Origin of the sequence: Paenibacillus chartarius (assembly GCF_042432825.1) — a bacterium.
Classification (GTDB): Bacteria; Bacillota; Bacilli; order Paenibacillales; family NBRC-103111; genus Gordoniibacillus; species Gordoniibacillus chartarius.
The window spans coordinates 288357-346027 of the sequence record NZ_JBHLWN010000031.1; the positions used below are offsets into that span (position 1 = coordinate 288357).

At 55.6% G+C, this 57671-nt stretch carries 41 protein-coding genes (2 of these 41 cut by a window edge); 11 read left to right on the forward strand and 30 right to left on the reverse strand.

Going from position 1 to position 57671, the window contains the following annotated elements:
- Window positions 1–318, reverse strand: the 5' portion of a protein-coding gene (locus ACFFK0_RS09345; protein WP_377469872.1) for a response regulator transcription factor. 1224 nt of this gene lie to the left of the window's left edge; only the first 318 of its 1542 coding nucleotides appear in the window; its start codon is at window positions 316–318; its stop codon lies beyond the left edge, outside the window.
- 330 nt (window positions 319–648) lie between these two features.
- Here ACFFK0_RS09345 and ACFFK0_RS09350 point away from each other — a divergent pair, with 330 nt between their 5' ends.
- Window positions 649–1089: an Hsp20/alpha crystallin family protein gene (locus tag ACFFK0_RS09350; protein WP_377469873.1), complete on the forward strand. Its 441-nt coding sequence runs from the start codon at window positions 649–651 to the stop codon at window positions 1087–1089.
- A gap of 213 nt (window positions 1090–1302) precedes the next feature.
- Here the strand turns inward: ACFFK0_RS09350 and ACFFK0_RS09355 are convergent, their stop codons facing one another.
- The 3 genes from ACFFK0_RS09355 to ACFFK0_RS09365 form a co-directional block, all read right to left on the reverse strand.
- Entirely contained in the window at window positions 1303–1527 is a 225-nt protein-coding gene (locus tag ACFFK0_RS09355) for a helix-turn-helix domain-containing protein (RefSeq protein WP_041048220.1), read from the reverse strand.
- A 329-nt stretch (window positions 1528–1856) separates the two neighbouring features.
- Window positions 1857–2156, reverse strand: a complete 300-nt coding sequence (locus tag ACFFK0_RS09360) for a DUF6509 family protein (RefSeq protein WP_377469874.1) — start codon at window positions 2154–2156, stop codon at window positions 1857–1859.
- Between the two features lie 47 nt (window positions 2157–2203).
- Window positions 2204–3076, reverse strand: coding sequence for a helix-turn-helix domain-containing protein (locus ACFFK0_RS09365; protein ID WP_377469875.1), 873 nt, complete (start codon window positions 3074–3076; stop codon window positions 2204–2206).
- Window positions 3077–3242: 166 nt separating this feature from the next.
- On the opposite strand from ACFFK0_RS09365, the gene ACFFK0_RS09370 reads away from it, so the two are divergent.
- A complete protein-coding gene (locus tag ACFFK0_RS09370; protein ID WP_377469876.1) occupies window positions 3243–5276 on the forward strand; it encodes a beta-galactosidase trimerization domain-containing protein in 2034 nt (677 codons plus the stop codon).
- Between the two features lie 149 nt (window positions 5277–5425).
- On the opposite strand, the gene ACFFK0_RS09375 is transcribed toward ACFFK0_RS09370, so the two are convergent.
- From ACFFK0_RS09375 to ACFFK0_RS09385, 3 genes are all read right to left on the reverse strand, one after another.
- Window positions 5426–5887: a hypothetical protein gene (locus tag ACFFK0_RS09375; protein ID WP_377469877.1), complete on the reverse strand. Its 462-nt coding sequence runs from the start codon at window positions 5885–5887 to the stop codon at window positions 5426–5428.
- A gap of 156 nt (window positions 5888–6043) precedes the next feature.
- On the reverse strand, window positions 6044–6547 hold the full coding sequence (locus tag ACFFK0_RS09380; RefSeq protein ID WP_377469878.1) for a CBO0543 family protein: 504 nt from the start codon (window positions 6545–6547) through the stop codon (window positions 6044–6046).
- A gap of 23 nt (window positions 6548–6570) precedes the next feature.
- Complete coding sequence (locus ACFFK0_RS09385) at window positions 6571–7026, reverse strand: CBO0543 family protein (RefSeq protein WP_377469879.1); 456 nt, start codon at window positions 7024–7026, stop codon at window positions 6571–6573.
- 188 nt (window positions 7027–7214) lie between these two features.
- Here ACFFK0_RS09385 and ACFFK0_RS09390 point away from each other — a divergent pair, with 188 nt between their 5' ends.
- Together ACFFK0_RS09390 and ACFFK0_RS09395 are read left to right on the forward strand one after the other, a co-directional pair.
- Window positions 7215–11897 (forward strand): DEAD/DEAH box helicase, encoded by a 4683-nt coding sequence (locus tag ACFFK0_RS09390; RefSeq protein WP_377469880.1) that lies wholly within the window; start codon window positions 7215–7217, stop codon window positions 11895–11897.
- 128 nt (window positions 11898–12025) lie between these two features.
- Window positions 12026–14050: a methyl-accepting chemotaxis protein gene (locus ACFFK0_RS09395; RefSeq protein ID WP_377469881.1), complete on the forward strand. Its 2025-nt coding sequence runs from the start codon at window positions 12026–12028 to the stop codon at window positions 14048–14050.
- A 65-nt stretch (window positions 14051–14115) separates the two neighbouring features.
- Here the strand turns inward: ACFFK0_RS09395 and ACFFK0_RS09400 are convergent, their stop codons facing one another.
- The 6 genes from ACFFK0_RS09400 to ACFFK0_RS09425 all read right to left on the reverse strand — a co-directional run bounded on the left by ACFFK0_RS09400 (window position 14116) and on the right by ACFFK0_RS09425 (window position 21313).
- Window positions 14116–14868: a peptidoglycan-binding protein gene (locus ACFFK0_RS09400; RefSeq protein WP_377469882.1), complete on the reverse strand. Its 753-nt coding sequence runs from the start codon at window positions 14866–14868 to the stop codon at window positions 14116–14118.
- 93 nt (window positions 14869–14961) lie between these two features.
- Entirely contained in the window at window positions 14962–15090 is a 129-nt protein-coding gene (locus tag ACFFK0_RS09405; RefSeq protein ID WP_377469883.1) for a hypothetical protein, read from the reverse strand.
- 36 nt (window positions 15091–15126) lie between these two features.
- Entirely contained in the window at window positions 15127–17214 is a 2088-nt protein-coding gene (locus ACFFK0_RS09410) for a molybdopterin oxidoreductase family protein (protein WP_377469884.1), read from the reverse strand.
- Between the two features lie 13 nt (window positions 17215–17227).
- On the reverse strand, window positions 17228–17572 hold the full coding sequence (gene nirD / locus ACFFK0_RS09415) for a nitrite reductase small subunit NirD (protein ID WP_377469956.1): 345 nt from the start codon (window positions 17570–17572) through the stop codon (window positions 17228–17230).
- 23 nt (window positions 17573–17595) lie between these two features.
- Window positions 17596–20010 (reverse strand): nitrite reductase large subunit NirB, encoded by a 2415-nt coding sequence (nirB, locus tag ACFFK0_RS09420; RefSeq protein ID WP_377469885.1) that lies wholly within the window; start codon window positions 20008–20010, stop codon window positions 17596–17598.
- Window positions 20011–20086: 76 nt separating this feature from the next.
- Window positions 20087–21313: a nitrate/nitrite transporter gene (locus tag ACFFK0_RS09425; protein WP_377469886.1), complete on the reverse strand. Its 1227-nt coding sequence runs from the start codon at window positions 21311–21313 to the stop codon at window positions 20087–20089.
- A 380-nt stretch (window positions 21314–21693) separates the two neighbouring features.
- Between ACFFK0_RS09425 and ACFFK0_RS09430 the strand changes: the two genes are divergently transcribed.
- Both ACFFK0_RS09430 and ACFFK0_RS09435 read left to right on the forward strand, forming a co-directional pair.
- The gene (locus ACFFK0_RS09430) at window positions 21694–22299 is read left to right on the forward strand and encodes an ANTAR domain-containing response regulator (RefSeq protein ID WP_377469887.1); all 606 of its coding nucleotides are present in this window, start codon (window positions 21694–21696) and stop codon (window positions 22297–22299) included.
- Window positions 22296–23330 carry an anthranilate phosphoribosyltransferase gene (locus ACFFK0_RS09435; protein ID WP_377469888.1) on the forward strand — a complete coding sequence of 345 codons (1035 nt, stop codon included), beginning with the start codon at window positions 22296–22298 and terminating at the stop codon, window positions 23328–23330. Before ACFFK0_RS09430 ends, ACFFK0_RS09435 begins: the two co-directional genes overlap by 4 nt.
- Window positions 23331–24164: 834 nt before the next feature.
- Here ACFFK0_RS09435 and ACFFK0_RS09440 read toward each other — a convergent pair.
- Complete coding sequence (locus tag ACFFK0_RS09440) at window positions 24165–25046, reverse strand: AraC family transcriptional regulator (RefSeq protein WP_377469889.1); 882 nt, start codon at window positions 25044–25046, stop codon at window positions 24165–24167.
- Window positions 25047–25173: 127 nt separating this feature from the next.
- Here ACFFK0_RS09440 and ACFFK0_RS09445 point away from each other — a divergent pair, with 127 nt between their 5' ends.
- Window positions 25174–26310, forward strand: coding sequence for a glycoside hydrolase family 88 protein (locus tag ACFFK0_RS09445; protein ID WP_377469890.1), 1137 nt, complete (start codon window positions 25174–25176; stop codon window positions 26308–26310).
- A 46-nt stretch (window positions 26311–26356) separates the two neighbouring features.
- On the opposite strand, the gene ACFFK0_RS09450 is transcribed toward ACFFK0_RS09445, so the two are convergent.
- The 5 genes from ACFFK0_RS09450 to ACFFK0_RS09470 form a co-directional block, all read right to left on the reverse strand.
- Window positions 26357–27952 (reverse strand): response regulator transcription factor, encoded by a 1596-nt coding sequence (locus ACFFK0_RS09450; protein ID WP_377469891.1) that lies wholly within the window; start codon window positions 27950–27952, stop codon window positions 26357–26359.
- Window positions 27953–27962: 10 nt separating this feature from the next.
- The gene (locus ACFFK0_RS09455) at window positions 27963–29711 is read right to left on the reverse strand and encodes a sensor histidine kinase (protein ID WP_377469892.1); all 1749 of its coding nucleotides are present in this window, start codon (window positions 29709–29711) and stop codon (window positions 27963–27965) included.
- A 128-nt stretch (window positions 29712–29839) separates the two neighbouring features.
- On the reverse strand, window positions 29840–31393 hold the full coding sequence (locus tag ACFFK0_RS09460) for an ABC transporter substrate-binding protein (RefSeq protein WP_377469893.1): 1554 nt from the start codon (window positions 31391–31393) through the stop codon (window positions 29840–29842).
- A gap of 50 nt (window positions 31394–31443) precedes the next feature.
- Window positions 31444–32328 (reverse strand): carbohydrate ABC transporter permease, encoded by an 885-nt coding sequence (locus tag ACFFK0_RS09465; RefSeq protein WP_377469894.1) that lies wholly within the window; start codon window positions 32326–32328, stop codon window positions 31444–31446.
- 13 nt (window positions 32329–32341) lie between these two features.
- Window positions 32342–33238: an ABC transporter permease gene (locus ACFFK0_RS09470; protein ID WP_377469957.1), complete on the reverse strand. Its 897-nt coding sequence runs from the start codon at window positions 33236–33238 to the stop codon at window positions 32342–32344.
- 327 nt (window positions 33239–33565) lie between these two features.
- Between ACFFK0_RS09470 and ACFFK0_RS09475 the strand changes: the two genes are divergently transcribed.
- Both ACFFK0_RS09475 and ACFFK0_RS09480 read left to right on the forward strand, forming a co-directional pair.
- Window positions 33566–35119, forward strand: coding sequence for an ABC transporter substrate-binding protein (locus tag ACFFK0_RS09475; protein WP_377469895.1), 1554 nt, complete (start codon window positions 33566–33568; stop codon window positions 35117–35119).
- A 291-nt stretch (window positions 35120–35410) separates the two neighbouring features.
- Entirely contained in the window at window positions 35411–36400 is a 990-nt protein-coding gene (locus ACFFK0_RS09480; protein ID WP_377469896.1) for a ketoacyl-ACP synthase III, read from the forward strand.
- 20 nt (window positions 36401–36420) lie between these two features.
- Here ACFFK0_RS09480 and ACFFK0_RS09485 read toward each other — a convergent pair whose 3' ends face one another.
- The 8 genes from ACFFK0_RS09485 to ACFFK0_RS09520 all read right to left on the reverse strand — a co-directional run bounded on the left by ACFFK0_RS09485 (window position 36421) and on the right by ACFFK0_RS09520 (window position 45470).
- Window positions 36421–36735: a hypothetical protein gene (locus ACFFK0_RS09485; protein WP_377469897.1), complete on the reverse strand. Its 315-nt coding sequence runs from the start codon at window positions 36733–36735 to the stop codon at window positions 36421–36423.
- 1 nt (window position 36736) lies between these two features.
- Window positions 36737–37090: an alpha-helical endospore appendage domain-containing protein gene (locus ACFFK0_RS09490; RefSeq protein WP_377469898.1), complete on the reverse strand. Its 354-nt coding sequence runs from the start codon at window positions 37088–37090 to the stop codon at window positions 36737–36739.
- A 14-nt stretch (window positions 37091–37104) separates the two neighbouring features.
- Window positions 37105–37404, reverse strand: a complete 300-nt coding sequence (locus tag ACFFK0_RS09495) for a nucleoside-diphosphate sugar epimerase (RefSeq protein ID WP_377469899.1) — start codon at window positions 37402–37404, stop codon at window positions 37105–37107.
- A 111-nt stretch (window positions 37405–37515) separates the two neighbouring features.
- Window positions 37516–39651 (reverse strand): glycosyltransferase family 4 protein, encoded by a 2136-nt coding sequence (locus tag ACFFK0_RS09500; protein ID WP_377469900.1) that lies wholly within the window; start codon window positions 39649–39651, stop codon window positions 37516–37518.
- Between the two features lie 30 nt (window positions 39652–39681).
- Window positions 39682–40503: a glycosyltransferase family protein gene (locus ACFFK0_RS09505; protein WP_377469901.1), complete on the reverse strand. Its 822-nt coding sequence runs from the start codon at window positions 40501–40503 to the stop codon at window positions 39682–39684.
- Window positions 40503–41501, reverse strand: coding sequence for a hypothetical protein (locus ACFFK0_RS09510; RefSeq protein WP_377469902.1), 999 nt, complete (start codon window positions 41499–41501; stop codon window positions 40503–40505). Before ACFFK0_RS09510 ends, ACFFK0_RS09505 begins: the two co-directional genes overlap by 1 nt.
- Before the next feature lie 15 nt (window positions 41502–41516).
- A complete protein-coding gene (gene galU / locus ACFFK0_RS09515; RefSeq protein WP_377469903.1) occupies window positions 41517–42377 on the reverse strand; it encodes a UTP--glucose-1-phosphate uridylyltransferase GalU in 861 nt (286 codons plus the stop codon).
- A gap of 168 nt (window positions 42378–42545) precedes the next feature.
- Window positions 42546–45470 carry a WIAG-tail domain gene (locus ACFFK0_RS09520; protein WP_377469904.1) on the reverse strand — a complete coding sequence of 975 codons (2925 nt, stop codon included), beginning with the start codon at window positions 45468–45470 and terminating at the stop codon, window positions 42546–42548.
- A 524-nt stretch (window positions 45471–45994) separates the two neighbouring features.
- Here ACFFK0_RS09520 and ACFFK0_RS09525 point away from each other — a divergent pair.
- A complete protein-coding gene (locus ACFFK0_RS09525) occupies window positions 45995–46879 on the forward strand; it encodes a transposase (protein WP_377469905.1) in 885 nt (294 codons plus the stop codon).
- Window positions 46880–47311: 432 nt separating this feature from the next.
- On the opposite strand, the gene ACFFK0_RS09530 is transcribed toward ACFFK0_RS09525, so the two are convergent.
- Entirely contained in the window at window positions 47312–48112 is an 801-nt protein-coding gene (locus ACFFK0_RS09530; protein WP_377469906.1) for a WIAG-tail domain, read from the reverse strand.
- A 178-nt stretch (window positions 48113–48290) separates the two neighbouring features.
- Between ACFFK0_RS09530 and ACFFK0_RS09535 the strand changes: the two genes are divergently transcribed.
- Window positions 48291–49457, forward strand: a complete 1167-nt coding sequence (locus ACFFK0_RS09535) for an iron-containing alcohol dehydrogenase (protein ID WP_377469907.1) — start codon at window positions 48291–48293, stop codon at window positions 49455–49457.
- Between the two features lie 82 nt (window positions 49458–49539).
- Here ACFFK0_RS09535 and ACFFK0_RS09540 read toward each other — a convergent pair whose 3' ends face one another.
- Together ACFFK0_RS09540 and ACFFK0_RS09545 are read right to left on the reverse strand one after the other, a co-directional pair.
- Window positions 49540–51108 carry a DNA-binding protein gene (locus tag ACFFK0_RS09540; protein WP_377469908.1) on the reverse strand — a complete coding sequence of 523 codons (1569 nt, stop codon included), beginning with the start codon at window positions 51106–51108 and terminating at the stop codon, window positions 49540–49542.
- 19 nt (window positions 51109–51127) lie between these two features.
- Window positions 51128–57671, reverse strand: the 3' portion of a protein-coding gene (locus tag ACFFK0_RS09545; RefSeq protein WP_377469909.1) for an immunoglobulin-like domain-containing protein. The gene runs 884 nt beyond the window's last position; only the last 6544 of its 7428 coding nucleotides appear in the window; its start codon lies off the right edge, out of view; its stop codon occupies window positions 51128–51130.

Genomic DNA, 57671 nt, shown 5'->3' on the forward strand with positions numbered 1-57671 from the left:
GATCGGCTTCAGCAAATACGAAAAAATATGGTATTGGATCGCTTGGCGGGCGTATTCAAACTCGCCGAAGGCGCTGAAGATGATAATCTTCAGCTCGGGAAACCGCTGCCTTGCTCTGCGGCAAAGCTCCAGCCCGTCCATGAAGGGCATCTTGATGTCCGTCAGCATAATGTCGACCTCATGCTTGTCGAGCGTCTCCAATGCTTCCTCGCCGTTCTCCGCCTCCAGGACGGACAGCTCCAGACCGTATTTCGCGATCAGCAGCTTCATGCCCTTCCGTTCAATATGTTCGTCGTCTACGATGAGTATCCGAAACATGGGTATCCCCCCTGCTGTGATAAACAAAACTCCACCTGCTTCGGGTGGAGTGGAGTTGATGCCCCTTCTAGTTTACCAAAACGGGAAAGCTCCGAGAACTTTATTTTCCTTTGATTCGTATTACTTTTTTGCGTTTGCCGGGGCGGGGCTGCCCTTATCCGGTAAAGCAAGAGCCCCATGTAGCGAAGCAGGAAATGGAATTAACCTCGTGCTGCGGATTGCGAAAGAGCGGCTAGGGACGTTACGGTTGACGGAATCGCCGAATAAAATCCTGCTGTTGAGTCAACATAAATTTGGTGTTGATTTTGCCAACAGGAGGATATCGAAACCATGAGCTTAGTACCTTATGAACCGTTTCGCCATCTGGAAAATATGAGACGCGAGCTTGACCGGTTCTTCACGGCGGACTTCCCGGCGTTCAAGACAGGTTTAGGCCAACCCTTCGGGAATCTCAGCATCGATGTTCATGAAACCGAAACGGAAGTCGTCGCGACATGCGACATTCCGGGCCTCGAGAAGAAAGAAGACGTGGATATCGATATCCACAGCAATGTGCTTCAGATCAGCGGAAGCATCAACAGAGCGAGTGAAGTGAAGGAAGAGAACCTGCATCGGCGGGAGCGCTTTGTCGGCCGGTTCCACCGTTCGATCGATTTGCCGGCAACGGTCAGCCCGGAAGGCGTCAAGGCAACGTACCGAAACGGTGTCCTGGAGATCCGCATGCCGAAGACAAAACCGGACAGAAGGAAAATTAACGTCGAGTTCCACTAACAATTATCGATGAGTGGACCAGCAGTTTCTGTTGGTCCTTATTTGCATCGCTTCGTAATATGGTTTGAACTACTCTCCCGCAGGATTTTGATAAGATGCCGGTAAGCTATTCTCCTGCTTAAATCCCAATCTAAGCTGAAAAGTCAAAAGCCCCCGCTTCCTGCGAACGCAGGCGCGAAGGCTCGGGCGAATATGGCCGAAAAGCTACGCTCACTATATTTTCAGCTCCCCAAGCTTGATCAGCTCGACAACTGCTTGTGAACGACCTTTGACATTCAGCTTCTGCATAACATTGCTGATGTGATTGCGAACGGTCTTTTCGCTGATGAATAGCTGTTGAGCGATGTCTTTGGTCGTTTTGTCCTGGACCAGCAACTCGAAGACCTCGCGCTCTCGATTTGTGAGCAAAAATTTGCTGTTATGATCGCTGCCCTTCAATTTTGTCACCCCTCCTTGCCCGGGTTTTTGTGTTACAAGGTATAGGGATACAGTCAAATTCATTGTATGAAGGGGCATTATCAAGGGTGCGATGACCCAGGAAAAATGGGCAGATTCCGGAGCAGCGGTCACAAAGCGGGGGAAATCGCGATAAAGCTACACGGATCCGGGGAAAATCTCGCCGGTATAACGGGATGTAAGATGTCCATAGCGTAATTAATCATATGTATGCGCTATCAAAAATGTGCGGAACGCCTGCCCGCGCAGGCAGTCCCCGGTACCCGGTTACCACAAGACGCCTTCCCCAGGCACCGGCCCCGCACATCCGGCTAAGCGCCGCTCCCCGGAAGATGGCTCTCGCAATATGCCGCCGTCTCAGCCAGCTCCTCGTCCTCAAGCTCGAAGTCCAAATATTTGTCCGGCTGGCCCTTCTCATACAGCTCGTATTTCACAATGCCGCCCTTGCCGTCCTGGACGCCGTAAATGACCCGAATGTACACACCCTGCTCGGAAAACAATTCGTCGTCCTCTTCCACCTCAAGATCGAGATGAAACTCATAGCGTTCACCCGGCACGATGCCGTATGGATCGCGAATATACTCGGCCCGGTGGCCGGTAATTGTGAACATCGTTCTTCATCCTTTCCGTTATACAGACAGGGTTCATTATAGCATAATCAAATGAAGCCGCGCTGACGTTTACGGTACGCCCCGGGGGTCAGTCCCAGCTTGGCACGGAACAGCCGCACGAAGTAGTTGTCGTCCGGTATGCCGACGCGCCCGGCGATGACCGCTACAGGCTCGTCCGTCTGGCTGAGCAGCCGCTTCGCCTCCTCCAGCTTCACATGCAGGTCGTATTGAAGCGGCGTTAATCCGGTATGCTTCTTCAGGCAGCGCGTTATATAGTCGATGTCAAAATGCAGCGCCTCCTCGAGCTCCTTGGCCCGGTAAGGCTCGAACTGCCGGCTGCGCAAATAGGCGGCGGCCCGCTCGCTGAGCAAACGCGAGCCCGACAGCTTGGCGGTGCCCGCCGCCGCCGTCTGGAGCTGCGCCAGGAAGCGGGCCGACAGAGCGTGCAGCATCGCCTCATCCTGCAGCCGAAGCGAACGGTGAAGCTCCACCATCTCCCTGAGTACCGGCAGCAGCGGCGAAGGATCGAGCACCGTATATTTGGGGATGATCAAGGACCTTTCGGCCGGTGTCGTATCGAAATCGGTCCCGGACCGCTGCAAAGCTCCCCACGACACCTGCTCGCTTCGTACAAGACGGACTCCGCTCGAATGCGTAAAGTGGAGCCAATAGATGTCGGTTTCCTCTTCGCACGGCTTATGTCCGTAGTGAGGACGATTCGGCTCCAGCGTGAGAAAATGGCCCGGACCGAGCTCAAACGCATGCCCGTCTTCCGTCATATATAGCATTCCCCGTACGACGAGCAGCATATCGAATACCGGAAAAATGCGGTGTACGTGCTGGTCGCCCGGTCTCCACACCGAATGTCCGACCGTCAGCAGCTGAGGCATCGGCGGGATCGTAAAATGCAGGCCGTCCATCTGTGTTCCTCCTTCCGCACAAGAGTACGGCTGAAATGGTAACGGTTACAGTATAATGCAAGAAGTCGATTTTGTGCTATAAGCGGTCGATTCTCTCTCTACAGCGGCAGGCGCCGTTCATCGTAAAGTGAAAGCATGCGGATAACGGCGGGGAGGAAAGTTTGCTATGCGGTTTCGACAAGTTCACCTCGATTTTCATACGTCGGAAGCGATTCCGGCGATCGGCTCCAAATTCGACAAGGAGCCGTTTCAAGCGGCGCTGCGGGCCGGTGCAGTCGATTCGATCACCGTATTTGCGAAGTGCCATCACGGCTGGGCATATCACCCGAGCGACGCGAACGACATGCATCCCGGACTTTCTTTCGATTTGCTTGGAGCGATGATCGACGCGGCGCATGAGATCGGCGTCAGGACGCCGGTTTATATGTCGGCAGGCCTTGACGAGAAGCTGGCGCGCCGGCATCCTGAATGGCTCATCCGGCGTAAGGACGAAAGCACGACGTGGGCACGCACCTTTCTGGAGCCAGGGTACCACGAATTTTGCTTCCGCTCGCCTTACCTTGACGTTCTACTGAAGCAGATCGAAGAGGTTGTGGCCCGGTACGATGCGGACGGCATTTTCCTCGACATTGTCGGGGTGCGCGCCTGCTACTGCCAGAACTGTACTCGGGAGCTGCGCCGCCGGGGCCAAGATCCGCGTGACGAGACCGGCGTGCTGGCGCTCGGCGAGGAGACTTATGCAAACTACACGAAGCGGGTGCGCGAGCTCGTGCACGGCATGAAGCCGGGGCTGCCGATTTTCCATAACGGCGGGCATATTCGGCGCGGCAGGCGCGACCTGGCGGCGGCGAACACGCATCTGGAGCTGGAATCGCTGCCGACGGGGGGCTGGGGGTATGATCATTTTCCGCTATCAGCCCGCTATGCCCAGACGCTCGGTATGCCGTTCCTCGGGATGACCGGCAAGTTTCATACGTCGTGGGGCGAGTTCGGCGGCTACAAGCACCCGAATGCGCTGCGCTACGAGACGGCGCTGAGCATCGCAAACGGCGCCCGCTGCTCGATCGGCGACCAGCTGCACCCGGAAGGCGCGATGGACACGGCGACCTATGAGCTGATTGGAGCGGCGTACCGGGAGGTGGCTGCGAAGGAAGCATGGTGCGCCGGCGTGCGGAATGTCGCTGACGTGGCGCTGCTGTCGGTGGAGTCGCTGAAATCTCATACCGCGGAAAATGGTGCCGACAGGACCGGAGCGTCCGACGCCGGAGCGGTGCGCATGCTGCTCGAAGGCCATATGCTGTTCGATGTCATCGACACGGAAGCGGATTTCGGGCGGTACAAGGTGCTGGTGCTGCCGGATGAAGTGACGCTTGGCGGCGAGCTGCTGGATAAGCTGAAATCGTTCTGGGCGCAGGGCGGCAAGGTGCTGGCGACGGGACGGTCGGGCCTTGCCGAAGCCGGCGACGCGTTTGCGGCGGATTTCGGGGCGGAATGGCTCGGGGAGAACGAATTCCGGCCGGACTATTTCCGTCCGGGGTTTGGTTTGGAGAGCTTGGGGGATTCGGCGTTCGTCTTCTACGGACAAGGGCAGCGCATCGCTTTGAAAGGCGGAACGGAACTAGGAGCCCGGGAGGATCCGTATTTTAACCGGGACGTGTTTACGTTCTGCTCGCACCAGCATACGCCGAACTCCGGCCGATACGGCGGACCGGGCATGGTCGAAAGCGCGCTTGGGATCTATATCGCTTGGAGCATTTTTGCCGATTATGCGGAGAAGGGCAGCTTGGCGCAGAAGCTGACGGTGCTGCATGCTTTGGACCGTCTGCTCGGAGAGAGGCGGACGCTGCGCACCTCGCTGCCGGCACAGGGCGTAACGACGGTGCAGGAGCAGCTCCGGTCGGCGGCTGCTTCGGAAGGCGTCATGGCGGAGTCGGGTTGGCTGGACGGCGGCAAGCGGCGGTATGTGCATCACCTGCTGTACGCCTCGCCGGTCAAACGCGGCTCCGTCGAGGTGATCGAAGACATCGTTCCGCTGCTCGACATCGAAGTGACGTTGAAACTGCCTGAAGGGGCCGACGTTCGCAGGGTGTATCTCGCGCCGCAGATGGCGGAGCTGCCTTATGTGCGCGGTGACGAGGGTCGGATTTCGTACCGTGTGCCGAAGCTGGAATGCCATCAGATGGTAGTGATCGACGTTTGAGCTTGTGCCCTTTCATGAAAGGGAATCGGCGGCTGAGCGGTAATGGCGGGAGGCTGTGGTTTACCGGGATTCGGGGGGATTGCGGGATTCGGTAAGATTGCGGGATCGGGGGAATGGCCCGATTCAGAGAGGTTGGGAGCTTTGGCGAACTAATCATGACAATTGATCCTGTTCCACGCTTTCGTAAACCCGGTATCGGGTGAGAAAATACAAGCTTGATTGACGCCGCCCGCGGAAAGCGTAAGGATCGTATTGTACGTTTCTTCCTTGTCGTTTACGCGAAACGTAATGTTGGCCCTCCCGTCCATATGCTCCCGATCGTACGGCACGACCAGCCTCTCGACGCGGACCGGATAAAAGCCCTGCTCCCTCAACTCCTCCATACTCCCAATCCAATCGGACTTCTTCGATTCCTGCCATGCAAGCGACGCGGACGCCTGCTTGAAATCGTGCCGAACGACAGCTTGCAGAAATTGCTCCGCATGCATGTTGTGCAGAGGAATCAAGCCCCATCCGATGACCCGAAGCGGGTCCAGGACAAGCAGGAGCAGGATGAATCCGACAACCGCCGTCATGATCACGGCTATAGCCCCGAAACGTTTTCTGCGCATCGGCGACACCTCGTTTCTAGGATATACGTCACTTCATTTTCCTGCCAAATAGTAAGATGTAGGATGCCAGTGAAAAGTTGCGCATTTCAGGAAATCTTTTACTTCCAATGTCTCATAGTTGGCGTTGGCCGCCGGAACATCAGCCGCATAAAACGTTTACCCACCCATTGGCACGCGAAACCACAGAACGAGAAAAGTTAAAATACACAATGAAATAAACAGCGCCAGCCTCCAGCTCCTCGCGTGAATCCACATCAAACCGAACAAGCACAAATCAACAAACATGGACCATCCAAAATTCCATCCATGCTTATAGATGATTTCTCCCCGCATTACCATAAACGCTTCCATTGCTGAATACAGGCCGACAAATCCGAGGAAATAAACAACTCGACTCCAGACTTTGCGCGGAAGAAAGCGAAGAAAAAAGACGGTGGTGGAAGGAAATAGGACGATAGCTTGGAACAGAAAATTGGCTTTGTCCGTGAAATAACCGATATCGGGAAAATGCCACACCATGTGTCCCCGGCAAATTAACGGGTAAATTATGGATACCAAAGAGACGTATAGGACGGTCTGGTAGTATTGGTCAACGTATTTGTACGACTTGGTAATGACGAATACCATTAAAAAGCTGAGCGTGAAAATGATGATAACCATGCATCTGTCTCCCAATGGTATGTTTAAATTGATTTACGAATTATCCTTCGAACCCAATTCAATACAGCAATCAAGATCATGTATAAGAAGGGATAGACGATCGCCGAGTGCCAAAGCCTCCATTGATGGTGATAAAAATATCCGGCTTTAACTGCTAACCACTCATACCCCACTGCGAATATCCAGCAGGCGACGATGTACCAAAACTTCCGTGCTTTACTTGCCATGTACTGATAGTAATTTAGAAATATCGCGTTTACTGCAGGATAGATGCCCAGGATGGGAATGAAGTACGACCACTGTACGCCCGGGAAGAAATAACCATACCAGTCGAGCTTTAAGTCCAAAGCCAGATCGACAAGCTGCTGCAAAACCATTGCAAACATACAAGTTGAAAATATTTCAATCGGCGTCAGTTTCTTCGGCATGAATAAGAATACGACATTAAAAACGATAACGGAAAGCAGCAGCATCCACATACCGATCACCTGCACCAGTTTAGTATATATTTTCCTCTTAACCCAAAATGTTATACTCCCTTTCTTGCCAAAGAAACGAGACCGGAATGCTTATTGTTGGGGTCCGCCGCCGGCTGTAGTAAAATGGAAAGTATCTACAGGGAGGTGCGGCGCTCGCTGCGGAAGGCTCCCGTAAGGACGGTGCGACGATGGACAAGTACGGATTTCATCCGGTTATTGAGGCGTGGTTCCGCGCCAAGTTCGGGAATCCGACAGGCGTTCAAGATCAGGCATGGGAACATATTCGCGCAGGCAAGCACACGCTCATCGCTTCGCCGACAGGCAGCGGCAAGACGCTGGCGGCGCTGCTCCCTTGCTTGGATGCGATCGTGAAGAACAAACAAAGGGAAGCTGAGCCCGGAACTGAAGGAGCCGCACCCCGGGGTGCTGGCGTAAGAGTCGTCTACGTGACGCCGCTGAAGGCGCTGAATAACGATATTGGCCTGCATGTTGTTCATTTTGCGAAGGAGCTCGAGGAGAAAGCGGCCGTGCAGACGGAAGCAGCAGCGGCAGCCTCCGGGCAGCGGCCGGAGCATGAAGCGGCGGCTTGGCCGGGCGTCACCGTCGGGGTGCGCACCGGCGATACGCCGCAAAATACGCGCGCCTCCATGCTGCGGAAGCCTCCGGACGTGCTTGTCACGACGCCGGAATCGCTGTACCTGCTGCTGACGTCGCCGCGGGCGCGGGACATGCTGCGCACGGTTCGTCATGTGATCGTGGATGAAATCCACGATCTTGCCGGCGACAAACGCGGCATGCATTTGTCGCTGACGCTCGAGCGGCTTGGCGAATGGTGCGGCTGCGAGCCGCAGCGCATCGGCGTATCGGCGACGCAGAAGCCGATCGAGCGGGTGGCGCGCTTCCTCGGCGGCTGGAGCGAAGCCGGCGAGCCGCGTGCCGTGCGCATCGTGGAGCATCGCGGCGACAAGCGGTACGAGCTGCGCGTCGGCCTGCCGGCGCCGCTCGCCGGACCGGCGGCCTCCGCCGACGATGCGGTATGGACGCCGCTGGTAAAGCGCGTGCTCGCGCTCATGGAGTCGGAAGCGGCGCGGACGACGCTCGTGTTCGTAAAGAGCCGCACGCTGAGTGAGCGGCTGACGCTGCGCCTGAACGAGCAGGCCGGGTACGAGCTGGCGCGCGCCCACCACGGCAGCGTGGCCCGCGAGCAGCGGCTCGAGGTCGAGACGCTGCTTAAGGAGGGCCGCCTCCGCTGCCTCGTCGCGACGTCGTCGCTGGAGCTCGGCATCGACGTCGGCCATGTCGATCTGGTGATCCAGATCGACGCCCCGCCGAGCGCTGCGGCTGCGCTGCAGCGCATCGGCCGCGCCGGCCACGCCGCCGGCGCGGTCAGCCGCGCTGCGCTGCTCGCGCGCAGCCGCGGCAAGCTCGCCGAGCTGGCTGCGCTCGCCCGGCGCGTCGCTGCGCGAGACATCGAAGCCCTCCGCGTGCCGCGGGAGGGACTCGATGTGCTCGCGCAGCAGGTCGTCGCCATGCTGGCCGCAGGCGACGACTGGACGCTCGAGCGGCTCGAGCGGCTGCTGTCGCGCAGCGACAGCTACCGCGGCCTGCCGCGCGAACGGCTCACGGCGATGCTCGATACGCTCGCCGGATACTACCCATTCGTGCGTCCGCTCATCGAATGGGACCGTGCCACCGGCCGCCTCGGGCGGCTGGCGGCCACGTCGATGGCCGCCATTCTCGGCGCCGGCACGATACCGCAGAGCACCGCCTATCCGGTGCACCATCACGAGAGCGGCCTGCATCTCGGCGAGCTCGACGAAGAATATATTCACGAGTCGCAGGTCGGCGACGTATTCCAGCTCGGCGCATCGTCATGGCGCATTCAGCGCATCCAGGCCGATCGGGTGTACGTGACGGAAACGGCGAACCGTTTCAGCGAAATTCCGTTCTGGCGGGGAGAGGGCGCCTCCAGATCGCTCGAGCTGAGCCGCGACGTCGGCCGGCTGTGGCGCGAGCTGGACGAAAGGCTGCACGATGCCCCGGAAACGGCGGGGACGGCGAATGCGGCGGATGCAGCGAATGCGGCGAATGCAGCGGATATGGCGGATGCACCCGATACACCCGATACAATTGATGCACCCGGCGCGTCCTATGCATCCGATGCGCCGCCGGTCCGGCCGATATCCGAAGCGGACACCGCTGCTCCCGCTCGGCCGCTCCAGCCCGGTGCACCCCTGCCCGAAGCCGCCGCACGTACCGCAGCCGACTTAGCTGCAGCCCGCTGGCTGAGCGAGACCTGCTTCCTGGAACCGGAAGCGGCCGAGCAGCTCGTCCAGCTTGCCCGTTCGCAGCGCGCGCATACGCCGCTGCCGACCGACCGCACCGTCGTGCTCGAGCAGTACACCGACGAGCAAAACCGCGTCCACATGGTGCTTCACAGCTTGTTCGGCCGAACCGTAAACCGGACGTGGCTGCTCGCCATCGGACGCACGCTGCAGGACATCGGCATAAAGCCGATTCATGCGACAGCCAAAGACAACGGCATCGAGCTCGTCTTCGCCTATGGAGAGCGAACCCGGACCGCCCGCGATGCGATTGCCGCCCTCACGCCTGAAGCCGCATACGGGCATGTTCTGGACGCAGCCGCCGGCTCACCGTACTTCGCGGCCTCGTTCCGCGAGCTGGCACAGACGTCTTTGCTGCTCAGCCGCAGCTTTACGCGCGTGCCCGCCTTCGTGCTGCGGCTGAGAACCGAGGAGCTGCTGAAAGAAGCGCTTCCGTTCAAGGACCGGTTCCCGCTGTTCGCCGAAGCGCTGCGCGTCACCATCGAGCAGAAGCTTGATCTGCCCGGACTGCAGGAGGTGCTCGGCGGACTGGCGGACGGTTCGATCCGCTGGGCGGTGTGCGAAGCCGCATTTCCGTCCCCGATGACCGCGCAGTATGAATTCGATTACGTCAGCGCGAACATGTACGAGTCGGATGCCGTTCCGGCCGACGTGCAGCTTGAACTGATGGGTATTTCGCGCAAGCTGGCGGAGGATATGTTCGGCCCGGCCGCCGGCCCGCGCATCGATAACGAAGCGATGGAAGCGGAACGGGCTCGCCTGAACGAACCGGAGCTTGCGCTGCAGGAGCCGCAGGATCTGCTTCGCGTGCTCAAGGAGCGGGGCGAGCATACCCGCGAGGAGCTGCTGGCGCTCGGCATCGGGCAGCTCGATGCTTGGCTGGACCGGCTCGAGGCGAGCCGGTCCGTGGCGTCGATCCGCCTAACGGAGGCGACGGGCACCGCTTACTGCAGCGGTGAGGAAACGGTGCTCTACGCCTCGCTGCAGACGGACCCCGCCGCCGCCATGTTCATTCTGAAGCGTTACGCCGACAGCCGGTTTTCGTTTACCTTGAACGACATTCTGCAGCGCTACCCGATAACGGCGGATGGTGCGGAGGCCTGGCTGGAAGCGGCAAGTACGCACGACATCATTCAAGCCGCACCGTTCGCCCACGGCGAAGAGGAGCGCATCTGGATGTCCAGCAAAGCGGCTTCCCGGCTCATCCGTCTGTCCATCCGTACGTTCCGCGCCTCGCGGGAAGGCTTGTCGGCAGAGCGTTACGCGTCCAAGCTTCTGGAGCTGCAGCGAATTGCCGCGCCGGAGCAGACGACAACAGCAGAAGATCCCGCAGCCGCTTTGAAGGAAGCGCTCCGGCCGCTGCAGGGCTGGTTTGCGCCTGTCGGTCAATGGGAATCGCTGCTGCTTCCCGCACGGCTTCCGAATTACCGGAAGGAGCATCTGGATTTGCTGTGCGCAGCCGGTGAAGTGGTATGGATCGGACGCAAAATGGACGGCGACAAAGAAGGCCAGGCCGCATTTTTCCTCACCGAAGACAAAGATCTCTTCGCGCCCATCGTCGGCATGAACCGGCCGGATACCGCCTATCCGGAGCTGCTGCAATTGCTGAGGGAGCGGGGTGCGAGCTTCTTGTCCAAGCTCAGTCTGGAAAGCGGCCTGCAGCCGTCCACCCTGCACTCGCAGCTCATGCAGCTCGTGTGGGAAGGGCATGCCGCCAACGACCAATTCGCGCCGCTGCGCGAATATGCAGCCGGCGGGTCCCGCAAAGCGGACAAGTTCCGCTCCGGACTCGGGCGCTGGTATGCCGTGGCCGACAGCTTCCCGGCAGCGGCCTTGGGCGATGTGCAGCGCGAAGCGAGCGCGCTCCGCTGGACGCGCCACCTGCTGGACAGCTACGGGATCGTCTCCAAGCCGCTTGTCGCCGCGATCTGCCCGTTTTCCTGGGATACGGTCGCCGCCGTTCTCAAGCAGCTCGAGCTGCTCGGCCACGTTTCGCGGGGATTGTTTCTGAAGGAAATCGAGTCGATCCAATTTGCCTCTCCGAGCCTGTTGACCGAGCTGGCGGAGCCCTCCGTCTCTTCCGCTCAGCCGGCGAATGCTCATCCGGGCGCCGGCGACGCCATCCTGCTGTCCGCCGTCGACCCGGCTAACGCGCTAGGCTGGCTGCTGCCTTGGCCGGCCGCCGGCAAGACGGCGGGCTACGCCCGCAAGCCCGGCAATTGGCTGCTTCGGAGCCGGACGCACTGGCTGCTCTGGCTCGAGAACGGTGCCAAGCGAATTGCAACGCCTCCCGAGGCGGGCCAAACCGAAGCCGCCACAAGCCTAAACGGCCCTAGCCATCTGAGCGATCAAAGCTTGAAGTCGCTGCTGCAGCAAATTGCCGTACGGCAAGGCTTGCGCAAAATCGTCATCGACGCATGGAACGGCCTGCCGATTATGGATGCTCCCGAGGGCAAGCGCATTAAAGAGCTCGGGGCTGAACGCGATCGATCGTCCTACGTTCTATGGTCCAGTCAGCTCCGTTGATCGCTTCAAAGCATCAAGAAATTCCAAAAATTTTGTCGAATCATGCCCGAGTATGCAGGTTTATGGAGCGGATATGGAGAATACAAATCATTATCCCTACCATCACCTGCATCGGAGGCAGATCACCAATGACGGACTCACAGAACCCGCCGCTTTGGAAACGGTTTCTATTCTCCATCAAATCAAAAGCCGCATTCCCCATCCTGATCATCGTCAGCATCATTATGGGTGCGGTATCGTACTGGACTTACCAGCTCGTCGATCAGACGATTACGATGAAAGGCCGAACGACCGTAGAGGTTATCCGCATTGCCATAGAAGATGCTCTCACCGCGCGGCAGACAGCTGAAGCCGTCATGGAACGGGAGATGATCGGGCAATCGTATTTAGCCTCGTACATCATAAAAGATCGGAAATTGAAATACGCCGATGTGAAGCAACTCGCCGAACGGTCCGGCATCGATGAATTCTGGTTTGCCGACAAGAACGGGAAGCTGACGCTAACCAATGCCGGCGAAAACATCGATTTTCACTTCGGAGCGGACCCGAAGGCGCAAGCTTACGAATTTATGCAGCTGCTCACCGGCGAGAAGAAAAGCGTAGCCCAGCCCGCACAAACGCGTACCGTCGACACGAAGGTGTATAAGTTTGTCGGCGTATCGGGATGGAATGAACCCGCCATCGTGCAAGTCGGCCGTGACGGAGCCGCGCTCATCGAGCTGGAAAATAAAATCGGCGCCGCCCAGCTGATCGGTCAAATCCAAAGCAAGCTGAGCGAGGACATCCTGTTCGGGGCGATCCTGGATCAGCAGTCCCGCATCGTTTCGTCCACCGGCAAGGAGCTGGAGCAGCATGCCGCCGTGCAGGCCGTCGCCTCCCAACCGGCCGGCTCGACGGCAACCGCCGAGCTGTCGGGCAGCAAAGCGACGTTGTACAAGGTCGGCCTGTCGAACGGACAGTCGTTCGTCATTGCGGTCTCGAACCAAATTTTGACGTCGATCCTTAGCTCCACGCTGCTGATCGCCTTGATCGGCCTGGCCGTGATCGCTGCTGTCGTTTTCGTGATCATCCATCTTCTTGCGAGGCGCTTGAAAACGCTGCAAACCGCACTCGAAGCGATTAACCGCGGGGAAGGCGATCTGACACAGCGGCTGCCGAGCCAATCGTCGGACGAAATCGGCAGCTTGGCGAAAGCGTTCAATGCGTTTACCGCTTCTCTTCAGCGCTTAATCGGCGATACGCAAGCGGCAGCCAAATCCAGCTACGGCAAGAGCATTTCCGTCAAGGAACTGGCCGGCCGGACGACCGTCGTATCGGGGGAAATCAATTACGCCGTCAAGGAAATGGCGGCCGGGACTTCCCGTTTGACCGAGGAAGTGGAAGACGGGATGAATGCGATTCAAGACGTTTCCGCATTAATCCTCGAAGCCGAACGTAACGCCATTGAACTTGATCAGGCCAATCAAGCGATCCAACGCTCCCAGCAAGCGGGGCAGCAAGCGGTTGCCGCTTTACAAACCGGCATGAACGAATATGTAGCCGTTACGGACTCCGTTGCGGAAAGCTTCAGATCTTTGTCCGAAGGAATCGGCCATATCCTGCTTGCAGCGGATACGATTCAAACGATTTCCAGGCAGACCGGTCTGCTCGCGCTGAACGCCTCGATCGAAGCGGCCCGCGCCGGCGAGCACGGCAAAGGCTTCGCCGTCGTCGCCTCCGAAGTTCGCAAGCTTTCCGAGCAGTCCGCCGAGGCCTCCGACCGGATTCAAGATATCGTAGCCGATCTGCTGTCTTCGACGGAACAGACGAAGACGATGTTCAGTGAAGCGAATGAGTCGTTGAGCAAACAGTCGGACAATGTCAAGCAAACGGCTCTAGTATTCCGCGATATCGATCAGGCGTCGGCGCCGATGACCGCGAAGGTTACGGCGATCCAGCAGACGGCGGAATCGTTAAGCGGGCACAAGGATCATATCGTTGCCTTCATCGAAACGGCATCAGCGCAAACGGAAGAAACGTCGGCAGGGACGGAAGAAGTGCTGGCCAGCGTCGAGTCTCAGCTGCAGCTGTTCATGCAGGTGAACGAGCTGGTGACGGAGCTTCAGGAGCAGATGAACAGGCTCAGCTCCTCCGTAGACCGCTTTAAAGTGTAACGACGTCTAACGGGCGGCAGGGGTTTCCCCTTGCCGCCCGTTCGATTTTGCCTGACTTCCGGTTGTTATTTGCCGATAAACTGCTGTGTAAACATTTTGCCGCAGGGACCGCCGTTTACAATCCCGATGCCGATATGCGTATAGGAGGTGCTCAAAATGTTTTCACGGTGTCCCTGGGAATTCATGAGCGCTTGATGGGCGGCGGCTACCGTCTGATTGCAGGCTATATTCTCGCCGGCGGACCGGTAGGTGATGCCGAATTGCTTCATCATATCAAACGGAGAGCCGTACGTCGGCGACTGGTGGGAGAAGTAGTTTTTGTCCACCATATCCTGGCTCTTCGCCCGCGCCGACCGCGCCAGCGTCGGATCGACGGCCAGCGCCGCGAGGCCTCTCGAAGTCCGCTCCTTGTTGACGAGCTCCAGCATTTGCTGCTCCTCTGCCGACAAACCGGTCGACGGTGTCGGCGTCGGTGTCGGTGTCGGTGTTGGCGTCGGTGTCGGCGTCCCCGGCCCCGAGCGGCCCAGCTTCAAATTGCCGTAGGCCCACAAAATATTTTCCAGCGTCTTATTGTCCACCGCTCCCGTTACCGGCAAGCCGTACTTCTGCTGGAACGCGCGTACGCCGCTTTCCGTCGCGGACCCGTAATACCCGTCGATGGCGCCTGCGTAATAACCGAGCGATTTCAGCATCCCCTGTACGGCGTAAACGTCAGGCCCATTCGCCCCTTTGCCGAAGCCGAGCGCGGTGCCCGCAAACGCAAACAAGCATACGGCCGCTACTGCCAGCACGACGATTCTTTTTTTCCATTGTTGCATGTACGTCCACTCCCTGCCTCAAAAGGCTATCCAAGTCATCACCTTTCCGGTGATCCATGGATAGCCTTTCCAGTGGGAAGTCCCGCTATGCGTTTAACCGAAAAGCGCCTCGTCTTCCTCCAAAGCATCGCCTACAGTAAAGCATTCTTCTCCGGCCTCGAAGCTATTCCATGCTCCGGCTTCTTCAGCCTCCAAATCAATTCCCAGATCGCGTTCGAACATAGGTTCACGGCTCCTCCCGAAAATGTTCTTTCTCAGCTACTCCGCCCGTTCCACACGCACCGCGCAAAGCTTGAATTCCGGCATCCGGCTCGTCGGATCGAGCGCGTCGTTCGTCAGCTTGTTCACGCTGAGCTCTTCGCCCCAGTGAAACGGAACGAACACAGTTCGCGGCTGAATGCCCTCGGTCACCTTCACTTGAAACACCAGCGATCCCCTCCGGCTCGTGATCCGCACCTTGCCGCCGACGACGAGCCCGATCCGACCGGCCAGCCAAGGATGAATTTCCGCCACCGGCTCCGGCGCTTTCTTCATTAGACCCGGCGTCCGCCTTGTCTGCGCGCCGCTCAAGTAATGATTGGACAGCCGGCCTGTCGTAAGGATATACGGATAGTCCGCATCGATCGGCTCCGCCGGCAGCTTCGGCGTGATGCCGAACAGCTTCGCTTTCCCGTCCGGATAGGCGAACCGCTCCTCGAACATGCGCGGCTGGCCCGGATGATCCGGGGATGGACACGGCCAGAACACGCCATGCTCGCGCTTCAGCCGCTCGTAGGTGATGCCGCTGTAATCGGCCTTCCCTCCGGCCGATGCCCTCGTCAGCTCGACAAATACGTCTTCAATGCTCGTATAGCGAAAATATTCCCCGCGCCCCAGCGCCTCCGCCAGCTCGCAAATCAGTACATAATCGAGCTTCGCTTCGCCTGGAGTCGGCAGCGCCGCAGGACGGTGGAATACCCGCCCCTCCAGATTGGTCAGCGTTCCTTCTCCCTCCAGGAAGGAAGAGCCGGGCAGCAGCCAATGCGCATATTTCGCCGTTTCCGTCTCGAACATGTCGACGACGACGAGCAGCTCCAGCTTGCCGAGCGCCCGCTCCACCAGGTCCGCGTTCGGGCTCGAGACGATCGGGTTGGAGCCGAGCACGATCATCGCTTTAATCTCGCCTTCGTCGACCTTCTTCAGCATCTCATAAGCCGAGACGCCTTTGCCCGGGAGCTCCTTCGGATCGATGCCCCATACCGAGGCAACATACTCCCGGTCGGCTTCATTCTCGATCAGCCGGTAGCCCGGAAGCTGATCCGCCTTCTGGCCGTGCTCGCGGCCGCCCTGCCCGTTCGCTTGCCCGGTTACCGCGCCGTAGCCGGCTCCCGGCTTGCCTACATTTCCCGTCAGCAAGGCCAGATTGATATAATTCAGCGTGTTCTCCACGCCGTTCGATTGCTGCTCGAGACCCCGGGCCGTCATCACGATGCCCCGTTCCGCCTTGGCGAAGCCGCGCGCCACCGTCCTTGTGACGGCTTCGAGAATGCCGGTGAGCTCTTCGACGCGGGCCGGCGTGTACGCTTTGACAGCTTCGGCCAGCTCTTCGAAGCCCTGCGTCCGTTCCTCTACATAACGCTTGTCGTACAGCTTCTCCGCAATAATGACATGAAGCAGTCCGTTAATGAATACGGAATCGAAGCCCGGCTGCAGCCGCACATGAATGTCGGCGCTCTTTGACGTCATCGTATTGCGCGGATCGATCGTAACGATTTTCGCTCCGTTCTTCTTCGCTTCCAGCAAATACGGCATCATCGTCGGCTGGCACTCGGCAATATTCGTTCCCGCGAGAATAATATAGGAGGCCTTCGGAATGTCCGATAACGGGAACGTCATGCCGCGGTCGAGCCCGAAGGCCCGAATTCCGGCCGCCGCCGCCGACGACATGCAGTACCTGCCGTTGTAATCGATGTATTTGGAACGCAGTGCGACACGGGTAAATTTGCCGAGCAAATAGCTCACTTCATTCGTCAGCGAGCCGCCGCCGTAGACGGACACCGCATCGTTGCCGTATTTCGCTTGAATGCGCTGAATCTCGGCGGCGATCCCTCCGATCGCTTCCGGCCATTCCGCTTTCCGCCACGCGCCCTTCCGCTCATTGCCAATCCGGACGAGCGGCGTCAGGACGCGCTCCTCATGGAGCACATGATCCAGCGCGTTCAGTCCCTTCTGGCACAGCCGTCCGGTCGCGACCGGAAAATCCGGGCTCGGCTTGATCGCCAGTCCCGGCGCCTTGTCGCTCGGGACCAGCTCCATGCCGCACTGCATGCTGCAGAAGCAGCAATGCGTTGACGTCGTCGTACCCATGGGACTCACCTTCCTACGTTAGGGCGATCCACACCCGCCCGTTCTCTACTTTGGTCGTATAGGTATGAACGCAGCCGTCATCCGGCTTCTGCACTTCCCCGCTCGGCACGTGAATTTTACGGTCATGCATCGGGCAGAAGACGAATTCGCCGGAGACGATGCCTTCCGCGAGTACGCCGTCCTTATGCGGGCAGCGGTTCTGAATCGCGTGCACCTTGCCGCTGGAGAAGCGGAACAGGGCGAGCTCCAGGCCGCCGATGCGCACCGTCTTGCCGGTGCCGACCGGCAGAACGTCATAGGCGATGACGTCGTACCATTCCTGTGCCTGTGCTGCCAAGTTCGCCGCTGCATTGCTCATCGTCATATCGGTCACCCTCCTGATTACTTCACTTCAACGACATCATACAGATCGCGGCGAATCGTATCCGACTCGATCGCTTCCTTCCACGGGTCCTTCGTCACTGACAGGGCGACGTCCATTCGCCCGCGCAGCCCGCTCCGGCGCGCTTCGTCCTGCAGAACCTCGCGGATATGGTCGATGCCGAGCCTCGCTACCCACTCCGACGTTCGTTCGCCGTAGTTGCCCGTCTCGCGGTAATATTGCAAGTAAGCTTCGGTATATTCGATCACTTCGGCTTCGGTCTTGACCGTCATGAGCAGGTCGCCGACACGCACCTTCACGCCGCCGTTGCCTCCCGCATACAGCTCCCAGCCGCCGTCAACCGATACGACGCCGAGGTCCTTGATGCCGGATTCGGCGCAGTTGCGCGGGCAGCCGGATACGGCCATCTTTACCTTCGCCGGTGTATTGAGCCGCTCGAAGCGCTTCTCCAGCGCAATGCCCATCCCCATCGAATCGCCGGTGCCGAAACGGCAGTAATCTTCGCCGACGCAAGTTTTGACCGTACGAAGCGCTTTGCCGTACGCATAGCCGGAAGGCATATCGAGATCGGCCCACATCGCCGTCAAGTCTTCTTTGCGTACGCCGAGCAGGTCGATGCGCTGTCCGCCGGTCAGCTTGACGGTCGGAACGTTGTATTTTTCCGCAACCTCGGCAATCTTCTTCAAATCCGCTGGCGTCGTTACGCCGCCGTACATCCGCGGAACGACGGAATACGTGCCGTCCTTCTGGATGTTCGCGTGCATCCGCTCGTTGACGAAGCGGGACGTGCGGTCGTCCTTATACGTCGTCGGATTGACCATGCCGAGGTAATAGTTGAGCGCCGGCCGGCACTTGGAGCAGCCTTCCTCCGTCTTCCAGCCGAGCACGTTCATCACTTCGCGCACATGCGACAGCCCTTTGCCGCGAATCGCTTCTACGACTTCATCGCGGGACAGATCCGTACAGCCGCAGATCGTTTCTTTCGCCGGAGCGCCGCTGAACGCATCGCCGAGCGTCAGCGCCAGCAAATCCTTCACAAGCGGCTTACAGCCGCCGCAGGAGCGGGACGCGTTCGTGCAGTTTTTCACTTCCTCTACGCTCGTAAGCCCTTGCTCCTTGATCGCACTGCAGATCGCACCTTTGCTGACGCCGTTACAGCCGCACACGATCGCATCGTCGCTCATATCCGCTACGCCGCCGCTGCCTTGATCCGCCGACGAATCGCGCAGAATCGCCGTTTTTTCCAGCCCCGATACGTCGGTGCCGTTTCGGATCATTTGCATGAGGCGGGTTCCGTCCGCCGTGTCGCCGAACAGCACCGCACCGATGATTTTGTTATCCTTAATGACAACTTTCTTGTAAATTCCGGAAAATTCATCGTGAACACGGATAGCCTTCGTGCCTTCCTGATCGTTAAACTGGCCGCCCGAGAATACGTCTACCCCGGACACCTTCAACTTCGTATACACGACAGAGCCCTCATACGGCGCCGTCTCCACGCCTGCCAGCCGCTTCGCCAGCACGGCGCCCTGCTCATAGAGCGGAGCGACGAGGCCGTAGGCGATTCCGCGGTGCATCGCGCACTCGCCGACGGCATAAATGTCCGGGATGCTCGTTTCCAGGTAGTCGCTTACGACGATTCCCGGATTGACTTCAAGCCCGATCTCCTTCGCCAGCGCCACATTCGGCCGAATCCCGACCGCCATGACGATCAGATCCGCATCGGTGTGCGTGCCGTCCTTAAACTTGAGTCCGGTCACACGCTTGCCGCCCGTAATTTCCGCCGATTGCTTTTCCAGCAGGAAGTTCATGCCCTGCGCTTCCAGCGCTTCCTGAAGCATTTTCGATGCCGTTCGGTCCAGCTGGCGCTCCATAATGGTGTCCATAATATGGACGACGTCGACCTTCATGCCGAGATTGAGGAAGCCGCGCGCCGCTTCGAGGCCGAGCAAGCCGCCGCCGATGACGACCGCTTTCTTGTACGTCTTGGACGCATCGATCATGCGCTCGCAGTCGCCGATCGTCCGGTACGCCATAACGCCTTCCTTATCCGCCCCCGGCAGCGGCAGCATGAACGGATTCGAGCCGGTGGCGAATATCAGTTTGTCGTACGGGACCGTGACGCCCTTATCGCTCGTCACCGTCTTCGCTGCCGTATCGACGGCCGTCACCGTATGGCCGGCATGGAGCGTAATTTGATTTTCCTCGTACCACTCGTACGTGTTGATAAAAATGTCTTCGACCTTCGAATCTCCCGCCAGCACGTAAGACAGCAAAATCCGGTTGTAGTTCGGGTACGGCTCGGAGCCGAATACCGTAATGTCGTACTTGTTCGGCGCGAGCTTCAGCAAATGCTCGATCGTATTGATCCCCGCCATCCCGTTGCCGATCAGCACTAATCGTTCCTTAGACATATGGATCCCTCCGTCATAGTAAAGTGAAAGCCGCTGCGCCTTGGCCGCCTCCGTTCCCGCGCGTTATCGCGGAGACTTACGCATTCGAAGCAAGGTTGCCGACTTTGCCGCCTTCGCCGATCCATTTGCGCTTCCACTCGCGCTGGGCGATCGTCATAATGACTACGCAGCTGAGCGCGATGCCGCTGAGAATCAGGAAGCCCGGCGTGAACGAGCCTGTCGACAGCTTCAGGTTGCCGAGAATTTTCGGCAGGAAGTAACCGCCGAGACCGCCGGCCGCACCGACGATGCCGGTAATAATGCCGACCTCTTGCTGGAACCGCTGCGGTACGAGCTGGAACACCGCCCCGTTGCCCATCCCCATGCACATCATGCCGACGAACAGGAGCGCTGTCGTCAGCCATAGCGTCGGCAGTGTCGAGATTCCGGCGAGCATGAGCGCCATGACCGCATACAGGACCACCAGCATCCGGATCCCGCCGAGCTTATCGGAGAGCCAGCCGCCGAGCGGGCGGAAGAAGCTGCCGACAATAATACAGATCGTTGCAAAATCGGATGCCATAACGGCGCTCAGCCCGTACTGCGTATTGAAGAAAATGGTCAAATAGTTTGCGAGTCCCGAGAAGCCCCCGAAGGTGACCGCATAGAAAATGCAGAACAGCCACGTATCTTTCTGCTTCAGCACCCGTCCGTAATCGGCCAGCGTCTTCGGAGCCGGCTGGTTCGGACTGTCCTTCGCGGTAAACAGGAAGATCAGGAATACGATAGCCAAAGGAATCAGAGCAAGCCCGAACACCGCATGCCAGGTGCCGTAATGCAGCGCGAGCCGGTTGGCAAACAACGTAGCGAAAATCGTGCCGCTGTTGCCTGCCCCTGCAATGCCGAGCGCAAGTCCTTGATACTCCGGAGGATACCAGCGGCTTGCCAGCGGCAGCGCTGCGGCGAAGCTGGCGCCGGCAATGCCGAGCATAAGGCCGACGAAATACATATCGCTGATCGAATTCGCGAATTGCCAGCCGACAATAAGCGGAATAAATGTCAGGATCATGCCGAGAATGCCTGTTTTCTTAGGTCCGATGCGATCGGTCAAATAACCTAACACTAGACGAAGGATCGATCCCCCGAGCAGCGGCAGCGCCACGAGATTTGCTTTCTGCGCCGCGTCAAGCTGGAAGTCGTTCGCGATCAGTACGGCCAGCGGCCCCATCATGACCCAAATCATAAAGCTCATATCAAAATACAAAAATGCACTGAACAACGACCCTTTGTGTCCGCTTTGCCAAAACGATTTCCGATCCGCCATGTCTCCCCAGCTCCCTTTTTTTCTATTGTTTTAGTGGAAAACAGAAAAAGCCCAGCCCGGTTTACGCACGAATGACGCGAATCGGGATAGGCTTCATTGCCATGTTGACACGACACTGTGTCAGCATTTCTTACCTGAGAGAGGAGCTCACGACCTTGTGAGATCCGTTACTGTGATTATATGCTCGATCGGGTTATGTGTCAATAAACATAACACATATTTTCTGAAATTAATGTGGAATTGCGTTTATTTAAGGAATCATCGACAAAAACGCCAGGTCCATGCTATATTTGTTGGTAGATAACATAACATGAACTAACCGGTGCAACAAGCTGATCCTATGCCATGTGCTCCGTTCGAATCATGTGGGGGGGTATGACATGCTTCAGACTTTTCTATTAGTGGAAGAGGTTGCTGGCTTTCGGTCTGAGGACGGGAAGGTGCCGGAGAATAAGCTGCGGGATATGGGGCTGCGGGTGCTGAGAGCCGCTTCGGATTCGCGCGAGCTGAAGCGCCAGCTGGACGGCGCAGACGCCGCACTCTTGTGCGTCCCGGTGGATGCCCTCTCCTCCTGGAGAAAGAAACTTTTGGCGCAGCGCTATTTACCGATCTTCTTTTGGTGTGACAGCGCGACGTTTCCGAGTCACGAGTGCAAGCTCGATCTCGAACTGGACGGCTTGTTATCCGCCGGAATGTCGGAGATGGATGTGCATGCCGCGCTGCTGCTCGGCTTTCAACATTTTATTCAGAGGCGCGATTGGGTTCAGGAGCGAGAGCAGCTTCTCTCTCGGCTCGAGGAACGCAAGTGGATCGATCAGGCCAAAGGCATTCTGAGTGAGATTAAAGGAATCTCTGAGGCCGAGGCATACGATTTCCTGCGCAAGCAAGCGATGAACGAACGAAAGCGCATGGTCGATGTCGCCACCTCCATCGTCAAGGTGTATCAGCTGCTGCAGGATCAGAACAAGGGAGGACGACGCACATGATTACATTATTAAAGGAAGTGGGCCGGGGCAAGCGCGGCGCACGGGACCTCACCTATGAAGAAGCGCGGCAGGCGGCGGAGCTGATCGTGAACGGGGAAGCGACCCCTGCGCAGATCGGCGCTTTCCTTGTCGCCGAGCGCATCAAGATGGAATCGATCGAGGAGCTGCGCGCCTTCATCGACGCCCTCCGGGAGCGGACGACGCTCCATCCGGTGCCAGGCAGCCTCGACTGCGCCGGGCCGTACGACGGCCGGACGCGTTCGTTCATCGCGACGCTGCCCACCGCCTTCGTGCTTGCCGCGAACGGCTTGCCCGTGACGCTGCACGGCAGCGCTCCGCTGCCGCCGAAATGGGGCGTCACGCTGCCGGACGTGCTGCGCGAGCTGGGCGTCAACGCCGGCGCGTTAACGGCCGCTGCCGCGACGGCGGCTGCCGGCAGCTCGGGCTTCCTGTTCGTTCCGTCGGAAGCATGGTGCCCGCCGCTGGCCAAGCTGCGCGGCATTCGTGAGGAGCTGGGTCTGCGCACGTCGTTCAATACGGCCGAGAAGCTGCTCCGCTTCTCCGAATCGACCTGCATGGCCGTCGGCGTCTTCCACGGCACGGTGTTCGAGAAGGTCGCGAAGCTCGTTATGGAGCTTGGCGTGAAACGCGGCATGATCATTCAGGGCGTGGAAGGCTCGGAAGATGTCGGTGTGGAGAAAAGGACCCGCACATACTTGATTCAGGACGGCGCCAGCGACCTGTTCGTCGTCGATCCGGAGCATTACGAGCTGCAGGTCGACGTGCCGGAGCTGGAATGGACGGCAGCAAAGCAGGCGGAAATGACGATGTCGGTGCTGGAGGGCAAGGCGGAGCTTCCCTATCTCAATATGGTGCTGCTGAACAGCGCCGTACGGCTCTGGATCGGCGAGAAGGTCGGCTCGATCGAGGAAGGCATATACCGCGCCCGCGGCGTCATCGACGACGGTCTGGCGCTGTCCGCCTTCCGCACGTGGAAGGCTAAAGCGGCCGGTCAGGCCTCGGCGGGTTAGGAACTGCAATATTGGCCCTTCACCACCATGGTCCCCGTGGATGTGAAGGGTCTTTATTGTCGGGAATCAATGTGGCGATAGCAGTCCAGTCGGTTGGTATGCTTACTCCCCGCTCCTGTGAAGATGGCTGAACCAGCCTAACTTGAGAGTAATAGCGGACTTTCGGGGCTTTATTTTCTCAGATCCGGCCGCATGGTGAGAAATAAAGGATTTTGAAGGCGTTAATTTTTGTGAAAATGAGCAGATTGGCCGTATTTGGGCCGTTCGACATCGAATAAGTCCTTGAAAGTCCGCTATTTCTGCCGTGTGGGTAGAAAGACTAGAATTAACGCCTTCGCAATCCGTTATGGATCTTCGCCGGGTTGCAGTGGGGGGAAACGATTGAACTGGTGAAGGTCAGAAAGACACTTGTGCGGGATGCTGCATCCATCAAAATGAACCGCTTGTCGGAACCTAGCCTACTGCCGCTAGCCTGCCCAACTTATGCCAACATCCAAGCCAAATAAGGCCGTGTTTGCTGCACCGAGGTGCCGCAGCGGCCCATGACCGCCCGATTTGGGCCGTCTTTGCTGCGCCGAGGCGCCACAGCTGCCCATGACCGCCCAAACAGGGCCGTGTTTGCTGCACCGAGGCGCCGCAGCGGCCCATGACCGCCCAAATAAGGCCGTGTTTGCTGCGCCGAGGCGCCACTGCGGCCCATGACCGCCCAAACAGGGCCGCCTTTGCAGCTCCACCCCACCACAGCTGTGGCTAGCTATTGGGTTTCGCAAGTTCTTAGCATTTTGTACCGGTCACAGCACTTCATTTCAGAAAGACACGCCCCAAACTCTCCCCTCATCTATACGCCTGCCGAATCGCGGCCCGGTACGACTGCGGCGTAACACCCTTATGCTTCTTAAACATCTGGCAGAAATACGGCGCACTGAACCCCCCGACCTCCCTCGCGATCTCCCCTACAGACTTATCCGTGTTGGCCAGCAGCGCGCACGCCTCCCGCACGCGGCGCCCGGCGATGTAGTCGGACAAGGTTACGCCGGTATGCCGCTTAAACAGATGGGATAAGTGGTACGGGGACAAGTGCAGCTCCTCCGCCATCGCGCCAAGCTCGAAAGGAAGCCGGAACCGGCTCTCAATCCAATCCAAGATTCGCTCCACATGCCCGGACGCCTTCTCCGCGTTGGGAAAACCCAAGGCCTGCTCCGGAAACACTTCCATCTGCAGATGGCGCAGCAGCGTCAGCAGGAACAGCGCGCGTTCTTCTTCCTGATGTTCGTCCCGCACAGACGAGCGAGCCTTGTCGTAACCGCCGAGCAGCTCTTCGAAGCGGTGGTCGCCTGCGGCGAACGTAAACACTTGCTCCGTTAACGTCCCCTTGGCAAGCAAGCGCACAAACGATTGCAGCTTGGGGAACGGCGCTAAGTAAGCCTCAATCACGCGAGGATCGAACGTGACATTGGTCCGTATGTAAGAAGCGTCCGCCAGCGGAGGCACTTCGACTTTATGCAGCTGATAAGGCTGAAAACAGAACAGGGTGCCGGGCTGAAGCCGATATTGCTTGCGTTCCAGCGTAACCGTGCCCGCCCCTTGATGCACGTAAAGCAGCTCAATGCCTTGGTGGGCATGCAGCATCAGCCAATTTTCATTTTTGGTTTCCGACCGATAGGACATGAAGAAGTTTCTTGACCCCATGTACGCCGGTTCAAGCAAGCTCGGCATGGCGTTCCTCCGTGGCTTCACGAAATCGCAATATAGCTATATTTTAGCACAACCTTCGTTAACGGCAACGGCGATATAATTGAGCCTAAGAACGACAACCCCAACCGTGCCAAGGAGGAAAACAACGATGTGGAAACATGCGATTGAACACGCGCTCGGCGTCACGAAAGCGAATATCGAACGGTTCGGCGACCGCATCCCGCATGTAAGCGTGGACAGCAGCCGAAAGTATACGACGAATGACAATACCGAATGGACCTCCGGCTTCTGGCCCGGCATCCTGTGGTTAAGCTACGAGTATGGCGGCGACCGGGCGTTTCGCGATGCTGCGGCCCGCACCGTCGACAGCTTCCGCCGCCGTTTGACCAACAACGTGCGGATCGACCACCACGACATCGGCTTCTTGTTTTCGTTGTCATCGAAAGCGCAGTGGATTGTGGAAAAGGATGAAAGCGCCCGACAGCTGACCCTGCAAGCGGCCGACGTACTGATGAAGCGCTGGCGGGAAAAAATGCAAATTTTGCAGGCTTGGGGACCACAGGACGATCCGAGCAACGGCGGTCGCATCATTATCGACTGCTTAATGAACTTGCCTCTACTGCACTGGGCCGCCGAGCAAACCGGCAACGAGCGGTACCGCGAAGTCGCCTCGATCCATACGGAGCAGAGCCGCCGCTTCCTTGTACGCGGTGACGATTCCTCGTACCATACGTTTTATTTCGATCAGGAAACCGGCGATTCGCTCCGCGGCGGCACGCACCAGGGCTTCCGGGACGGATCGACTTGGACACGGGGCCAGGCTTGGGGCATTTACGGCTTTGCCCTTGCGTACCGGTATTTGAAGCGTCCGGAGCTGCTGGAGACGGCGAAGCGTTTGGCGAAATATTTTGCCGCGCGGCTGCCGGAGGACAACGTCGTCTATTGGGATTTCGACGTACCGCAGACGCCGGAAACCAAACGCGACAGCTCGGCTTCGGCAATCGCCGCCGCCGGCATGCTGGAAATCGCGGGCTTCCTCGGAGAGGACGATCCGGACCGGCAGCTGCTGCTGGGTACCGTGAACAAGTCCATGGAATCGCTCGTCCGCAACTACTCGACGATCGGCGAGGAAGACGCGGAAGGACTGCTGAACCGGGGCTCCTACGCCGTAAGGCTCGGCCATTCCCCCGACGATTACACAATTTGGGGAGATTACTTCTATCTCGAGACGCTGATGCGGCTGGAGAAAGGCGTGCCGGGGTACTGGTACGAACGGCAGGCGTAGGCGCAGCGATCCGATACGGCGGCGGAAGGAAATCCTTCGGCCGCCTTTATCCTTTGCGGTATTCCTGCGGCGTCATCCCGTACACCCGCTTAAACATTCTCGCAAAATAAGAGAAGTTGCCGTAGCCCAAGTTTATGGCAATTTGGCTTACAGGCTGGTCGGACTCCAGCAGCAGCTGAGCAGCCCTCCGCATTCTCGCCTGCAGGATGTAATCGGACAAGGAAAGCTTCGTTTCCGCTTTAAATAGCCGCGAAATATACGCCGGATTCAAATACACGAACTCGGCCAAATCCTCCCGCGTAATATCCGCATCCAAATGACCGGCAATATAGTCCTTGATCTTCTGCACGATCGAATTGGGCGTCCGCTTGGAAAACAGCAGTCCGATTACCGTGCCGATCATCGTCTTCATCCACTGCTCCAGCCCCGTGATCGATTTCGTGACGGCGGGCAGGTCGGAGGACATCGCTCCGTCCATATACAGCAATTGGGCGGGCAGCCCCTTCCGCTGCAGCACGTAATAGACAACTTGCAAGAAGCCGTGATAGAACGCTTCGAGCGATTCGACCGTAACCTGCTTTGCGCTGAACGCAGCCATTTGCTGTTCAACGAGCTCGTACAGCTTCTCCCGCTCCCCTCTTTCGAACCAGTCCGCCCAATCCATCAAGGAGACGTTCTCCATGCCTTGTCCGGGACGATTCCGGTAGTCGCGGTAAAACAAGACGCGGTTTTGCTGAACAACGTTCTTATGCTCCCATTCCAGCAGCGAGTGATACGCCTTCATCAACTCGCCAAGCGGCACCGGTTCACTGATATAGCACGAGATTTGACAGAACAAATAGTGCCGGCACGCCTTCAAATAGGCTGCGCATGCATCTTCCAGCCCGCTCTCGTATGCCGAATCGGCGCGTTCGCTGAACAGCATCACGATCATATTGCCTCTGTTGTCCTCGACCGTATGCCCGCCGCTTGCGCCGACCAGCATTTCCTCCGCCGCATTGCGAAGCGCGAAGCTCATTATTTCTTCATCACGGGCGCTGAGATGCTTGTCCCACTTCTCTACGCTGATCAGGATCAGAATGACCTCCGAATGCAGCTCGATCGAAAGCTGGTATTCCTGTAAGGCGGAGCGAAGCGTCGCCTCGTTCAGCAGCAGCCGCTGGGACAAAATCTCCTGCCAAAACCGCTCGATCAGCACCGCCTTCTTATGCTCCCACATCACCTGATATTTTCGCAAATGCTCGGCGATTTCTTTCTGCTCCCGCCGTTCCTGAATGCTGTCCAAGGCGCCCTGCAGCACGTGCTCAAGCTCGCTGTAAAGAACCGGCTTCAGCAAATATTCATAGCTTCCCAGATGAATCGCCTTCTGCGCGAAGGAAAAGTCCGCGTGGCATGTCAAAAACAGGACGACAACATCCGGCTTATGCGCTTTGACCCACGCCGCCAGCTCGAGCCCCGACTCGTCGGGCATCTCAATGTCGCAAATCATGACATCGACAGGCGCTCGCAGCAAGATGTCCTTGGCGGCCGCCGCATGATAGGCCTCGTATACGTCACTTATGCCAAGCCGCTCCCAATCCACACCGGAGATCATCCCTTTCACCGCGAAAATCTCGTCGTCCACCAATAGCGCACTGTACATGCCCGGTCCCTCATTCTTCTGTAATTTGACGCGGAATGATCAGCGTAACGATCGAACCGCTGGGCTCCGCCCGCTCCAGCAGCATATTGACCTCCGACTTATAGAAGAGCTTGCACCGGCGCATCACATTCCAGAGCCCGACATGATCGCTTCCTTCATCTTCGAAGTAGCTCCGGGATTGCAGCAGCTTCAGCTTCTCTTCCGGTATCCCTTTGCCGTTGTCGCGGACTTGAATCCGTATTTGCGAATCGGATGCAGGGTCTGTCCGAACGTCGATACCGACAATAAAGGACTGTGACTGATGTACCGAGAAGCCGTGGATCATCGCATTCTCCACGAGCGGCTGAATCGTCGAAGGCGGGATGCGGCAGCTTCGCAAATCAGGCTCAACGTCGATATGGAAGGACAGATGCTGCGGAAACCGCACCTGCTGCACCGCCAAATAGCTGCGGATATGATCCAATTCTTCCGATAAGGTAATAAAGGAGCGATGCGTGCGTATCGCAAAACGGAAATAGTTGACGAGATGAATGGCGATTTGCTGAATCATCTCATAATGCTTCGTTTGCGCCAGGCTGTAGACGATATTAAGCGAATTCATGAAAAAATGCGGGTGAATTTGCGCCTGCAAATGCTTCAGCTCCGCCTTCTTCGTCCGGATCTGCTCCTCGTAAATATCGATCTTCAGCACTTCGATCTGCGAAACCATGTTGTTGAACGTCTCGCCGATGACCTTAAATTCGACCAAGCGATTGTCGGTAAACCGCACGGAAAGATCGCCGGAATAGATTCTTCGCATCCCCTTGATCAGCTCTGCAATCGGTTTCAAAATAAACCGCTCCAGAAACGCCAAATACATGAGCAAAATCACAAGCGCCAAAACCGGCACATAATAATTGATGCTGCGGAAAAACGTCAGCCCCTCCAGCATATTGCGTTCCGGAATCATGACCGACAAATACATATCCGCCCGCTGCGACGGCTGGACAACGAGCAAGTACTTCTCGTCCATGCGGACCAGCTCATACGTCTCCGCTGCCTTCGCGGCATCCGCCTTCCAATCGCTCGCTTCCAGTTCCTTCTTCAGCTCTCCGTCCTTCAGCTCGCTTAGAATCGTACCGTCCTTTGACAGGAACAATGCTTGCCCGCTTTCGCCGAGATGCAGCAAATTTAACGGGATCATCAGCCGGTTGATGTCCACCCAAGCCCCGATATAAGACTCATAGCCGGTGTCGACAAGACGCACAAGCGAGTATTGTCGATCCTGATAGATCAGCTGCCATGAGTGCTGCAGCGAGCCTCGCTGAGCATCGTCGCTCATCAATTGCTCCAGTCTCGCTTTGATCGATTCCTTCCGCTCGTTGTCCATATACGGCTGCGGTGCGACCAGCAGGTCCTCGTACTTGGAGCTGTATGCGAACAGCACGTCGGCATCCTTATAATAGTTCGTGTTCAAATACATCGAATTGTAGGTGCGGACCTTGGCATAATAGGACTCCGGGCTATCCGGGTCGAAAGCGCTGAGCGAGATCAAATCGTTATCTTGGTTCGACGTTCTGTACAAATATTTGTCCAGCTCCTCCAGCACCCGGTCGATCTGATTCGTATACATCGTCAGCAAGTTTTTATTGGACTGCGCAACCTGGGAATGCACGACCTTCGTCGCATAGACGTTATGCCATATTAATAAAACAACGAGCGGAACGGTGACCAAGGCGAAGCCCAAAACCAGCTGAGAACGAAGAGTCCCTCTGTTCACGTATGCATCCCCGCCTTCTTTGATCTCCCTCTTACTTCCATAGATCCGGCCCGATTCCTTCAAGCTCATAACCGAAAATACAACCAAGGCACCTCCGGGGGAGGCGCCTTCGCAGCTTGGATCCGTTATTACTTTTTATTCGTCTTCGCCCACTCGTCGAGCTGTCTTTGCTTCTCGGCGATAATTTTATCCAACCCGGCGGCCTTCATTTTGCCGACGAATTCCGGCACGTATTTCTCCGGGTCGATCGTTCCCGTGTACAGCCCGCCGGTGAACTGCGCAGCAACGTTGTTGGTGGCGGCGATTTCATTTTTCACTTTTTCCGGGTCGAAGACGAAGCCGAGAGCGATCGATTTTTGCGCGGTTTTATTAAACTCTTTGTAACGGTCCCAGATGTTAGGATCTTCCGTCTTCCAGATGTACGAATTCAATTGGTTGCCGAACATCCAAGGCAGATTGAGGTTGTAGCCAACGTTCGCGGCGTCGACGCCCGGCGGGTAATCGATAATGTTGTCCCCGGCTTTCACGTAGTGCTTGCCCTCCAGCCCCCAATCCAGCATGTTGAGCAGCGTCTTGTCGGTGTAGAGCAAATTCAGGAACATCATTGCCCTTGCCGGGTCCTTGGACGTGTTCGGAATCGCGAACATGGCGCTCGTCGTATCGCCTGTCGTCGTATAAGGCTTTGTCAGCTCTACGGTGACCATCGGCATACCGGTGTTGCGGGTTTCCTGCATGTCGAAGCCGGGCTTCATCGACTCGCCGTAAGCAAACGCTTTGCCCGCCTTGACCGCCAGGAATTCGCTGTCCTTGTTCGTGGCGCCGTCTTTATTGATGTAGCCGGCCTTATACCACTTGTGCATCAGCTTAACGGTGTCCATAAACTTTTGCGTCTGGAACATATCGATGACTTTCAGCTCGCTGCTTTCCCGATCGAGCACCCCGGGGCCGTCGCCCAGCATATCGAACATTCCATAGCCTAAGATAGCGCTCGCAGGAGAACGGTCGTTTTTGACCTGCAGCGGAACGATGCCAGGCTCGTTTTCTTTGATTTTTTGGAAAACCGGCTCCAAATCCTTCAACTCTTTAATCGCGGACAAATCGATGTTGTACTTGTCAACCAGGTCTTTCCGCATCACCACGCCTTTCGTAGCCGCAAACTCTTTGTTGGCAACGACGCCGTACGATTTGCCGTTCAGCTTGCCGCCCTCCACATAGGCCGGATCGAGCACGCTCTTGATGCCTTGGCCGTACTTGTCGAGCAAATCGTCCAGCGGCATAATTTGGCCCTTCGCCACTTGCTGTCCCAGTCCGTACCAGGAAGCCGTAAACATCAGGTCGAACGGCTCGGAGGAAGCGAACATCAAATTCGTCTTGTTCGTCCAGGCCCCCCAGTCAATCGGGCGAAGCTCGATCGTTGCATTGATTTTTTCCGTTAGATATTTGCTCATTTCGTCTTGGACCGCCTGCAAATCCTTCGGCACGACGCCCGATGGGAATATCATCACAAGCTTGTATGGCGCAAGATTGCTGCCGGTCGAAGCTCCCTTCGCATCCGCTGCAGCCGGCTTCGCCGCCGTATCGGCCGCTGCCGGCTCCTGCGCCGGAGCACCCGCACATGCTGTCAAGGCCAGACAGAGCACTAAGGTGGAAGCCAACGTGGTAAGCTGTTTTCCTCTAATCACCGAAACCCCTCCATTTGAAGAACATATATGATAATCCGAACATTCCGGTATTATCCTTTCACGGCGCCGACCGTTAAGCCTTTCACGAAATATTTCTGAAAGAACGGATACGCGAGTACGATCGGCCCGATGCCGACGATCGCCATCGCCATGCGAACCGTCTCCTTCGGCAATGAGGCCATCAGCTGCGCTGCGTTATTGTTGCGCGAGTTTTGCGCGAGGAACTGGATGTTGAGCAATATTTTGTTCAGCAAATACTGCAGGCTGTACAGCTTCGAATTCGATAGAAACACGAGACTGTTAAACCAGTCGTTCCAATAGGCCAGCGTATTGAACAGACCGACGGTAGCCAGAACGGGCGTCGAAAGCGGCAATACGATTCGCCAAAATATTTTCGATTCGCCCGCCCCGTCGATGTAAGCGGATTCGATGACGGCCATCGGAATCGAGCCGGCGAAAAACGTACGCATAATGAGGACGTAGAAGCCGTTCAGCAGCAGCCCCGGTATGATCAGGCTCCAAATCGTATCCTTGAGCGGAATGAATTTCGTGAACACGAGATACCACGGGACGAGCCCGCCATTGAACAGCAAGGTGAAGAAGACGAAGAAGCTGAGCATGTTTTTGCATGGAAAATCCGTTCTCGATATCGGATAGGCGAGCATCGCCGTGAGCGCCAGACCGACGAGCGAGCCAACCACCGTAATCAATACCGTAACTCCGTAAGCCCGTATTATCGTCATGGAATCCATAAACAAGTACCGGTAAGCTTCGAAGCTTATTTTTTGCGGGAAGAAGGAGTACCCGTTCGCGGCGATCGTCATTTCGTCCGTTATCGATACCATGAGCACGAGAATCAGCGGCAAAATCGTGGAGCAGGCAATGAAAATAAACAGAAGGTGCAGCGACCAGTGCGTTTTGCTTCGGCTTGCCAACGTAGACTCCCCCTTAGAACAGCGCTTGATCGCGGTTGAATTTGCGGACCACCGCATTCGAAACGAGCACCAGTATAAATCCGACCAGCGACTGGTATACGCCTGCGGCGGACGCCATGCCGAGGTCCCCGAGCTGCAGCAGGCCGCGATATACGTACGTATCAATCACATTCGTTACCGGCAGCAGCATGCCCGAATCGAGCGGAACCTGATAAAACAATCCGAAATCCGCGTAAAAGATGCGCCCGATGGACAAGAGGACGAGCGTTGTGATGACCGGCATGATCAGCGGAATCGTAATATGGCGCACTTGCTGCCACTTGCCTGCTCCGTCGATGACGGCCGCTTCATAATACTCGTTGTCGATCCCTAGAATCGCTGCAATATAGATGACGCTGGAGTAGCCGACGCCCTTCCATGTGTTGACGATGATCAGGATCCAGGGCCAATACTTCGGCTCGTTGTACCAGGAAACCGGGTCCGCGCCGAGCATCGGCAGAATCATTTTGTTAAGCAGGCCGTATTCCGAACTGAGCAAGCCGTATACCAAGTAAGCGACGATCACTGCCGACAGGAAATAGGGGAGCAGCATCGCGCTTTGGTAAAACTTTTTGGCCAGCCGGTGCTTGACTTCATTCAGCAAAATCGCCAAAGCAACGGAGAACACGAGCGTAATGACGATGAATGCGGCGTTATACAGCAGCGTATTGCGGGTTATGACGAAAGCGTCGCTCGTACTGAACAAGTACTCGAAGTTTTTGAAGCCGATCCAATCGCTGTGCCATATGCCTTTGGCATAGTTGATGTTCTTGAACGCAATGACCGTGCCGAACATCGGCAAGTAGTTATTAAGCAGCAAGTAGACGATGCCCGGGAGAGCCATCAGCCATAGCGATTTGTACCGGTTCATCCGCTTCAGGAGCGAACGCCTGTGAGCAAGCCGGTTTGCAGCCGATTTTGCCGGTTTCGCCGATTTTGCCGGTTTTGCCGGTTTCGCCGTCTTCGCCGCCAGCTCCCGATTCCCTTCGTATGCTTTCATGTCAGCAGCTCCTTTACTTGATAAGCACATTATAGTTTCATCACGGACACCTCCCCTACCACATCTGTGACCTCAAATGATACGATTATGACATTCGAGCATGTTGCAGCTGTCGCCGATAGCCCATCTTCTCCAACGGGTTTGCAGCCCTTTTTATGTAAGCGCTTATTTGTTATATTGGGACTAGGAGGGATGCGAATGAAGCCGTTGCGCAAAGCCGCTCCCGCGTTTATTTTCTTCATGGCCGCAGCATTATTGGTTTCCTGCGAACAAGGCAGGGAGACGGCGCCTGCTTCCGCGACTGAACATCCTTCGACGATAGCGGTTATCGGTGAAGCGGCAGATCTCCCTCCCTATCATCTGGTCATGGCTTTTCCTTCGGGCACCGTTCCCAAGGACTTGCCCGCCGTTCAAGAGGCAATGAATACGTATGTAAAGAAAAAAATCAACGCCACCGTCGAATTGCGTCCAATCGATTGGTCCGTCTGGTATGAAGAAACCAACCTGATGTTCGTCTCCAACGAGCCGTTCGACTTGCTGTTCACGTCCTCCTGGCTATACCTTGGACAAGAGGTAGCCAAGAAGCAGATCATTCCTTTGGACGAGCTGCTTGACCGGTACGGGCAAGGCATTCAAGCTGCTCTTGATCCCACTTACATCGAAAGCGGCAAAATCAAGGGCCGCGTCTACGGCATCTTGACGAATAAAGAATTCGCCTCGACCAAAGGGATCGTCATGAGGAAGGATCTCGTCGACAAATACAAGATCGACCTCACTTCGATTAAGGAGCTGGAAGATCTCGAGCCGGTCTGGAAAATGATCAAGGACAATGAGCCCGGCATCGTTCCTCTTCAAGTCAAGTTCGACCGCTCGCCCTTGACTACCCTGCTCGGCTACGGCCAATTCGACATGCTGGACTCCGGCGGCGGACCCGGTGTGCTGGATCGCAGCAGCAAGGAGCTCAAAGTCGTCAATTTGTACGAAACGCCGGCCTATCGCCGCTATGCCGAGCTGATGCACAAATGGTACAAGGCGGGATACATAAATAAAGACGGCTCCTTGACGAGACAGGATGAATTTCATGCGGTGAAAGCCGGAAAGGCGTTTGCCTATGCCGAATCGCTGAAGCCGGGATTCGCTGCGCACGAGTACCGCAATACCGGATATCCGATGGTCGCCGTCGAGCTGACGAAGCCGTATACGACAACCGGGGACACAACGAGCGCGATGTTCGCGATTTCCCGCAACTCCAAAGACCCTGCTAGAGCTATGATGTTTCTGGATCTGCTGTATACGGACAAATACCTTCTAAATTTGCTCAACTGGGGAATCGAAAATAAGCACTACGTCAAAGTGTCGGAAACGATCATTGATTATCCGCCGGGCTTAACGGCTACAACGGTCGGCTACAATCTGAATTTGCCGTGGATGTTCGGCAATCAGCTGAACTCCTACATTTGGAGGAATGAAGATCCGGATATATGGGAACAGTACATAAACTTTAATAACGCTGCGGACAAGTCGCTGGCACTCGGCTTTATTTTCGATCCGGAGAACGTCAAGAACGAATTGGCCGCATGCAACAACGTCATCCGGCAGTACACGGGCGCGCTCAACTCCGGCGAGTTTGAACCGGAACGCATTCTTCCCGCGTTCAATGAAGCGCTGCGTGCCGCCGGCATGGACAAGGTCATTCGGGAGAAGCAGCGGCAGCTCGATGCGTGGGCGGCAAGTAAACTAGCGCAGCATTGAAGCAAGAAAAAACGGCTTTCGCCGTATTCCAGACGCGCTTGGTGCCCGGTGAAATATAAGCCGACTTATTGAGATCAGCGATATAAACGATTTGTAAATAGTATCGAGGCCTCCCGTTTGAGGGATAACCTCGTCTTTTTTTCTGCTGGGACTTGGTGTGGCTGATGCGGTTCGTTAACGGAGAGCGCAGAAAGGCTTTAGAGCATTTGACAACGCAGCCGACGAGGAGTATGATCTAAATTAGTACCTGGTACTAATACTTAGTAACAAAAAAATTGGAGGGATTTACCGATGTCTCTTGCCCCTCGCTCCAGCGCCCGCATCACCGCGCTTGGCACCTATGTCCCGGAACGCATCGTCACGAATGAAGAGATGTCCCGTATCGTCGATACGAATGATGAATGGATCGTGCAAAGGACCGGCATTCGGGAACGGCGCTATGCCCGTGAAGACGAATATACAAGTCACCTCTGCATTGCCGCAGTCGAGGATATGGTTCGGCGACACGGCTCCCGTCTGGACGATATCGATCTTATTCTGGTTGCGACTCATACGCCTGACGTACCTTTTCCGAGCACGGCCTGTCTCATCCAGACGCATTTCGGCATCCCGGCTGCAGGCGCCGTCGATTTGAATGCCACTTGTGCGGGCTTCGTTTACGGTCTACACATGGCTAATTCGTTTATCTCTTCCGGTTTGCACCGCAAAGTGCTCGTGCTCGGCGCCGATGCCTTGACGAAGATTACGAATTTCGAAGATCGGACGACGTGCATATTGTTTGGTGACGGTGCAGGTGCGGCGCTGGTCGAATATACGGAAGATGAAGGAGCATTCCTTGCCGCACACCTCGGCTCCGACGGCAAGGGCGGCAAACACTTGTACCGCGCCGGACTTGCCGACAGCCTCTTTGGAGAACAGCTTGGCGGTGGCGGCAAGCTTGTCCAAAACGGACGCGAAGTATACAAATTTGCGGTCTCGACGGTTCCGAAGGGGATCGAGGCGCTGCTGGCGCAAAGCGGCCTCCCCCTCGGCCGGATCGATGCTTTCATCCCGCACAGCGCAAATACCCGCATTATCGAATCGATTTGCGAGCGCAGCGGTATTCCGTTTGAGAAAGCACTGTACAGCAATGAGTATTACGGAAACACTTCGGCCGCGACGATCCCGCTTGCTCTGCAGCTTGGAATCGACGAGGGCCGGGTGAAGCCCGGCGACAAGCTGCTGCTGTACGGCTTCGGCGGCGGCTTCGTCCACGCCGGGTTAATCGTCCGCTGGGGATAACGGATAGGCGAAGCCCGCGATTAACGGCTTAAGCGCGGATGAAGCCATGGCGGCGCCGGTCGTCCGATGCGCCGGCGCTTGACCGGCGGTGCGGGCAGCAAAACCGCCAGCCGCTCGGCCATGTATCGCTCATAGCCGGCAATGGCCTGCATATATTCCTGAAGTCTCGGCACCGAGCCGGGCGCCAGGCGAATCGATGCTTCGACCTGATCGGCCAAGCATTCGCTGATTCGCGAGAGCGCCCGTTCGCTTCGGGCCAGCGACTGCAAAATCTCGAGCTTCAGCAGCTCCAGCTGCAGCTCCGGGTCCAGCTCCCGGTCCAACACATCGTCCATGTTACTTCCCGCCCAATCCTCCGAACAATCCTCCACCAAACCCTTCCAAGCCGCCAAGAGCGCCGCCCGCCGCAGCTTCCTTCTCCTCGGGGCCGATCAAAAGCTTCAGGTGGGCTCCCAATGAATGCTCCATTTTGGCCAGTCCGTCAATCACTTCGACCATCTGTTCGTGGATGTCCAGCGCTTGCCGCAGCCGGTCGGTGTGGCCGTCCAGCGTATGGGGCAGCATATGCAGCGTGATCCAATTTCGCGCCTTCTCCGCTTCCGTCGCTTTCGCATCCAGGATATCGGCGATTTCCTCCTGGAAACGGGCAACCGAATGGACGATCGCATACAACGATTGCTCTCTACTCATCTATGGCGTCTCCTTTACTCATCGTGACTCGGCTCGTTCAGTTGTTTCATAGCCAGCTCCAGATGCGTTGCCAACGCATCCTCCAGATCGGCCAGACTGTTCAAGTATGCCGAAATACTTTTCGTAATCAGGGAGGAATGCTCAATGACGGCGCCTGTGCCGCCCTCGAAGGGCGATTCGTCAGGGGTATGTGCGATCAAGCCTGCCATATGACAGACGACATATTTTTCCGCCTCCACAATTCTGACGAGCTCTCGTTGAGAATCGGCCATATGCTCCACGGTTTTAGTGATGTAGTTCTCCAGCTGCTCCATCCGGTTTTGCCTCCTTCGTCTGTCAATCCGTGCTGCTCCAGCATATGCGCCTAAGAGGACGCAGGTGCGGGCTGCGGCGTGCACGATGTAAACGGACAAGACGAACGGGGATTATCCCGCTCGTCTTGTCGCTTTCCTGCGCTGTGTTGCCGCTGCCCGCTTCTTTACTACCGGCTTGCCTTGCCGTTTCCGTGCCGCCCTCGCCTTGACGGGCCGCCTCTCGCCGGGCGCCCGGCGAATTCGAGCCGCACCTGCCGGCCGCTTGCCTCGCTTCAGCAGCTTCGGTACTTTCTGGCCAGGACGGCCTGCGATAATTTCGCTGTACACTTCGAGATACCGGTCGGCCATTTTCTTTGTAGTGAACCGCTCGATCACGTAGTTTCGAAGCGCCGCCGGAGACGGCATGGGCTCGTGCAGCACTTTTTGCACCATCTCATTGACATTCCGGCATATCAAGTTCGGGAAGCCCGCCAACACCTCGGGCACCGCACCGTTATCGAGCGCCAAGACCGGCGTTCCGCACGCCATGGCCTCGATCATGACAAGGCCGAACGGTTCCTCCCATATCGTCGGGAACAACAGCACATTTGCAAATTTCAACAAATCCTGCTTGCGCTGCCCTCCTACGGCACCGACATATTCGATTCTCGGATTCGCCCGGATCCGCGGCGCTATCACTTTGTCGAAAAGCTTCTGATCCTTGACCGGTCCGGCGATAATCAGCCTCTTGCCCGTCCGTTCGGCGACATCCAGCGCATGCAAAATGCCTTTCTCCCACAATAACCGACCGATAAACAGCATATATCCGCGCTTTTCTTCGCTAAATTGATACTCATCGGGGTTGATGCCGTTATATACATATAAGCCCCTATTGTCCCCCGTGATCTGCAGCGCTCTCTTGCTTACATACACGGAATGCTTTACCGGATTGCGATGCGGAAGATGATGCGTACATACGGTCGGAGTTTTAAGAAAGCGGCGTCCGACACTCGATTTGAACGAATGGTCGTGGATAATATCCACGTTCTTCGGCATCGTGCTCACGACATACGAACCGATTCGGTTCTCCGGCATGCCTTTCGGATACGGCATCAAAGCAGCCGCCGTCTTGCTTCCCCGCGAGGCATATAAATAAACCTCGTGTCCGCGCCGGACCAGCTCCTCCGTGAGCTCGTAAACGATTTTCTCCGTCCCGCCCTGATTCGTTGGGGGAACCGGCAGCGCATTCGGGAAATTGGACAGCACTTGCACGATTCGAAGCTTGCCGTTGCCGCGCTCGATCCGTTTACTTGAATCCTGGTAGGGGTTGCCGTACTTGAGCTGAAGCTCCGGCTGGGCCTCGAAGGCGCTGCGGTCGACTTGAGAAATCGGTTTGCCGTCTTCGAAATAATTATAGCTCCAAGGCATCCTTCTGAGCCGCTGATGGCCGGCTAGGTAAAGCTCCCGCAAGTAAATGCTCCGCATGACGTACAATCCATTCTTCTTATCGCCGATATGTGCATTCATAGAGGAAAGCATATCGCCCTCAACGTGGGAAAAATGAGCGAGGCGAAGCGGAACCCCGTTGACGAGATAGCGGCCCGGAGCAAGCCTTTCGACCTGTCCCCGTTCGTGGAGATTCCAATAGGCAAGATTGTAGCCCGGGTGATCCAGTGTTTGAACATCGAAATAGGCAGGGGCTAAATTCAACCAATTTTGTTCGTAAAATAGGCCGTTGGCATACTGGTTAGCGTAACAGTACCGGTCCGTCCGATCCGTCCACCAGCGAAGAAACCGTTCGCTCTCCTCGCTCCGCCGAAGCCCAAGGAAGCCGACGTTATACAGGCCGTGCTGCAAATAAGTTAAGTCCGCGTCTTGCAGCAAGTGAGGCGTCAGCACAATCGGATGCTCACGCAAAGCTTGCTCCAGCTCCTCCATCCGCCCGAACAGCTTCGTATCCGCATCGAGAAACAGGAAGTTCGTCTCGCTCGGATAAGCCTTCATCAAATAGCGGAGAAAATGTCCCTTCAGCGCATAGGACGCCTCATTGACCCGACGTGTAAATATAAATTTGTGAAAATTCGGAACCTCGATATCGCGCACGAGCATTTTACGGTCGAACAGCTTGCTCGAGCTCACCTCGCGATGCCACTTTTTCTCCAAATAACAGAGGACCATAAGCGCATCCGGATGATGCTTCTTTACCGACTTCGCCAGCACCTTTGCCCGGGCCAAATGGCTGCCGGTAGCCATCGTGCAGATGATCATCGCATTCGCCGCCTCCTTTTTCTGTAGAGATTAGCCGAGCAATTGTGCCGCATGAGCCAGCTCTTGTTCATATTCGGCAACGAGTCGAGCGATTACCGGGTCGGCGCGCTGCTCGTCGAGCAGTCCTCCCGGATTGGAGAAGCAGAAGGAGCGAAGCGCCTCGCCTCCGACGTTGTACCCGCCCCACGGCGCTGCACTCACCCGCCGGCCCTCTTCGTCGACATTCCAGGCTGCCGCCTGGTAGGCCGGATGGCGAAGCAGTGCAAGCCGGAACGGCACCATCCCGACACTGAGCCATTTGTCGCCGGCAAACGTTTCCCGGTCAGGTCCGTATAAGCTTTGCTCAATATGAGACGACCACCAGGATAGGAATCGCCGAGACTCCTCGCACTTACGCAGGGCGGCGAACCCCCCGTGCAAATAGCCACTGCGCAGTCTTTCAATTTCCCGGTTATCCCGTTCGGCAGGTTCCGGCTCAAGCCGGAACGGGGCGGCCAGCACGGCCTTGCGCTCCGTCCAGATCGTAAGTTCGTGGACGGGAGCGAACAGCCTCATATCCGGGTCCATATAGATGACCCGCTCCTCTTCATGAGCAGCAATAGGGTCATTATTGCTCAGCAGCCGGCTGAGCAGGAAAGCTTTCACAGCAGCTAAGCTCTCGGTGGAATCAATCGGATGTCCGTTATTGCCGACGCTAACGACTTCGTCGAAAGGCAGCGCGGAGGACATGGGCTTAAAACAATCAACCAGACACAGTACAAACCGTGCCTCCGGATGATGCTCCTTCACCGAACGTGCCAGCACGACAGCCCCGTTCATCTGCGCAGGGCCCGCGACCGTACAGAACAGCATTATGCAGCCCTCCTTTTGGTACGAACGTTTCGTCGGCTAGCGGTTTTAGGAATCGCACGCAATTTCCGTACAGAGGTCAATTTCCTCTTGCGAGATCGGAAGCCCGTGCGTATGCGTGTACGCATGCGTGCTCCCGAACGTCGCACCGGCGCTTTGTTCCGCTTGCTCTTTTTTTTCCCGATACGGCCGCCGCCTGCCATTTTTCCGGAAGACGTATTCCGCTTGACCCTGCTTTCCTTCGTAACGGGAGCAAGCCAAGGATTCCATGCTTTCTCCCCGTCGTAGAAGGAGACGTTCCCGGCATTGGCGGGATCGACGCCGAATTCCGCAAGAATGGCGGCATCGTAACCGTTGACGTGAGCAGTTCCATACAGCTGTGTGACAGCTCTGTATTGATCTCCTTCTCCGACTGGACGAGAGTGTTTCACCGGCGTACTGTCCAGAATAGCGATGCCACGTTCCGGATAGCCGAGCAGCTTTGCCCAGACAAGCCCGAGATGAAGACCGGTCAAGCTTCTGCCAAATGTAGGCCAGCACAACTGAAGCGACTCCCGGGAAAACAGCGGTGCCCGAGCATCAACATAGTGCGCATATCTCACACTATAGTCCAGCCGCCGGCTCATAACCGGACACGGTGCGTTTTGGGTAAAAGCCGGAACTGCCAGTCGCAGGCTGCGATCGTGAAACATTTCGAACATCCGGTTCAGCGTTCCGCCGTCGACCCGCAGATCGTCATCGGCGAGCCAAACGGACTCATACTGAAATATCACCTGCTGATTCGCAGCGATCAGCTCGAACAAAGCGGGGTACTTGCTTCCTTTTGACTCGCTGTAATATTCAGCTTCCCCCGCATATTTTCCCGGCTGATCGCCGTAATAACTGATCCACAAGTCAAACGTTCGCTCACCGTCCAGGCTAAGCCATTCCCGGTGAAGCGAAAGCTCGCCGGCTCTCACGATAACAAGGTGAGGGCGGCGTGTCGACAGCGGTTCGATCATCGTACTCCCTCCTTGTTATAGCAAGTCGCGCAGCTCCTTTGTCAGCTTCTCGCGAAGATCTTCCCGTTTGGCGGCCAGGGCAATCGTCGCCTTCACGTATCCCAGATGGTCGCCGACGTCATGCCAAGTTCCTTGAACCTCGCATGCGTAAACCGCTTCAAATTGATGTAAAGCTGCGATTGCATCGGTTAACTGGATTTCTTGACCGACCCCCGCTTCCTGCTTCTCGAGCATCTCAAATATCCTCGGGGTCAGCACGTATCGGCCGATCATGGCCAAGTTTGTCGGCGCATCCTCCGGCTTTGGCTTCTCGATCAGACGTGTTACGGCATGAAAACCATCATCGATCGTTTTCACGTCAACAATCCCGTAGTTCGACACATGGTTCGGATCCACTCGCTGCACGCCGACGACAGAAGTCTTATACCGATTGTAGCAATCGATCATCTGCTTTAGGCATGGCGTTTCCGAATCAATGAACGTATCCCCCAGAAGCACCGCAAACGGTTCATCCTGTATAAAATGTCTCGCGCACCAAATGGCATGCCCGAGCCCCTTCGGCTCCTTCTGCCGAATATAGTGGATGTCGATCAGCTCGGACGCTTCCTTCACTTTACGAAGCAATCCGTGCTTCCCCTTTTCTTCCAAGTGAGACTCAAGTTCAGGTGCCGCGTCGAAATGATCTTCAATAGCCCGTTTCCCTTTGCCCGTTACCACGATAATATCTTCGATTCCCGAAGCGACTGCTTCTTCCACGATAAATTGAATGGTCGGTTTATCGATGATCGGCAGCATTTCCTTCGGCATCGCCTTCGTCGCCGGCAAAAACCGGGTGCCCAGGCCGGCCGCTGGAATAATCGCTTTGCGAATCTTCACAACGGTTCACCCTTCCTATGAGTGGTTTGAATGCCTTCACTTTGTAGTTTATGCCAGGCCATCCCTGCGGACTTGGACGAATACCTTGCCTGTCTGAAAATGTACAATTGCCCCCGAAAATAAAAGGACAACCGCCTTCGGCGATTGTCCGAACCGTGTTGTATGAAGTTATGCCTTCGACCCGAAGGCCATCCAATGAACGCTTCCTTCCAGGGGGCGCGCCCCCGCATACATCCGAATCAAGCTGATTACGACGCTGTCGCGCTCTCTTGCTCGCAATACGGCGAAGCATTCGGGACGGTCGCTCATCGCCACGACGACGTACGCTTGGTCCCCGAACGGCTCCGCCAGCGCGATTGGAACCTCCACTTCAGTCTGCTCGGCCGGTATCGTAAAGGCCGCGATTCCAGCCTGCTGCATGACGTTCGAAGAGCCCGCTGCCGCCTGTACGGGCACGAAGCTCAGCTTCGTTTCGTCCACAGACTTGTCAGCCAGTTTCCCTGCCGTTACGCTGCCGTCCGCCAGTCTCTCGCTGGTCAGCAGCAAATCCCCGAGGTGCCGGGGCTGAATGGCGCCGTCCTTGATGTGGAGCGCCTCGACCGATTCCGGCGACAGATGCACCGATTTAACGGCGCGGACATCGAGCTTATCGCTGCTGATGCTGCTGCCCGCCAGTTTGTCGCGGGTGACGGAACCGTTCTGCAAAATATCGGCACCGACCGAATTCGGCGCCATCGCATCGAAAGTAACCGCCTGCCTTTTCAAGTGAATGGTGTCAATTGCTTCCGGACGGATATGCCTGCCGTCCACGGCATCCGATGCCAGCTTGTCGCCGGTAACGGCCCCGTTGGCCAACTTCGCAGCGGTTACCGCAGAATCCGTCAGTTTGTCGCTCGAAACCGCTTCGGCAGCCAGGATGGACGTAGTTACGGCATGGACAGCAAGCTGCTTCGTCGTGATCGTCCCGTCCTCCAGGTGATCGCGCGTTACGGCGCCAGGCGCCAGCTTGGCACCTGTAACGGATTGATTTTGCAGCAAATTCGTCGTAATGGCTCCAGGTACGATATGTTCGGCAGTGACGGCTTTTTGCTGAATATGCTGTGTCCCTACGGCTTCCGCCGCAATCCGGTCCGCAGTTACCGAGCTTTCCGCGAGCTGCTCCGAGCCGATTGCACCTTGACCGATATGCTCGCTTTGCACGGCGTTCGCCGCAAGCTTCGCACTCGTTACGGCGCCGTCTTGCAGCAGCGCCGAATCGATCGACTGCTCCTTCATATGCTGCGCGCCGATCGCTGCGGCCGATATATGCTTGGATGCGATGGAACCTTTGCCGATATGATCCGGCCCTACCGCTCCCTTGGCAATATGAGCAGCGTTAACAGCTCCGCTTGCAAGCTGTTGAGGGCCGATCGCCCCCGGAAGCAGCTTCTCGGCGGTGATGGAACGATCCCTGAGCAATGCGGAAGTAATGGCTTGATCTTGAATATGCTCCGCTTGAACCGCTCCCGGCACGAGGTGTGCGCTGTAAATGGAGCGTTTGGCAATCTTCTCGCCTCCGACCGCACCCGTTGCAAGCTGGTTCGAGCCGACGGCGCTGTCGGCGATATGCTGCTTGCGTATAGCTCCGGCTGCAATTTTATCGGCGGTTACCCCTTCATCACGCAGTACCCAAGTCGTTACCGATTGCTCCTGCAGCTGAGCCGTACCGACGCTGTTGGAGCTTAAGTGCGTCGAACGAAGCAGCCCGTCGGCCAGATGCTCGGCGGTGACCGATCGCGCGGCCAATTGCTCGCTTCCGACTGATCCCGGCGCCAGCTTATTGGAAGTTACCGCTCCATCGGCAATCGTATCCGTATGAATCGCCCCGCGGCTAACGTGATTGGCGCCTACCGCACCGTCGGCGAGCTTGGCGCCCGACACCGCTTGATCAGAGAGATGCGACTCAAAAATCGCCGAATCCGCAATGTGATAGCCTTCAATCAATTCATGAGGCAGATGATCCGCTCTGATCGAGCCGGGAGCCAGCTTCGAACCTCCGATGGCGCCTTCCGCCAAATGTTCAATTTCAATCGCGCCAAATGTGATATGCTTCCCGGCAATCTGCCCCTGAGCGATATGATAACCCATCACACTATTTTCGCCCAATATCTCCGCTCTCACTGAACCTGGTGTCAAATGCTCGGCACTCACACTATTCGGAGCTAGCTTACTAGCGGTAACCGCACCGTTCGCCAGCTTGGATTCGGTAACTGCCCCTTCGCCAAGCTTCGCAGAGTCGACGGCACCGTTCGCCAGCTGAGGCGAATCGATGGCCCCGCTCTTGATTTTCGAAGCATCTACAGCCTGATCGCCCAGCAATTCCTTCGTAATGGTCAATGGGGCCAAATGATGCGGCTGGATCGCTCCCGGCGCAATTTTTACCGCATCTATCGTTTTATCCGCGAGCTTATCGGACGTAATGCTGTTATCCAGCAATTTATCGCCGGATATCGAGCGGTCACGAATTTTGTCACCGCTTATCGACAGATCTGCAACATGTTCTTCATTGACCGCGCCTTCCGCGATTTTGCTTCTCGTCACACTGGCATCGGCGAGCTTCGTATGGTCGATAGACAAATCCATAATGGCGCGTCCACCAATACTTTGCGGCTTTATTTTCCGTTCGTCGATCGATCGGTTTGCGAGCTTCTCTTCCGTTACCGCTTCATCCACTAAATCGTCCGTGTACACCACCGCTTGGGATTTTACAGCCTTTCGTTCATTCAGCAGAAGGAGCGGCGCCGGCAGCTTAGACGGAGGCCTTACCGAATCCGGTCCTGCCGGCTGCTGTTTGCCGGACAGCGGTTTTGCCGAGGACGTCTTCTCTGTTGGTACGGCTGTTTCGGCGACTTGGGCGACCTTGGCTTTCGGTTCATCATAGTCGAATAAGTTATCTTCGTTCATAATTGCATCTTCAGTGACCTTTTTGACAACCGTTGACTTGGTCGTAGCGGCAATTTTATTCGGATCCTTTGCAGGCTTCGCCCTATCGTCAATAAACTTCAGCTCGTTCACTCGAGCGTCCAGATACTGAAACTTGTTTCGCTTCTTCACATGGAAAGCCCCTTCCCCTGAATATCTGACACTTGTAACATATGCTTATGCCATTAGGGCAGTTGCCTTCTTCAGACAAAATGTGCGTTTACCTAGAGTTCCATTAATTGCCGTTAACAGGCCATGATTTCGAAGCTAACACGATCTCTTAGCCATGTTAGCGTAAGTCAATCGCCGTATCCGGGACTGATGTTCGAAAGATGACGTTCGAAAAAAACCTCATTGGGCTGGAGATAATGAGCCCTGTACATTTGGACTGGGTGTTGAACGTCTGGTCATTCGTTGCGTGCTAGGAATCTTGATCACTGAGACGAAACTGGACGGCTTCTCCCTGGAGACTGATTATGTAAAAATACTGAGACCCTAAGCCGACGTAAATTACTCTTTCGCTCCCCTATTTCTACTATCCCCTTCACTCAGGTACTACCAAAATTGATATTTCTAAAATATTACAAAATTTAGTTGATACAAGAACGTTTGTTTGGTATAATGTCAATGTCATGGGTAAAGGAGCTGGATGATTCATGTTTTACAAGATGAGCTTGCAAAACTTCAAGAATAGGTTCGAAACCGAGACTGCATGTATTCAACAACTCGTTCAATTAAAATGGCCCGACGGGTTTATTTGTCCAAGATGCGGTCACCGTTCTTCTTACACGATTCAATCTAGACGTCACCCACTCTTCGAGTGCCGCCTTTGCCGTCATCAGACTTCCGCAATCGCCGGAACGATTATGGAGGGCAGTCGTACTCCGCTAACGAAGTGGTTTCTGGCCTTGTATTTGCTTACCAATTGCGATACCGGTCTTAGCGCCGCGAAGCTGGGTCGTGTTATTCACGTTACCTACAAAACCGCGTGGCTCATTCTTCATAAGATCCGTCATGCTATCGGCCATCTTGACGCTTCGCTGCCTCTGCAGGGTGATGTACGCGCATTTTCCGAGATTTACGGCCGGCCCTACAACCCTACTATTTACCGGCATAAACAAGAACATCCTGTATGGATATCCGCTTCGTTAACTCCTGCCCGAAATCCCCAATATATGAAAATCAAGCTCATCTCCAACGATCATTTGAGCGGTAGAAGTATTTTAAAACTGGGCATTACCGCTTTCCGCGAACAGCACATCGGACAAAACGTTCAGGAAGTGAGCATTTACCCGCGACGTTTCGGACATGATCGCCCTCCTGCTTATCATACCCGTTGGAGACACATTCGAGAGTGCATTTGGTCAACACACCGAGGGATCGGAAGACGCCATTTGCAAGCTTACTTGAATGAATACTGCTACCGGTACAACATTACGTCCGCCGAAACCGGAGATATGCTCTGTCTATTAAAGGCCTCCGTATGCTCATCTTCCCCGGTAAAGGTTAATTCCGAACGATCATCATTACTTGCCGCTTGAACAAGATCGGGCATCTTTGCACCATTTGAATTTGTGTTTGTTTTTGTTGGCTGTCTTTGTTGGCTGTCTTTGTTGGCTGTCTTTGTTGGCTGTTATGGATCTGTTGTTTACACTTTTCTGAATCTCTCTTCTTCCTAATCTCTATTTTCTGAGCGAATGGGATAATAGAGACAGGAAGCATATAAGTAGGCCAATACTCCGACAACTCCAACTCCAACTCCAACTTTTATGTCTTATTTACTGATATGTACCTGTGTATCTCTTTCGCTTCATTTTCACATCGACTTCTGCTTCTGGCTCTGCCGCTTTTTCTGCTATTATTGCTACTGCTTCAATAATTCCACTCCCCTACTTCTGTTCATCCTGCTGCTGTTGCTGGAAAAAGCCAACAGCTACCTGGCTTTTCGGCAGCTGTTGGCAAAAATGTACTTATCAAACGAATGACGGAACTTGTGCTCTATGTCCAATTGCAATCCAGTTTAATTGTCCTTGGAGTCGAGGTTGCGAACTTTCCCGAATAATTCTTACGAAGATTTGGCCCGGCTCTTTGTGAACGATGACCGTGCGGCAGCCTTCAATATCTGTCGTTGCTACAAAAGCATATTGTAGATCGGCAAAAGGCTGCTCGTAGGTTATTGCAATATCCAACCATAGGTTAGACTGTTCGAGCACAAAGGGAATTAGACCGTATTGCTGCAGTTCTCTTTTCTCCATAACTTCTTCAGTGTTCAGCTTGGCTTCGGGCTGATTCTCCGATTTGTCTTTTACTTCCGATTCAACATCGATAACTACCGGCCTTTTGGGTTGAAGGATGTTATCTAATCCCTTCTGGAACTTATCGATCGCACTCGCTATTGTATCGTCATTAGTAATCGCCCAAGGGTCGATGCCTAATAAATCTTTGACCCAAGCGGAACGTGGATAGCGCGGCTTTGACTTGTTCAATAACAGAAGCGGCGGCGCCGGGGGAGCGCTGTATCGGCTTTTGGCGGAATCAGACGCTTCGGAAGAATACGCATGATTCGGTATAGAGTCAATAACTTTGATCTTGGCGGTAGGACCTTTCTTTTTAACCTTGGCTTTAATTTTGCTTGCCGATTTCCGGTTTTTCATATTTTTCTTGGCAGAAGCAGGCTTCACTTCAACTTCTTCATCCAGCCATTCCAGCTCATTTATTTGCGGGCTAACGTATTGGCCGGAGGTGGACTTTCGTCGTTTGTTGGGCTTGCTCATACGAGTTCTCCTCTCCGGAAATTCAACTCGCCGAATAGGCGGACATATCGATGCCGAAAACGTAAATTTCCACTATATCTTATGCAGAAGCATTACATGTGGTTTGGGCATTTGCATGTGGATTGATTTTGTCGGTATGCTATGTCTTGTACGAATAACTAACCTTTAGGAGGCTGTCATGAACTCTTTTCGGTTTCACAATCCGACGAAGCTGATTTTCGGGCGTCATGGTGTTGAGCAGCTGGGCGCGCAAGTCGCACCTTACGGAACCTCGATCCTGCTCGTGTATGGAGGAGGAAGTATTCGGAAATCCGGTTTGTATGATAAGGTCATGGAGCAGCTGAAGGGGATAGGCGCTGCCGTTCAAGAGCTATCCGGCGTCGAGCCCAACCCAAGGCTGACTACGGTGAAGCGTGGCATCGAATTGTGCCGCGAGCATAACGTTACGTTTATTCTGGCTGTAGGGGGCGGCAGTGTCATCGATGCGGCCAAAGCTGTAGCCGTAGGGGTTCCCTATGAAGGCGACGTGTGGGACTTCTGCATGCACCGTGCCGAGATTCAGGAGGCGCTGCCCCTCGGAACCATTTTGACATTGTCTGCAACCGGTTCTGAGATGAACGGGAATTCCGTTATTACGAATTGGGAAGAGAAGCAGAAGCGCTCCTTCGGTTCGATCCATGCATATCCGCAATTCTCGATTCTGGATCCGGAGCTGACTTTTACGGTCCCGGCAAATCAGACAGCGAACGGTGCAGTCGACATCATGTCGCACGTGTTTGAGCAATATTTTAGCTTAACCACGAACACTCCGCTTCAAGAGCGGTTCTGCGAATCCATTCTTCGCACGGTTGTGGAAAACGCCCCAGTCGCTATTAAAGAGCCACAAAACTACGAAGCCCGCGAAAATTTGATGTTGTGCGGCACGTATGCGTTGAACGGAGGCATGATCTCGGTCGGTATGCAAAACGACTGGGCCTCTCATGGTATCGAGCATGAAATTAGCGCGATTTACGATATTGCCCACGGGGCCGGACTGTCGATCGTTTTCCCGAATTGGATGCGGTATGTTTATAAAGAACGTGTGGATCGTTTTGTACAGTATGCAGAGCGTGTATGGGGGATTGAGCGTGAGGATCGTTCGGATGAGGACATGGCTATTGCCGGCATTGAAGCGACGCGTGCGTTCTTCACGAGTATCGGGGCCCCTGCAACGCTGAAGGATGTCGGAATCGGAGCGGAGTCGTTGGATCGAATGGCCGAGGAGGCGGTTCGCTTCGGACCGATCGGTTCGTTTAAGAAGCTGGACAAGCAAGATGTGAAGGCGATTTTGGAAAGCTGCTTGTAATTGTAAAAGGACCTCACTTCCCACTTTACAGTGGAAATTGAGGTCCTTTGGCTTGTTCAAAGGGGAGGGAGTCCCCCTGTTGTTAATTAATTGTTACTGCGGTTGTCTGGTAGACGTTATCGCCGTCTTTGCGAAGGCGAATGTTGGCCGAGCCTGTAGTTCCCGGTTTTGTCTTGAGTGTTAGAACTTTAGAGAAATTGCCGCTAGCATCAGTAGTTACTGTGAACTTGTTATAGCCGTAAGTTGTCGGCCATGTACCATCGTCTTTCTTGACAAGTCCAATCTGCGCACCGCCGCTCGGCAAGTAAACGCCAATCTCAAGTGTAATTGAGCTGCTCGCCGCTGCCTTCAAGCCGGATACCGTTACCGTGAATTCTTCTCCGTCATTCACCACAGTCGGCGCTATGAAGGAGAAATCGCCCGCAATTCCTCCGCTTGAGGTGTCGTCCGGAGCAACCGAGCTGCCGTATGAACCGGGCTTGAAGGTCGATTGGTCCCACCACTTGTATCCGGAAGGAGGTGTGCTCCAAGGCTCAGGCTGAGGCTCCGTGCTGGAAGCCGGATTTTCCATAGCCAGCAGCGGAGTAGGCTCGTCCAATTCCAGTCCGTCAATTTGGTCGAAGCTGGTGTACGTCTCCTTCTTGGCCAGCCAATTGATGATGTTGATCAGCAGCTTGGCGTCGTCGACTTCTTTAAATCCGTCATAGGTTGTTTTCTTACCGCCCGTTGTTTCATAAACGTACTTCGGGGTTTTGTCCTCCACCGGCGACGAGTCGCCGATGAACGCCGCTTTGCCCAGCTGCAGCTTGGAAATTGCTGCATAAGGGCCTTCGGCTACTCCGCCTCCCATGTAGATTCCTTGATCGACTGCATTGTTCCAAGGGCGAAGATCCGGCCCCGTCGTCGGAAGGTACAGGAGACCTTTGGCAATCTTCGGGTTAACAATCGCCAGCGTACCGCCGGCGTGCATAGCAACGGTAGACACATTCTTCGTAATGCCGAAGGTTTGCTCCGGCTTTACGATGGTTTTCGCATACGTATCGTTGTCGAACGAGTTGTAACGGAAGCGAAGACCGAAATTTTGCGCCAGCCAGTCCGTGCTTGTTACGTCCTTCATCCCAATGGAATTCGCTTCCTCGGCAGACATCCCTTTCGTCGGGTTGCCGAATGCGCCGCGGCGATAGCCGTTAAACACTTCCGCAGAATCCCAACGGTTCAGGTTACGGTCTGCGTTGTAGTGGTCACCGATGAAGAAGATGCTGCCGCCTTTTTTCGTGTATTCGAGCAACGCATCCTGCTCATAGGTTTTGTAAGGTATGTTCGCTTCAGGGATGACGAAGACGTCGTAATCTTTCAAATCGTCGTAAGTAATCGGAGCGGTTTTCCGCAGCTCCTTGACATAATAGCCTTCCTGGGCGATTGCATTGGCAAAATCACTGAAGCCGCCGTCGATGACCCAATCCGCCGCACCTGCCGTTTGGCCGTGAGTGTTGTCAAACAGAACTTTTTTACCGTTCGGAGTTGCAGGCTCGATGACCGGAGCCGGGTCGTTCGGTCCGATCGCATGCACGGCGCTGCTTCCCGTCCAAATGGACGGGAGCGCAAGCGCGAGTGCAAGCCCGAGGTGTAAAAGCTTGCGTGGTGCTTTCAAGTGGTTATACCTCCTTTGATTAGTTCATCGTGTGAAAACCAAGGCCATCATATGTGTCTATTGGGAATTGGTCCCATTCGGTAGCTGCCGTAAACGTGTCTTGTGCATTCGTATCCCCGCTCCGAACCGTCGACTTTCGACGGAGGGTCACATTTTCACCGAACTTTACAAGACTTGTAATTTGACCGATGGAATCAACTACCTCGCCATTCTTTCTCAACACCAGGACATCATCACCGTTATAAGCTGTGACAGTACTATTTACTTGGGTCCCTGCAGGCTTGAAAGCGGCGGCAGCTGAGCCGTGAGCAATGACATGAACTGCATGATGATCCAGAGTTCCCGATAGAGTTAGGGACGATTGCACGGTCGATTTGCCATTCACGTAAAGCTCGATTGTGTACGGTGCTAAATTTACCGTTGTGCCGGTTCCATTATAAATTTCAATTACCTTATTGTTCGACGAACCCTCTACGTATTCCGAGAAGAACAGATCTGTCGCATAACTCGCCCCGGAAACAGTGGTGAACGTCCAATTCGACTTACCTGAAATTCCTGCGAAGCCATTGCCTGCAATATCGCGAAAGGCGCCGGGTTCCACTTCTCCGTAATACGTGACTCCGTTTTCCAAGTCCGCAATCAGATCGATGGTGACGACAGCTCCAGATACCTCAACATTGGCATCCGATGCATACACCGACTCCACAACGCTGTCATTTGAAACTTTCTTGATCGTAATTTGTTTACCTGCTGCCGCAGTTACGTTTTCGTTAAAGGTTAGTACGAGGTTAGCGTCAACTCCGACATTCGCAGCGTTGTTGGCCGGGGCGAGCGTGTTGACTACTGGTGCCGTCGTATCCGGAACTACTACATCTTCTATAATGACTGCACCGGAAGCGGCGGATAGCGCTGAACTGCTGTAATTCACACCGTCGCCAAGAGCCTTAACCTTAACTGTGTATTCCCCTGATGTGAGTGATTGAGCTGCAAGGTCGATCGACGCAGTCCCGATGCTTACTTTCTTCACTTCGGCATAGGTGCTGTCGAAAACCGTAACTTCATACCCGGTTGCATTCGTCACGTTATCCCAAGCTACAACCGTGCCGGATACGTTCAGATTCGCCGGTGCCGGGAGCTGTGGAAGCGTTCCTCCGGCAATACCTTGCATTACCGTCGCGTACTTATATCCGTTGGCTTCCACAACCACACTGTAAGAACCGGTTTCCGCGAACAAGGAAGCATTCAGTGTGATTTTGCCGGCTTCCACTGCGTACTGGCTTGTCGCGAGAATGGTACCCGCCACTTTGACCGATTTGATCTTGCTTCTCCAAGCGGCATTGTCGGCGAAGGTGATTTCGACCGGTTGGCCTGCAACGTTCTGCGTCGCATCGGCAGTCAGAACCGGCGCGTTTGGCGTTGCATCGTCAAACACAAGTGCATAAACCGGTGCACTGACGTTGCCGTTCAGCGTCGCTTTCACTTCGAGAAGCGTTCCTGCTTCTTGCGCTCCTGTCAGCGTTACACTGTAAGAGCCTGCTCCATTCGCCGCTGCTTCACCGAGCTTCGTAACGCCCGTGTAAACGAGGATCGTTGCGTTCGGCATCGTTAAGCCGGTAACAACGGTTTGCGTATCGTCCACCGGGTTCACGGTAGGCACCGAAACATTCTGCAGCTCCGTTGCAAGGAACACCAACGGGGTTTCCGTCGATACGTTGCCAACGGTGTCCACTGCATACAATTTGTACGAGCCTGCCTCCAGACCGGCCGTAGCGATGGCTGCATCTGTATTGGCGGCAGCAACATTCGTTTTCTTACCCTTGCCTTCTGTCACCAGACCGTCCAAATCCGCAGCAGTAATCGGCGCTGCCGATGAGAGCACGAGGTAAAGAGCTCCCTGCTCGCTGCTCTTCGCTGTTACATCGCTGCCGATCAGGACAGAGCCAGCCGATACCAATGTTACTGTCGGCGGCACATCATCTTTCTTCACGTTAACCGTAATTTCTTTGCTTTGCGTTACATCGCCGCGCGCTGCCGTCGCAACGAGTACGACGTCGGTATCGGCTGCCAGCCCTTGGCGATTCACCGTACCTTGTGCAATATTGATGATCGACGCTTGGCCTGCATCCTTCAAAGCCCAAGCGATGCTCGTGTTCTCCGAGCCGGCCGCCGGAAGTCCGATGGTGCTCTGTACTCCGTCAAAATCAATGGCAATGTCATTCAAAGCCTGCTGAACGGCTTCTGCATCCGTCATTGACAATGCAAGCACGGTAACATTGAACGTTTTCGTCGCAGCAGCCTCGTTCTTCGTCAACGTCGCCGTCAATACAACGATTGCGTTACCTTGCGCTTTCGTCGGACGAACAACAGCACCGTTGCTGCTGATGATATCCATCTTATCGGAGGACCACGTAATCGTCGAGCCGAGTCCGCCTTGCGCCGGAAGCGTCAGATTGCTTGTAATTGCGCTGATGTCGCCGAGATCGAGTGCCGCTTGATCCCCATCTACAATTTGTTGATCGCTTAGCGTTGCTACCTTCACGATGTCTTCGGGTCTGCGCGGGTACAGTTGAGGCTTGCCGCCATAAATGGATACAATACCGGTAACGTCAACCTTTTCCCCGTTCGCGAGACCAGCCAAGGAAACGCTCATTTTAGCGGCATAGGCAAGGAAGCTGAGGCCGTCCTTTTGCATCTCAAACTGACTGGATGTCATATTGGCGATCTGAACATTCTTAATGACCACAAGCTCACCGTAATGCTGTGCCATTTGATCCAGCGTAATTTCCTTCGGTGCCGGCACTGTCTGAGTGCCCAGCTTCGTTACTGCGCCGCCGTTGTCAAACTCGACTTCGCCGGAGGAAGCGAAGGTAATCTTCTTGCCGGTTATTTCGATGTAATCGCCCTCGGCCAGCCCCATGCTGACGTTATGAGCATAAATACCGGCCGTACCGTCCTGAATGTAAATGTTCTTCTTTGACGTACCGAAGGCTGCCGTAACGACCCCGCGGGTCGTTGCGCTCGTACCATCGGCAAGTGCGCGAATCTGTGCGATAGTCGGAAGTGTGGCTCCTTCCGCTTTAACGGTTACTGTGAACTGCTTCGTATCCGTTGCCGTTCCCTTCGAAATCGTTGCCGTCAGCGTCACAACTGCATCGCCGGCTTCGCTTGAAGGACGTGTAACGATACCGCTGTTCGAAATAACTGCCGGATTGGAAGACTCCCAAGTCAGCAAGGTGCCGTTTACGCCGGAACCGGGAAGCGACATGTTTGCAGTTACCGCACTCGTGTCTCCCAGCGACAACGAAGCTTTATCCGCCGCAACAGCTTCGGTATCGGTCATAGCTGACGTTTCCGCTTGATACAAAATCGTGTAGCGCGGTCCTTCATTGGAACCGACCGTGTTGGACACATAAACTGCGCCTGCCACCGAGCCAAAATTCAAGCCTGTAACAACGACCGAAGTTTGCCCGCTTGCAACCGTCGCCAAACCGATTGGCTCCGATGCAGTCGCCGTCGCGTACACCTTGACCGTGTTGCCTGCAAGCAATTTCGTTACCGTAACGGTATCTGATGCCCCGGCGTTGTTCATAGCCGTAATTTCATTGACATAGCGAATACGTCCGTCCGCCGTGTACGTAATCGGGCCAACGTGACTTTTCACGAAGCTTACGAAGGCTTCCAAATCCTCGGGACCGGTGACCGGATTTTTGCCGCGCTCTCCGATCGGCTTGTACTTAGCGCTTGTCGAGGTTGCCATAAAGTTATTCGTTACGAGCGTATACGTGGCTGCCGGATCGATCGGCGTGCCGTTCGGGAGCGTTATGTCGACAACCTTGTTTTCAGCAAAATTGTACGTATATCTCAGGCCTGCAACACTGTAGTCCGGACCGTAACGCGTACTCAGCTGCGCTTCCAGGATCGGCTTCAGGTCCTCGCCCTTGATCTCCAGCTTCATCAGGATGTTGCCGAAAGGCATGATGTTGAACAGCTCGCCCCAGGTAATTTCGCCCTGATCCAGCGTTGCGCGAATGCCTCCGCCGTTCATCATGGCGAAATCGGCGTTCATAAACGCCTTCATGCTGTCCGCAATCAGGTTACCGAGTGCATTGTCGCCGGTGTTCGTGTAGTTGCCGGTCAGCTCTGTCGTCGTGTAACCGACCACCTCGTTCAGCTTCGGTCCTAACGCTTCCGTATACTTATCGATGATAGCTTTGACTGTCGGGTCCGGCGTTACGCCGTCCTGCTTGACATATACGATCTCAGCCGACTTGTTGATAATGTCCTTCGTTGCCGGGTCAACGATCAGTTCCACATCGCTGAACGCTTTGCCGTATTCGTACGCTTGGACGATGAGCTTGCCATCGACCAGACCGTTGTTGATGACATGGTTATGCGCTGCAAAAATGACGTCGACTTCATCATCCACATGGTTGGCTAGGTCTGCAGCAGGGCCCGTAAAGGCACTTCCGTTTTGCGTCGCATCCATGTGCGAAAGAACGATGATCGCTTTAATGCCTTGCTGCTTCAGCTCCGCCACAGCCTCGTTAACTGCGGCTGCTTCGTCCGTAAATTCGATGTCGGTAATACCCCCCGGCATAACCATACCGGCTGCCGCTTTCGTGACGACACCGACAAAGCCGATCTTGACTCCGCCTACTTCCTTAATCGTATAAGGCGGTAGCACGTGCTGGCCGTTCTCCTTGTATTTCACATTGGCCGCAATCATCGGGAAGTTGATGCCGTCGTAGTTGGCCGTGCCTTTCGGATGTTCGCCGCCTTTGATCAAGCGAAGCAGCTCGGTCGTACCTTCGTCGAATTCATGGTTGCCGACGGTACCGACCTGGAAGCCCATCGCTTCCATAATTTCAACCGTAGGCTCATCATGGAACAGCGCGGATACCGGTGGAGAGCCGCCGACCATATCGCCTGCATGGACGATAATCGTGTTCTCTGGATTTGTCGCTTTGCGCTGATTCAAGTATGCCGCCACGAAATCCATGCGGCCTACCTTCTCTTTCACTCCATCGCCGTTCGTATCGATTTCTTCCGTAATATCGATCTTCCCGTGCAGGTCGTTCACACCAAGAATTTGTATGGAGAAAGGCTCCTGAGACTGTGGAGCTTGCGGTGTCGCCATCACTTCCGCTGTCTTCGCCGACACGTTGCCGGCTTTGTCCACGGCGCTGATTTGGAACGCGTATGCCGTTCCGTTCGTCAGTCCCGACACGGTGTACGTCGTTGCTGTCACACTGTCCGCAATCTTCTGGCCCCCGAGGTATACATGATAGCCCTTCAGGTCGGATTCGGTGCTCGCATTCCATGTTAGAACGACTTGTCCGTTGCCTGCCGCTGCCTGCAGACCTGTAGGTACTGCCGGAGCAGTCGTGTCTTGCGGTGTTGCCGACACTTCCGCTGTCTTCGCCGATTCGTTACCAGCGTTGTCTATAGCGCTGATTTGGAACGTATATGCTGTTCCGTTCGTCAGTCCCGCTACGAGATACGTCGGTGTTGTCACATTGTCCGCAATCTTCTGGCCGCCGAGGTATACATGGTAGCCTTTCAGGTCGGACTCGGTGTTCGCATTCCATGTTAGAACGACTTGTCCATTGCCTGCTGCTGCTTGCAGACCTGTCGGTACTGCCGGAGCAGTAGCGTCCTGCGGTGTCGCCGACACTTCCGCTGTCTTCGCCGACACGTTGCCGGCTTTGTCCACGGCGCTGATTTGGAACGCGTATGCCGTTCCGTTCGTCAGTCCCGACACGGTGTACGTCGTTGCTGTCACACTGTCCGCAATCTTCTGGCCCCCGAGGTATACATGGTAGCCCTTCAGGTCGGATTCGGTGTTCGCACTCCATGTTAGAACGACTTGTCCGTTGCCTGCCGCTGCATTCAATCCTTTCGGAGCAGCTGGTGCAGTGGTGTCGGAATCGTCATTCGAATTCCCACTATCACCGCCAGGGTTTCCGTTTCCGTTGTTACCCTGATTCCCGTTATTGCCGTTATTGCCGTTATTGCCGTTGCCATTATTGCCGTTATTGCCGTTATTGCCGTTATTGCCATTGCCCTTTACTTCTTTGCCGCCGACATTAGCCGTAACGCCGTTACCGACCTTTACGCTTTTTGGCGTTGGATCAATTTTCGCCCCGTTTGCATTGATGGTAGCATTTTCGATAGCCCCCGTACCGCTTAATGTTGCTGGAGAGTTCACCGTTACATTCTTTACGGTTGCATTCACATTAAGAGTAATCTGAGCTTGCGGAGCGTTTTGGTTTACGAGCAGATTATCGATGCTTCCGCTTTGCACGTTTACCTGAGCGTTGGAATCCACCTTCAGGTCCTTTACGTTGCCGCGCTCTACATGAACCGAAACACCGTTACCTTGAACGTCAATACTTTGGAAATTACCTGCGAATTGAATGGAGGAATTGGAAGGAGCGTTTGGAGAAATAGTGACATTACCGAATGCTTGGTCTTGGGTGCCGTTATTTTCGAGCCTGCCGCCCGAGTTCATCTGTACGCCTTGACTTGTTGTCGACCCTTCCGCTACAAGTCTCACGTTGCCA

What these genes read in the sequence shown, in the direction of transcription:
- ACFFK0_RS09410 (WP_377469884.1), bottom strand. Translation starts at nt 17,214, where the DNA reads ATGGGTACGACGACGTCAACGCATTGCTGCTTCTGCAGCATGCAGTGC.
- ACFFK0_RS09480 (WP_377469896.1), top strand. Translation starts at nt 35,411, where the DNA reads ATGTCTCTTGCCCCTCGCTCCAGCGCCCGCATCACCGCGCTTGGCACC.
- ACFFK0_RS09390 (WP_377469880.1), top strand. Translation starts at nt 7,215, where the DNA reads ATGGACAAGTACGGATTTCATCCGGTTATTGAGGCGTGGTTCCGCGCC.
- ACFFK0_RS09505 (WP_377469901.1), bottom strand. Translation starts at nt 40,503, where the DNA reads ATGCTGTTCTGTACGGTCGCGGGCCCTGCGCAGATGAACGGGGCTGTC.
- ACFFK0_RS09395 (WP_377469881.1), top strand. Translation starts at nt 12,026, where the DNA reads ATGACGGACTCACAGAACCCGCCGCTTTGGAAACGGTTTCTATTCTCC.
- ACFFK0_RS09375 (WP_377469877.1), bottom strand. Translation starts at nt 5,887, where the DNA reads ATGCGCAGAAAACGTTTCGGGGCTATAGCCGTGATCATGACGGCGGTT.
- nirB (WP_377469885.1), bottom strand. Translation starts at nt 20,010, where the DNA reads ATGTCTAAGGAACGATTAGTGCTGATCGGCAACGGGATGGCGGGGATC.
- ACFFK0_RS09405 (WP_377469883.1), bottom strand. Translation starts at nt 15,090, where the DNA reads ATGTTCGAACGCGATCTGGGAATTGATTTGGAGGCTGAAGAAGCCGGA.
- ACFFK0_RS09530 (WP_377469906.1), bottom strand. Translation starts at nt 48,112, where the DNA reads ATGAGCAAGCCCAACAAACGACGAAAGTCCACCTCCGGCCAATACGTT.
- ACFFK0_RS09470 (WP_377469957.1), bottom strand. Translation starts at nt 33,238, where the DNA reads ATGAACCGGTACAAATCGCTATGGCTGATGGCTCTCCCGGGCATCGTC.
- ACFFK0_RS09430 (WP_377469887.1), top strand. Translation starts at nt 21,694, where the DNA reads ATGCTTCAGACTTTTCTATTAGTGGAAGAGGTTGCTGGCTTTCGGTCT.
- ACFFK0_RS09525 (WP_377469905.1), top strand. Translation starts at nt 45,995, where the DNA reads ATGTTTTACAAGATGAGCTTGCAAAACTTCAAGAATAGGTTCGAAACC.
- ACFFK0_RS09385 (WP_377469879.1), bottom strand. Translation starts at nt 7,026, where the DNA reads ATGTGGATGCTGCTGCTTTCCGTTATCGTTTTTAATGTCGTATTCTTA.
- ACFFK0_RS09360 (WP_377469874.1), bottom strand. Translation starts at nt 2,156, where the DNA reads ATGTTCACAATTACCGGCCACCGGGCCGAGTATATTCGCGATCCATAC.
- ACFFK0_RS09435 (WP_377469888.1), top strand. Translation starts at nt 22,296, where the DNA reads ATGATTACATTATTAAAGGAAGTGGGCCGGGGCAAGCGCGGCGCACGG.
- ACFFK0_RS09495 (WP_377469899.1), bottom strand. Translation starts at nt 37,404, where the DNA reads ATGGAGCAGCTGGAGAACTACATCACTAAAACCGTGGAGCATATGGCC.
- ACFFK0_RS09400 (WP_377469882.1), bottom strand. Translation starts at nt 14,868, where the DNA reads ATGCAACAATGGAAAAAAAGAATCGTCGTGCTGGCAGTAGCGGCCGTA.
- ACFFK0_RS09475 (WP_377469895.1), top strand. Translation starts at nt 33,566, where the DNA reads ATGAAGCCGTTGCGCAAAGCCGCTCCCGCGTTTATTTTCTTCATGGCC.
- ACFFK0_RS09490 (WP_377469898.1), bottom strand. Translation starts at nt 37,090, where the DNA reads ATGAGTAGAGAGCAATCGTTGTATGCGATCGTCCATTCGGTTGCCCGT.
- ACFFK0_RS09445 (WP_377469890.1), top strand. Translation starts at nt 25,174, where the DNA reads ATGTGGAAACATGCGATTGAACACGCGCTCGGCGTCACGAAAGCGAAT.
- nirD (WP_377469956.1), bottom strand. Translation starts at nt 17,572, where the DNA reads ATGAGCAATGCAGCGGCGAACTTGGCAGCACAGGCACAGGAATGGTAC.
- ACFFK0_RS09370 (WP_377469876.1), top strand. Translation starts at nt 3,243, where the DNA reads ATGCGGTTTCGACAAGTTCACCTCGATTTTCATACGTCGGAAGCGATT.
- ACFFK0_RS09380 (WP_377469878.1), bottom strand. Translation starts at nt 6,547, where the DNA reads ATGGTTATCATCATTTTCACGCTCAGCTTTTTAATGGTATTCGTCATT.
- ACFFK0_RS09425 (WP_377469886.1), bottom strand. Translation starts at nt 21,313, where the DNA reads ATGGCGGATCGGAAATCGTTTTGGCAAAGCGGACACAAAGGGTCGTTG.
- ACFFK0_RS09350 (WP_377469873.1), top strand. Translation starts at nt 649, where the DNA reads ATGAGCTTAGTACCTTATGAACCGTTTCGCCATCTGGAAAATATGAGA.
- ACFFK0_RS09500 (WP_377469900.1), bottom strand. Translation starts at nt 39,651, where the DNA reads ATGATCATCTGCACGATGGCTACCGGCAGCCATTTGGCCCGGGCAAAG.
- ACFFK0_RS09450 (WP_377469891.1), bottom strand. Translation starts at nt 27,952, where the DNA reads ATGTACAGTGCGCTATTGGTGGACGACGAGATTTTCGCGGTGAAAGGG.
- ACFFK0_RS09485 (WP_377469897.1), bottom strand. Translation starts at nt 36,735, where the DNA reads ATGGACGATGTGTTGGACCGGGAGCTGGACCCGGAGCTGCAGCTGGAG.
- ACFFK0_RS09440 (WP_377469889.1), bottom strand. Translation starts at nt 25,046, where the DNA reads ATGCCGAGCTTGCTTGAACCGGCGTACATGGGGTCAAGAAACTTCTTC.
- ACFFK0_RS09510 (WP_377469902.1), bottom strand. Translation starts at nt 41,501, where the DNA reads ATGATCGAACCGCTGTCGACACGCCGCCCTCACCTTGTTATCGTGAGA.
- ACFFK0_RS09535 (WP_377469907.1), top strand. Translation starts at nt 48,291, where the DNA reads ATGAACTCTTTTCGGTTTCACAATCCGACGAAGCTGATTTTCGGGCGT.
- ACFFK0_RS09365 (WP_377469875.1), bottom strand. Translation starts at nt 3,076, where the DNA reads ATGGACGGCCTGCATTTTACGATCCCGCCGATGCCTCAGCTGCTGACG.